Here is a 56,825-nt window from a genome sequence, read left to right on the forward strand (position 1 = left end):
GACGAGGAACTTCAAGGTCTCGGTGGTTTCGACCATCATCGCCGTGGTCAGCCAGGCGTCCTCGCACCACGCGCCGGTGGGTGTGAGCACCCCTTCGAAGCCGTTGGTCTCGGCCGCGGCGCCGATCTGGTTCAGGTAGCGCAGGGTGGCGGGGCGGTCGCCGGACATGAAGCTGCCGTGCCCGCCCGCGATCAAACCGCGCGAGTCACCGTAGGTGGGCAGGAACCAGTGGAACGACAGGGTCATGTGGGGCAGCTCTTCCTCGGTCTGCGGACAGGTCGTCCTTGATCCTCGACGCCTGTTTCCGCCGTGTCACGGGTCTGAACCAGCGTGGTTTTATCGTCGCGAGGGTCAGCCGACCGGCATCGGAAGTGGTCGCGGCGCCGCGTCGAGGGCGGGGAATCTGCGCCGCAGTTTGGCCAGGCAGCGCAGGATCTCGTACAGCTCACCGCGCAGGTGCGCGGATTCGGCGGCCGGTTCGCTCGCGCCATGGGGTTGGTCGGTCGCCAATGCGCTCAGGAGTACGGGTATCTCGTCGGCGCGCGCCACGAGTAGGTCGAAGAACACTCTGGCCTGTGCGGTGTCGGCGTGCGTGTTCATCGGGCGCGCACTTCCCAGCGTGGTGCGGTGAGTACGCTGCGTGCGCGTCGTTCCACCAGGATCGGGACGAAGTCGCGGACCGAGGCGTTCGCGAAGTCCGCGTGGCTGCGCTGGACTGCCGCGGCTACCGTCGCGGCGGGTAGCTCCGGGTGGCGTCTGGTCAACCGGTCGGTGATGTTTCTGATCTGAACTTTCTCTTTTTCGCCCATGATCGATCCTCGCGCTGTCGCTCTGCCAAGGTGGTGCCGGTGATTCCGGACTGGTTGGTGAAATCCGCTGTCGCACGGCACTTCCGGGCCGGTACCGCGTGACAGCGGCGTGCCGGGGTCGACGATGCGCCGTCGAAACCCAGGTGCTCGTCCCGTCGAATACCGGGCTGAGCGTCACATTGAATAACGTACCGCTATATAGCGGCATGCTCAATGGTGGCTGAGTCACATTCCTTAAGCGGTCTTCAGCGAGAGCGGCACGAGTCGCGTTGTGCGCCAGCCGAAGGCGCCGACATTACGACCGCAGGGCCGTGGCCAAAGCCTCGGTCAGCCGTGGCGCGCGCGGATCCAGTTGGCCCTCGACGATGCGGTTGGTGACATAGGCGAAGGCGATGCCGCTGTCCGGATCGGCGAACGCCAGCGAGCCGCCGCGACCGGGGTGTCCGAACGCCGTATCACCGAGGAGCGTCAGCCCCTCGGTGGGCAGCATGTAACCGGTCGCGAAACGGGTCGGCAGCATAATCACCTGGTCGATGCCAGCGACCTGCTCGCGGCTTGCCGCCGTGACCGTCGGCGCCGTGAGCAGGCGTTTGCCATCGACATCGCCGACGAGCGCGGCATAGAGGCGAGCGAGTCCCCGCGCCGTGCCGATCCCGTTGCTCGCGGGGATCTCCTCGGCCTGTACCTCGGCGGAGTTGAAGTCGATATCGATCGGGTCGGTGATCTCGAAAGCTCTGTTGGACAATGATTCCGGGTCGCGCTGCGCGGCGAGTACCGGGCGCATGAGCTCGGGCACCTGGTCGTCGGGGATCGCGGAGAGGTCCGGCCTCGGCGGGTATTGCATGGCGCTCACGCGGGCACGCTCGTTCGGCGGTAGGCCGATGAAGAAGTCGATATCGAACGGCCCCGCGATCTCCTCGGCCAAGAACTGTCCCGGTGTGCGGCCGGTGACGCGTCGAATCACCTCGCCGACCAGCCATCCGTAGGTGCGCCCGTGATAGCCGTGTGCGGTGCCGGGTGTCCAGTTCGGTCGCTGCGCGGCGAGTGCGTCCACCATCGGCGTCCACGCCAGCGCGTCGGCCAGGGGGACCCGGGTGTCGAGTGCGGCCAGGCCCGCCTGGTGCGTGAGCAACCAGCGCACCGGAATGTCGCCTTTGCCGTGCGCGGCGAACTCCGGCCAGTACTGCGCGACCGGTGCGTCGAGATCGAGCTCACCCCGTTGCACAAGCAGGTGCGCGATCGTCGCGACGACGCCTTTGGTGGCGGAATACACCAATTGCAGTGTGTCGCGCTCCCACGGGCGCCCGGTGGCGGGGTCGGCGACACCACCCCACAGATCTACGACCGGATGCCCGTCGCGATATACGCACACCGCCGCACCGGTATCGCCGTGATCAGCGAAATTCTCCGCGAAAGCGCGACGAACCGATTCGTATCCCCGCTCGACGCGGCCACCGATCTCCATAACCTTCAGTGCTACACGAAAGCTCGGGTCGTCGCCGCGCCGATGTCCCCGCGCGGGCGGGCGAGAACGCGGTCGTGTTGTGATGGTGCGCAGGTGATGCGGGGAAGGTGATCGCCGGTGGCCCATTGCGATAATCGGAGGTTGATGTGACGCGGGAACTCGCCGATCTGCCCTATGCGCGACATCTCGTGCCCCTGGCGCAGGAGTTGGCACCCGAAGGTGACTACGACTGCGTGCACATCGACGGCGACACAGATTTCGACGATGTCCACCTGCCGCACGCCCGCTTCACCGAGTCCGCGTTCACCGGGCTGGTGGTGAACGGCGGCAGCATGCGCCACACTCGGTTCGTCGACGTGTGGCAGCGCGGTGTCCGCTGGATCGGCACCGAATTGGCCGATACATCGTGGCAGGACACCGAGGCTGTCGACGGCGCCATGTCCGGGGTGGATCTGGGTGGAGCGACCCTGCGCAGGGTGCGATTCGTCGGCTGCAAATTCGATTCGGTGAACTTCAGGAGCGCACGGCTGCGCGAGGTCACCTTCACCGAATGTGTCTTGCGCGATTGCGATTTCGGTGGTGCCCGCGTGCACCGGACGAGCTTTCCGCAGTCGGAGGTCGGTGGGATGAGCCTGCACGGTGCGGAACTGAACAACGTGGACTTCCGCGGCGCGGCGCGCCTGGATATCGCCGAGGGGATCGAGGCGATGCGGGGCGCGATCGTCAGCCCTATGCAATTGATGGAACTGGCGCCCGCGCTCGCGCTGGCCACCGGAATCATCGTGCGGGACTGATCGCTTCGAAAGTACGCGAATCGCCGTGCGGACGGTGTTTCGGCGTTTCGCCCCATTCCTCGAGCCCGATTGATAAGTTGCGCCAACCGAGTTGTACTTCGCTTCATCGAGGACGCGAGAGATGTCCGACGGGGAATTCCGCCGCAGCACCACCAGTGGGCACACCGTGGCCCCAAACCCGGAACACGGTGCCCGACAACGTGTGTGCGCGCAGCAGGAGCCACACCTGTCGTTGCTGGGGGTCTGGGGGCTTGCGGTTGTCAGCAGCCGGACCGTGCGCGAGATCGTCGAAGTGGTGGTGCGCTACCTCGAATCGGTGGTGCCGGACGGTCGGTTCAGCTTCGAGGAAGGCGCTCGCGAAGCGCGGCTTCGCTGTTCGGTGCCGGAGACCGACGACGAGTACGTGCGGGTTGAACGCATACTGGCCGGCGTGCAGCGGATCGCCCGCGAGGCGTTCGGCGTAGAGGTGCCGGTGGTGCGGGTGGTCTTCCGTCACCACGCGTTGCGCGAGCCGGGCTGGTATCGCGAGACCTTCGGTGCGCAGCCGACTTTCGGTGCCGAGGAGAATCTGGTCGGCTACGAGACCACCGCATTGGACATGGCGCTGCCGCACACCAGTGAGCGCGCGCGGTCGACGTGCGAGAAGCAGTGCCGAGACATGCTGGCCCAACGCAGGGTTCGCGGCGGTATCGCGGGATCGGTGCGCGACCTCATCGTGCGCGACCCCGGCCGGTTGCCCGATCAGGTGACCGTCGCCGCGGGTCTGTTCGTCAGTCCACGCACCTTGTCGCGCTGGCTCAATCAAGAAGGCACCTCCTATCGGGCGCTGCTCGACGAGGTCAGGCAGGTGATGTCGGAAGAGCTGCTCACCCATACCGGCATGACGACCGAGCAGGTCGCGGCCCGGCTGGGATACGCCGAGGCGGCCTCGTTCATTCGCGCGTTCCGACGGTGGAAGGGGTGCCCGCCACAGGAATTCCGCGCTCGCGTGCTGGCGGGGCGGGCCAGGGTGGCGGCACCGGCGGTATAAGCGAGCGCCGGTGCGGGGAATGCGCTCGGGCACGCTGATTTCCGTCAGGTGCGCGATCGCTGGGTAAACGTCAGCGGCCTCCCGTACTATCGCCGTGGGAGACACCGCCGGGGAGTTGAAGGAGGACGGTGTGGGAGCTCGCGTCGCCAGCGCGGCACAGTGGTTGCGCCGTTTCATCGCGACCACTCCTGGGATGATTTCCCTGATCGCGTTGGGTCTAGTTGTGGTGTGCCTCGCTGGCGCGCTGACCACCCAGCAGCAAATGAGCAGCAAGATAGAGCGCGCCGACACCGCGCTCACCGACACCGAGCCGCTGGCCTTCGCCGCGCAGCGCCTGTATGTGGCGCTGTCGGTGGCGGACGCGACCGCGGCGACAGCGTTTCTCTCGGGTGGCATCGAGGCGCCCGAGGTGCGCGCGCAATACCAACAGTCCCTCGCGGACGCGGCGGCCGCGTTGTCGGACACCACGATCGGCGCCTCCGACGCGTTGACCAGGCATAGCGTCGCCAGGATCGCCGCGGACCTGCCCGCATACACCGGGCTGGTCGAGGCCGCGCGGGCGAATAATCGGCAGGGCTTCCCGGTCGGCTCGTCCTATCTGCGTGAGGCTTCGGATCTGATGCGGAATTCGTTGCTGCCCACCGCTGAAGGCCTCACCTCCAGTCGGTTCGCGGCCGTGCGTGCCGATGAGCACACCATCGGCACGCCGCCGTGGTCGAGCGTGCTTGTGCTGCTGCTGGTACTGCTCGGCTGCGCCGCGGCGTCGGTGCTGCTGTTGCGTCAGACCAACCGTCGGTTGAACGTGGGTGTCGCCGCCGCGGCGACATTCGCCGCCCTGGCGCTGGTGTGGGCGGTGGCCGCGACGGCGATCGCGTCGACGCGGGTCGATACCGGCGCCGCCGGTGCGAGCAGTCGGTTCGAAACCCTGGCGAAGGCGCGGATCTCGGCGCAGCAGGCGCGGGCCGACGAGACATTGCAACTGGTCACCCGAGGCGATGTCGAGGAGGGAGAGCAGCTGTTCACCCAGCACGAAGCCCAGCTGCGCGCGCAGATCGACGCGGCGCTACCCGCTGGCTCGGACGCGGGTGCGCAGCTGGGCGAGTGGGGCAAAGGGCATGTCGTGCAGGTGGAGGCCTACCGCTCCGCGGATTACCCCGCCGCGGTGAAACAGGCGATCGGAAACACTCCGGAATCGTCGGCCACCCGGTTCGCGCTGCTGGACCGATCGTTGAACGACAGCCTCGCCGACGCGCGCAACGAGCTCCGCGACGGCCTCGACTCCGCCCGCACCACACTGACATTCAGCCCGTCGGCGACGCTGGTGTTACTCGTGCTCGGCGCGGCGGCCGCGGCGACGGGTCTGTGGCCACGGCTGAAGGAGTTCCTGTGATCGGCTCACGCGTCACGACGCTGGCCGCCTCCTTGTGCGCGCTCGGCGTGCTTGTCGCCGGATGTGGTTCCGGCGCACCGGCACCGGAGCCGAGCTCGCTCGCCGCGGTGAATCCGCGACCGGAGGGCGCCGCGGATCTGGCTCCGGTCCCGAACATCGCGCCGGATGCCGACTGCGACGACGAGGCGACCCTGCGACCGTTGGCGATGCCGCCGCCGGGCGCGATGGCGCCAGGGACGCCCATGGCGCGGATCGTCGACCAGGGCAGGCTGCGCGTCGGCGTCGACCAGAACACCTACCTGTTCGGGTTCCGCGACCCGACCACCGGCCGGCTCGAGGGCTTCGACATCGACCTGGCCAGGGAAATAGCGCGGGCGATATTCGGTGACCCCGGCAAGGTCGAACTCGTCTCGGTCACCGCGGCCGAACGCGTGCGGGCACTGGCGACCGACAAGGTCGATCTGGTGGTGCGTACCTTCTCGGCGACCTGCGAGCGTCGTCGGCAGGTCGACTTCTCGACGGTGTACTACCGCTCGGGGCAAAGCATCCTGGCCCCGAAGGACTCCGGTATCACCGGCGCGGCGCAGCTGGCGGGCAAGCGGGTGTGTGTCGCCAACGGCACCACCGCGGCGGGGCCGGTCTTCGCCGCGGTCGAGCGTCCGACGGTCCTCGGAGTGACCAACTGGACCGACTGTCTTGTCGCATTGCAACAGAACCACGTCGACGCGATCAGCGGCGACGACCCGATCCTGTTCGGCCTCGCCCAGCAGGACCGCAACCTGCGGATCGTCGGCGAGTCCATCGGCACCGACGCCTACGCGGTCGGGATACGTAAAGGCGAGGACGAATTGGTGCGGTTCGTCAACGGCGTCTTGGAGCGGATTCGCGACGACGGGACGTGGCAACGCCTCTACAACGCGCGCCTGAGCGCACTCGGGCCGTCGGCCGGGTTGCCGCCGCCACGGTATGTGGGATGAGCGTCGTCATGACCGAACCGCTCACCGTCGGCCAGATCGACAACGAATTGGCCGAGCGCGCACGAGAACTCGATCTCATCACGAGCACGATGCTGGAACTGGACAAGCACCAGGGGCTCGTACTGATCCGGCGTTATCCGCCGTCGGGACAGACCGAGGCGCGGTGGTTGTCGGTGCGGGACGCGCTTGCCGTGATGTGGGAGGACCTCGGTCGCCTGCGCACCATCCTGGAGTCGGCGAATACGCTGCGCGGCAGGCGGTCTCGCGTCGACGATGACGATCGCGCCGAGCTCACCCGCCTCCTGCGTGGCCGTCCCCTCGAGGCTGCGCGTACCGCGATTCCGTTGGCCGAGCGATCGTTGGCCGGTCCGAGCGAATTGGTGTCGTTCGTCGGGCTCGCGGATCTCGTGGCGCGCATGAACGCCAGCTTCCCCTTCGTCGCGGAGTTCCTCGACGCGGTGGACGCGGTGAACTCGCGGGTGCTGGCCGGATCGGCGCCGTTGCAGCACGAATTGGACGCGATCGGCGCCCGAGTGCTCAGCACGGAATCCGACGGTGCCGGGCTGCGGGCGATCGCGGAAGGAATTGCCGAGTTGCTGCGTCGCTCGGCCACCGACCCGCTGGCGTTGAGCGTCGGGGAGATCGATCGGACGCTGGCCGATCTCGGCGCGGCGCTGCGGCGTGAATCGGCCGCGCTCGCCGAACTCACCGCACTGGCGGCGGATCGCGCCGGAGCCATCGACCGGTTGCGCGCTCGGCTCGACACGCTGCGTACGGCGGTCGAACGAGCCGAAACGGCGAGAACGCACGCCGAAAACAGCATTCGCACCGGACCGTTGCCGACCAGGCCCGACCCGCGCACCGCACTGGCGGCCCGGTTGGCGGCACTGGCGGCTACGCCGGGTGCGCTTGTGGCCGTGCGCGAGTTGGCCTCGGACATCGACGCCGCGATCCAGGCCGCCGAGGACGACCACGAATTGGCCAGGGGGCTGCTGGATCGGCGCGCGGAATTGCGTGGGCGCCTCGGGGCCTATCAGGCGAAGGCCGCGCGGCTGGGTGTCAGCGCGGACGATTCGGTACGTGCCGCGAATGAAGCCGCGCTGCAGGTGCTTTCGCACCGACCATGCGACTTGGTCGCGGCGACGCGGGTGGTCGCGCAGTATCAGCGGCTGATCGCGGACATCTCGGGGAGGCGACGGTGACCTGCAGCGAGCCGGACTGTTCCGGGACGATCCGAGACGGTTACTGCGATGTTTGCGGCACCGCGCCGGCGGAGGCGTTGACCATCTCCGACACCGCACCGAGGGCGCGGAAATCCTCGGCTGCGCACTGCGGCGAAACAGGCTGTGCCGGAACCATTGTCGACGGTTACTGCGACGCCTGCGGGATCGCACCGCCGAGCGTGGAGGTGGCGAGCGTCGAGGTGGTGACGAGCGCCGCCGCGGCGAGCAGTGCGCGCACCGTCAGCGACCGGTCCGTGCGCACGGGACGATCGGCGTCGACGAGATCCAGCCGTCGAGGACGGCTCGGCGCGGGCATGGTCGAGGTGCCGAGGGTCGCGCGCATCAATCCCCGCCGCGCGGTGCTCGCCGACCCGCAGGTCGCCGAACGCCACCGCGTGTGCGGAAAGTGCGAGAAGCCGGTCGGCAGGGGGCGCGACGGCAAACCGGGCAGGACCGAGGGTTTCTGCGCCAACTGCGGCACCCGGTTCTCCTTCACCCCGAAGTTGGCCGCCGGCGATCTGGTCGGCGGTCAATACCGGGTGGAAGGCTGCCTGGCGCATGGTGGGCTCGGCTGGATCTACCTGGCGACCGACCGCAATGTGAGCGATCGATGGGTGGTGCTCAAGGGCCTGCTCAATTCCGGTGATGCCGACGCGATGGTGTCGGCGGTCGCCGAGCGGCGTTTCCTCGCCGAGGTCGAGCACCCCAGCATCGTGAAGATCCACAATTTCGTGGAGCACACCGGCGCCGACGGCGTGCCGGTCGGCTACATCGTGATGGAGTACGTCGGCGGCACCTCGCTCAAGCAGATCCTGCGTACCCATCGCGAGACCGGCGCGATCGTTCTACCCCCCGCGCGCGCCATCGCCTACGTGCTCGAGATGCTGCCCGCACTGGGTTACCTGCATTCGCTCGGTCTCGCCTACTGCGATTTCAAGCCGGACAACGTGATGCAAACCGATGAGCAACTCAAGCTCATCGACCTGGGTGCCGTGATCGCCATGGACGATCGGGACAGTCCGATCTACGGCACGATCGGTTATCAGGCGCCCGAGATCGCCAAGACCGGGCCCACGGTCGCCACCGATATCTACACCGTCGGGCGAACGTTGGCGGTGTTGCTGATCGACCTGCCGCAGCAGGGCGGCCATTTCGGCGCGCTGCCGAGCGCGCGGACCGAACCGTTGTTCGCGCAATACGATTCGTTGCACCGGCTGCTGTTGCGCGCCACGGCCGGGGACCCCGGAGCCCGCTTCTCCTCGATGGAGGAGCTGGCCGACCAGCTCACCGGCGTGCTGCGTGAGGTGCTGAGCACCGATGACGCGGTGCCCCGTCCTGGCATGTCGAGCTACTTCGGTCCGCCGCGCGGCGTGTTCGGTGTCGACAGTCCGGTTCGTGGGCTGGATATCGTCGCGGCGCTTCCTGTTCCCCTGGTGGACCCCGGCGACAGCGCCGCCCCGCTGTTGGCCGCCGTGGTGGGTGGCAGCGTCGAGGAACTGGAGCGCGCGTTGGCGGCGGGGATGCGGTCGGTGGCCACCGCCGACGGCGAATCCGTCGAGGTGGCGCTGCGGTTGATCCGCGCCGCGCTCGAGCACGACGATGTCGGTGAGGCGCGCCGTCGGCTCACCGACTTCGCGGCAGTCTATCCCGAAGAGTGGCGACTAGCCTGGTACCGCGGTCAAGCGGCCCTGCTTGCCGGTGAACCCGATTCGGCCGCAACAGAATTCGATGCCGTGTATGCCGCCCTGCCTGGCGAGGCCGCACCGAAGCTCGCGCTGGCCGCCGCGCGCGAACTCTCGTCGGCGCAGGCGGATCAGCCGTCGGTGTCGGCGGCGCGACACTACGACACGGTGTGGCGCACCGACCGGTCCTATCTCGCCGCCGCGTTCGGATCCGCACGGATCCTCAGACAGGCGGGCGACCGCACGCGCGCGGTGCGGGTGCTCGATCAGGTCGATCCCGACTCGGCGCGCCACATCGATGCCGCCAGCACGGCCGTCGAGGTCATGCTCGACGGCCGCGCACCCGGCGAGTTGAGCGAGTCGATCCTGCGCGACGCGGGCGACCGAGTGCGCCGCCTGACCCTGGTCACCAAGGGCAGGGCCGCGCAGGCTCGGCTGCGGGTGCTGACGGCCGCGTTGGCCTGGCTGCGCGCGGGAAACGCGCCCGCGCAGCGGGATTCGCTGCTCGGTGAGCATTTCGACGAGGACGGCGTGCGGGCAGGGCTTGAACACTCCTACCGCGACCTGGCCAGGGAGACCGACGATACGTGGGAGCGGTTCGACCTGGTCCGGCAGGCAAATATGGTTCGACCGAGGACCACCCTATGAGCGAAGGAACCGAAGGCATGACCGCAGACGCCGCGGATATCACCACCCCGAACCTCGTCGTCGCGTTCCGGTGCCCCGGCTGCGCCGCCGACGCGCGACCGGGTGACCGGTTCTGTGAAGCGTGCGGACGCGAATTGGGTGGCCGCAGTGTGGCATTGCCGCCCGCGAACACCGTCGCGGACGCCGCGCCGTCCGCGTGTGCGGGATGCGGTGGGGTGCGCTACGACGCGGACAGGTACTGCCTCGACTGCGGACAGCTGCGCGGTGTTCCCGACCGATTCGACGCCGATCTCGGTGCCGTCGCCGTCGTCACCGACCGGGGGATCTCACACGCGCACAACGAGGATTCCGTCGCCGCCGCGGTGATCGACGGCATGACGCCGCATCTGCCGCTGGCGGTGCTGGTGACCGTCTGCGACGGTGTCTCGACCTCGGAAGATCCACAAGCGGCCTCCGGTGCGGGAACACGTGTCGGGCTGGCGGCGGCCAGGGACGCCCTCGCGCGCTCCTTACCTCCGCAGCAGGTGGCGATGGCGGGCCTCGCGGCAGCGGCGCAGGCTGTGCGCGACATCGGCGGCACGCACGGTCACGCGCCCTCGTGCACGTTCGTCTCGGCGTTCGTGGAGCCCGGCCCCGAGTCGACCAGGATCACCGTGGCGAATGTCGGTGACAGCAGGGCGTATTGGCTGCGCGCCCCGGTGCGGCCGGACACCGACTGGGCGCGCAATCCACCCTCGCAGCGACTGACCTCCGACGACTCGTGGGCGCAGGCGCTGGTCGACGCGGGCGCGATGGACGAGCAGGCGGCGATGCGCGACCCGAAGGCGCACACCCTACTGCGGTGGCTCGGCGCCGACAGCCCCGAGGTGCCGTGGTCGGACACCTGCGTGCGGACCGTGGAAGTGACCGGTCCCGGCGCGCTGCTGCTGTGCAGTGACGGCCTGTGGAATTACCTACCCGATTCCGACGGCCTCGCCGAGGTGGCGCTGGGGTCGCCACCGTCTTCGGCCGCGCGCGAGCTGGTGGAATTCGCGCTGCGCTGCGGCGGAAACGACAACATCACGGTGGCGCTCGTTCCCATCCCGTGGTCGCCGCAGCCAGGAGTGTCATGATGAGTAGCTCAGCAGCCGAAGGTATTTCGGTCACCATCGACCAGAACGAGTTTCTCTCCGACGGTGCGGACACCGTCGACGCGATCGTCACCGTGCAGACCGACAACGACCTGATGGTCGCGGCCCCTGCACAAGAGCGACTCGAGATTCTCATCATCGATTGCTCGGGTTCGATGAAGTCGAAGAACAAGTTCGCTGGCGCATTGCGGGCGACGACGGCCGCGATCGACGCGATGCCGGAGGGGACGCGATTCGCCATCGTCGAAGGCACGGCGATGGCGCGACTGGTATTCCCGACCGATGTTCCCTCGCTGCCCGCGAACGCGGATTCGCGGGCCGCCGCCCGTCGTGCGGTGGACCGGCTGCGCGCCAACGGCGGTACGTCGATGGGTAGCTGGCTCGGGCAGGCGCGGCAGCTGGCGCAGAAGCATCCCGGCGCGATGGCGCACGCGATTCTGCTCACCGACGGCAAGAACGAGCACGAGCACGCGGATGCGCTCGGCGAGGAGATCGAGAAATCCGAGGGTGTGTTCACCTGTGACTGCCGTGGTGTCGGAACCGATTGGCGGGTAGACGAATTGCGCAGGATCGCGACGGCGCTGCACGGCACCGTCGACATCGTCGCCGACCCCGCGGAACTGGCCGCCGACTTCACGGCCCTGTTGCACGCATCCATGGCCAGGTCGATTCCGGAACTGACGCTGCGGGTGTGGACACCGGTCGGCGCGACGGTGCGCTTCGTCAAGCAGGTGGCGCCCGCCATCGAGGACCTCACCGCGCGCAGGGTGGAGTCCAGTGCGCAGGTGGGGGATTACCCGTTGGGGGCGTGGGGTGTCGAGGATCGCGACTACCACGTCGAGGTGCGCGTGGAACCCGCGGCGGCGGGTCGGGAGAAGCTCGCGGCGCGCGTCAGCGTGCTCGCGGGAGATCAGGTTCTCGGCCAGGGGCTGGTGAAGGCGGTGTGGACCACCGACACGGAGCTTTCGACCCGAATCAGCAGGCGGGTGGCGCATTACACGGGGCAAGCCGAGCTGGCGGAGGTGGTGCAGGAGGGGTTGGCCGCCCGTAAGAGCGGCGATATCGAGACCGCGACGGCGAAATTGCGCCGCGCCGTGCAGTTGGCCGCCGAATCCGGTAACGACGGCACGGCCAAGCTGCTGCGCGGTGTGGTCGAGGTGGACGAACAGCACGGCACGGTTCGTCTGCGTTCCGGTGTCGCGGCGGCCGACGAGATGGCATTGGACGCGCGGTCGACGAAGACGGCCAGGGTGCGCCAGGAGGATTGATGGTCAGCTGTCCCGACGGACACTCGTCGCTCGCCGCCGATTACTGCGACGTGTGTGGTGCGCCGATCGGTGCCGTAGATCCGGTGGCGGCTGCGGAGGCTTCCGGGCCGACGCCGAAGTGCGTTTACTGCGGTGCCGAGCGCAGCGGCCGGTTCTGTGAAGCGTGCGGCCATGATTCGGCGCTTCCGGCACCGATCGAGACCGCCGGGACGGGGGATGGCGAGGTGTTGCCGGTAGAGGTGGTGGGGCCGGTGGCTCCGGTTTCCGCGCTGTCGCGCTCGGCGGCGGGCGGGCCCGATTCGGGTTCCGGTCTCGACACGACGAGTGCGGCGGCGTCCAGGATGGCGGGCACCGGCGATAGTTCGCGGCCTGCGCCGATACCGAATTCGGCGACGGCCGAAGCGGCCGAGACGGCCGCTGGCACGAACAGCGCTCGGGTAGCCGAAGATCCGCCGGTTCCGGGCGAGGCGGCCGCGGTGGCGTCCGGGAAGGACGCGGCTGTTGGCCCGGTCTCGGTGACCTCCGGTGCCGCACAGCGTGCGGAAACTTCGAGTGCGGCCGCAGGCTCGAAGGAGTCGGTGCGCGGGGAAGTGTTGGGCCGCAACAGTGTCGGCGCCGATCTCGGCGACGCCGAAGCGTCGGGACCGCACGGGTCCGCCACGGCGGCAGCGGAAGTGGGCCCGGTGTGGGTCGTGACGATCACCGCCGACCGCGCATTCTTCGATCGAGTCCGTGCGCGCAAAGGCCCGGACGCCGACCGTGTCGAGTTTCCCGCCTTCTATCCACACCGTCGCATCGTCCTGCGTGCGGGGGCGTCCTTGATCGGGAAACGCAGTGTCTCCCAGGGCATCACGCCGGAGATCGATCTCGGACTGGCCCCCGCCGATATCGGTGTTTCCCGCACACACGCGACGCTGCGCGCGACCGAGGAAGGGCTCAGCATCACCGACCTCGGGTCCACCAATGGCACCAGCCTCAACGAGGGTGACGACTTGCTACCGGCGGCGGTGCCGTTCGCCTTGCACAGCGGCGACCGGATCCACCTCGGCGGCTGGACCACTCTGCACATCACCGCTGAGCCCGGCTGAGTTCCTCCGGCCTTAGTAGCGCGGGTGGCCACGTATGGTGCGGTGTCGGGTGCGCTGAGTTCATGGCAGCGAGCCCGGCGCGGAGCGTGGGCCGCACCGATGCCACCTTCGGTCGGTGTCCGCGTTCGGGTGAACTGAGTTGTGGCACCGCGGTATTCCCGTGGGGATGTCATCGACCGCTTGCCCGGTCCGGTCGGCAACACCCCGAAAGTGATGGCTACGCCGTACCTGGTCAGCGGGCTAACGTTCTCGTCGGGGGCGAGATCCGAGAGAAGGAATTCCATGCGTAGAACCCTGGTTGCGGGAGCGGTCGCGGCCGCACTGTTGGCGCCGATCCAGCTGGCATCGGCCGGTGCGTCCGGTGCAGCGACGAATACCGCCGTGGCGTCGACGGGGTCGGCGCAGATCCCGCCCTCCTGCGTCGGGAAGGTCGATCCGATCCAGTTCTTCATCCAGTCACTGTTCGGCACCCAGCCGAGGTATTGCCTCTGAGTAGTTGATCCTGATCGAAAGGTTCTGTGGTGCGGGCGGTTTCGATCGAGTTCCGCCCACGGGAATGGAACTGACACCATTTGTCAGCAATGGCTGACGATGGTCGAGAACAGTGGCGCCTCGCCCTCGAGCAAGGCGCCACTGCCGTGTCCGGACAAGAGAACGTCGCAGGCCGCGACTGGCCGCCGATACCGTCACCGGTTCTCGGTGTCCCCACCGCATTCGCCAGGCGCCGCCAGTCCCCGAATCGACTGTGCGAAGGTCGGCGAGGCACGCGCACTCCCCGTGTCCGGGGAGATCGGGGGGCGGCCGAATTCGAAGAGCGCAAGGATGCCGTGTCTCGGTCGTCACACGCGATACGCGACCGAGACCCAGTCCATAGACAACAGTGTTCGTAGATGGCGTATGGTCGCACTATGACCAAGTTGGGTGGCAAGAATTGCCTGATCACCGGCGCGGCAAGCGGGCTGGGGCGCAGCACCGCGTTCGCCGTCGCCGACAAGGGCGGCGCCCTGATCTTGACCGACATCGCGGAAGCGGGATTGCGCGAAACCGAGGCCGCGGTCCGCGCGCGGGGTGCGAAGGTGATCCTCGCGGCCGTCGCCGACGTCAGCGACCACGACCAGGTGGTAGCGCTGGCTCGTCGCGTGCACGAGAAGATCGCCAGCGTAGACGTGGTCATGAACGTCGCGGGCATCTCCACGTGGGGCACCGTCGACCGGCTCTCGCACGAACAGTGGCGGCGCACGATCGACATCGACCTGATGGGGCCGATCCACGTGATCGAGGAGTTCGTGCCGCCGATGATCGCTCAGGGGCGCGGCGGGCACCTGGTGAACGTCTCCTCGGCGGCGGGGTTGTTCGGCCTGCCGTGGCACGCGGCCTACAGCGCGAGCAAATTCGGATTACGGGGCGTGTCGGAGGTCTTGCGATTCGACCTGCGCCGCCACGGCATCGGCGTGAGTTTGGTGTGTCCGGGCGCGATGGCGACGCCGCTGGTCGCCACCGTGGATATCGCCGGCGTCGACCGCGACAATCCGCAGGTGCGCCGGGCTGTTTCGGTATTCGAACGCCGTGCCGTCACCCCCGAGCAGGCCGCGCGCTCGATCGTGCGCGGGGTCGAGCGCGATCGGTACATGGTCTACACCTCCTCGGATATCCGAATCGGATATTGGGTGCAGCGATACTTCCCTCCGGCATACAATCTCGCGATGCGAGGGATGAACTGGGCGGCGAATCGATACCTGGATCAGCAGGTTCCGACAGCCGCGCACTGAATCCGAGAGGACCACCCATGGCCGAGTCGGCCAGCACCGCGGTGCCCATCGCGCATGACCACCACTTCGATATCGGTCCGGTGCGGTACCCGAAGTTGTTCGGCGCGAACACTGTTCCCGTTCCGATGTCGGACGGCGCCACCTTGGCCGCGGACATCGTGCGTCCCGGTGACGCGGCGGGGCCCACCGACGAACCGCTGCCGGCGATCGTCAACTTCACCGCCTACAACATGATGTTCAACCGGCGCGGCATGCGGCACAACGACGCCCTGCGCAAGCTCGCGAGCCGAGTGCGCCCCTCCGATCGCCGGCACATGACCGCACGCGACGTGCTCGCCGCCCCGGCGGGTGGATTGTTGGAGCCATTCGCGATCAATCGGACCGCGGTGCGGCGCGGGTATGTCGGGCTGATGGTCGACGTGCGCGGCACGGGCAGCTCGACCGGTTCCTGGGACTTCTTCTCCCCGCGCGAGCAACAGGATTACGGGGAAACGCTCGCCTGGGTGCGCGAACAACCCTGGTGCAACGGCGATATCGCGGTCACCGGTGTCTCCTACGGCGCGATCGCCGCGATGATCGCCGCGGGGCACCGGCCCGACGGCTTGCGCGCGGTGTTCGCGATCGAAGCGGGCGAGGATCCGATGCGCGAACTCGGCCTCACCGGCGGTGTGCCGACGCCGATGATGCTGCTGTGGCTGCTCAGCGTCAATGTGAACAAGTGGTTCCCGGCCCTGCCAGGGGTGCTGCGTTCGGGTACCGGAGCACGCCTGCTGCGCGACCGCATCGCCGACCCGCTGAGCTGGGTCGGCCGGGCACTCACGATCGGACTCGGCCACGAACATCCCGACTCGTACCTGAACGAGATGTGGGCGAGCAAGGTGGCTCGGCTGGCGGATATCACCGCACCGACCTGGATCCACGGTGGGTGGCACGACGTGTACAACCGCTCGAACTTTCGGATGTTCGACCGAATCCCGTTGTCCGACGGGGCAAAGCAGGTAGTTGTCGACGACGGCTATCACCTCACCGCGGGCGCCGGCTTCGGCACACCGGGAAACCCCCAGGCGATCGACGAGTTGCAGACCGCCTGGTTCGACCGCTGGGTCAAGGGCATCGACAACGGCATCGACGGCTACGGGCCGATCACCGTGCGCCGCCAGGGCGACGGAAAATGGTTACAGCACAGCAGTTTTCCCGACCCGAACGCGTCGGTGCGGCGCTTCTACCTCGATCCGACCGCAAGCGGCACCGCGGCACACGCCGGTGGCGACGCGAGCCTGGTGCTCGAGCCCACCGGCGCCGAAGCCGAGCTCCGTCTACCGCGCACCGGGATTCGACCGGCTTCGAACAACACCGGCGTGATCACGATGGGTGCCGGTGTGCTGCTCGGCCCCAGTTTCGGCAGCGACGATCGCAGGGCCGAGGCGGGTGCGCTCACCTTCACCAGCGCGCCGTTCACCGAGGACACCACCCTTTCAGGCGCGATGAATCTGCACCTACTCGCCGAATCCGAGGGCACCGACGCCTTCTGGTCGGTCACCGTCTGCGTGGTGGAACCCGACGGCGCGTCGGTGCCGATCACCCGAGGCGCGCTACTGTCGAGCATGCGCGCGATCGACGAACAAGCCAGCGAGTACGCCGACGGCGAATTGGTCTTCGCGATGCACACGCTCACCGCCGACTCGGCGGTGGCGGTGGTGCCGGGGGAGCGGTTCGACATCGATATCGAGATCAACCCGACCGAAGCACTGCTGCGCGCGGGCGACCGGCTCCGAGTCGCGGTGAGCCGCAGCAGCTTTCCGCGTCACTTCCTCTCGCCGAGCAGAAAGCGTTCGATCCGAGGACAGACCATCGTGCTCGACAAGAACGCACCGAGCTACCTGTCGCTGCGAATGGGGCAATGACGAAGGCGCCGATCTACCTGATCACCGGGATACAGGCAGCCGGAAAGTCGACCGTTGCCGAGGCATTGGCGCGCCGACTGCCGCGGTCGACGCATGTGCGCGGCGACACCATGCGTCGGTTCGTCGTGAACGGTCGCGCCGAGATGTCCGCGCAACCTTCGGACGCCGCGCTGGAGCAGCTGCTCTTGCGCTATCGCGCCGCGGCCGCGGTCGCCGACGCCTACGCCGAAGCGGGCTTCACGACAATCCTGCAAGACGTGGTGCTCGGTGAGTTTCTCGCCGTGCTCACGGAGCTGATCGTCGCGCGGCCGCTGTACGTCGTGGTGCTCGCGCCGCGTCAGGAGGTGGTCGCGGCGCGGGAGCATGGTCGCGAGAAGGTCGCCTACGGCGAGTTCACCGTCGCGGACCTCGACACGGTGTTGTGGGAGACCACCCCGAGGATCGGGCACTGGCTCGATACCTCGGATCTCACCGTCGAGCAGACGGTCGAGGCGATCCTCGCCTTGCCGCCAACCGAGAGCTAGCGGATCGAGCCCAGCCGGTACCGACATCACGTGACGTTCCACGCGCGCGGCATCGTGTCCCATCGCAGAGCCGAAAGTCGCTACAGTACAACGAGGTTCGGTGCTACTGATGTATCGCTGTCGTAACACTGTGGAGGACAACATTATTCATGTAGCTTTCGCTCGGTAGATCTTCGGAATCGATCATCCCGCCCGTTCCGGCGTTGGCGTTCACACGCTTGCCTCGCTGCCGCCCGCCCACCTCGCACGTCGGCCGCCCCCAGGGCGCCTTGGCCCGCTCATCTCGGTTGACCTGCGAAAACCTATGTCGAAAATCGTCCGGCCGTGCCACACTGAAGAAGGTTGAGGCTGGAGCCAACCACCCCGGTTCCAACGCACGGACGCACGATTTCCACATATGCGGTGCCGGTCGGCGAACGTAACGCCGATACCGAAGCGGTGCGCTCTACCGGCACTGTCGCCGAGGACCGGAAATCCCCAACACGGGAGGTTCTGTGATGTCTGCCATGTCTGTCCTACCGGTCACCGCCGACGGCGTACTCGCCACCGGGGCCGAACCCGGCTTCGCTCGCGAGAGCCGAACGTGGTCCCAGCGCGTCGATCGGCGCGAGGAGTTCCTGGTAGTCCGCGTCGAGGGTGAACTCGACGCCGCCGCCTTCGGTGAATTCTTCAGCGCGGTCGAACGCGCACTGTCCTCGGCTTGCCGCGCCGTCGTGATCGACTTGCGCGCCGCGGGCTTTCTCAGCATCCGCGCCGCGGCGTGGCTGGGTGGCCTGCGGGAGCGGGTCAGCGTCGGCGGACCCGACGTTCGGCTGGTCTCGGGTCGACCCGCCGTCGAACGCGCACTCGAACTCACCGGGGTGCGTCAGCTCTTCCGGCATTACCCGTCGATGAGTGCCGCTCTGGTCGGATGAGACCACAGTGAGCGAGGCCACGCTGTCGGCGTGGCCTCGGCGCACGCACGGCACCCTGCTGTCGACGCGTGGACGAACCCACCCCGGAACCGTCAGGAACGACCACCACGGCTCCGGGGTTTCGCACGGATCGGCAGCATTCGAGACGGTACCCTGACGGCTTTCCGGCGTCGGCGGCGAGAACAAGGTGGTGATGGCATGGGGGAGTGGGCTTCGCAATCCTCTACCGAGACAACGACGATAGGCGTGCGAGTGCCTGCCCAATTGGAGCAGCTGACCATGCTGCGCGCACTCGCCGAAACCGTCGCGCTGATCGCGGACTTCGCGCTGGACGAGGTGACCGATATCCGGCTGGCCTTGGACGAGGTGGCGACCGCTCTCATTCTGGACGCGGTGCCGAGTTCCGAACTGGACTGCCAGTTCACCTACGACACCGACCGCATGTTCGTGCACGTCGCCTCGGTGGCGGGCACCCAATCCGCGGTGGGCCAGGTGGGCTTCGGCTGGCACATCGTGCGCACGCTGACCGAATCGATCACCGCCACGCAGGACCCCTACGACGCGATGGCCGACGGATATCCGACCGTCGTCGACTTCAGTTGGGTTCGGGGTGACGCGGATGGCGGGTGAGGGCCGCTCGCGCGGCGGCGACAGCTACGACAACATCGAGCCGCTGTTCGAGAAGATCGCTCCGCTGGAGCACGGCGACCCACGTCGGGAGACCCTGCGTGCGGAGCTGATCGCTCGCTGTTTGCCCTTGGCCGAGCACATAGCGCGCAAGTTCTCCGGACGCGGCGAGAACTTCGACGATCTGCTCCAGGTCGCGCGACTGGGGCTGGTGCAAGCCGTCGACCGGTTCGATGTGACCAGAGGGCCGTCGTTCCTGTCCTTCGCCGTCCCGACCATCATGGGCGAGGTGCGTCGTCACTTCCGCGACAACACCTGGGCGGTGCGGGTGCCGCGACGGGTCAAGGAGATCCAGCTGAGTATCGGCGCCACCGTCGAGGACCTATCCCAGCGCCTGGACCGGATGCCGAAGGCGCGCGAGATCGCCGCGGAACTCGACATCGACCTCGTCGAGGTGACCCAGGCGCTGATCGCGGGCAATGCCTACCAGTCCACCTCCATCGACGCGGTCGCGGGCGAGGACTCCGACAACACCTCGCTTCCGCTCTCGGAAAGCCTCGGCGCCGAGGAGTCCTCCTATCACCTGGTGGAGGATTATCTCGCGATCCGTCCGCTGATCGAGGAGCTACCCGACCGGGAACGGGAAGTCTTGATCATGCGCTTCTTCGAATCACTGACTCAGACACAGATCGCCGAACGGCTCGGCGTTTCCCAGATGCACGTGTCACGAATCTTGTCCCGGACCCTGCATTCACTCCGTGTGCAGGCGTTGCGCGACTGAGCGCCGGTTCGCGGGACCGTCCCCGATGCACTGCCGCAGGTCAACCGGGCGGTGCCGGAATTCGGGTGGTCAGTTTGCGCGTCTTTCGGCTGGGGTACGTGGAGTTCAAGCCGGACATATGCTGCCTATGGCTCGAGGAGCTCGTCATGAAAGATGTGCGACCAGTAGGCACCCGGATTCCGCGGTTCGGACCGGGTGAACCCAGGGTGCCGACGCACGCCGAGGGAATTTCGGCCACCACAAGTCACGACGTCATCCGACAGTGGGCGCAGAAGCGCGGCGCCGCCCCGGCGACCATGCCGGGCAGCGAATACAACGGACGACTGGAGATGCTGCGTTTCGATTTTCCCGGCTACGGCGGCGCGGGCTTGCGCCGCGTGGGCTGGGACGAGTGGTTTGCCACCTTCGACGCGCATCAGCTGCGGTTTCTCTACCAAGAGGACCGTGCCGACGGCAGGCCGAGCAACTTCAACCGATTGGAGCCCGTGCGCATGGAGCAGGACTGAGCGCACCACAGCGTGGTCGCCGTCACGCGCGGGTGGTCGACGGCGGCTATGAGCGTGAACTCCGTCACGCGCGCGTCGTCTCCGGAGGGCGCGGTCTCGGCGTCTGATTCGTGGGTGATCGCGCTCGGTCGACCGCCGGATCGCACGCTGTCGGCCGCACCGCGCTCGGTCGTCGAAGCACCTCTCCAACAGCCGGTTCGATGCGGTCGCCGCGCCGCTTCCGCACCCGGCGAGCAACCGTTTCGCAAGCGGAAGGCGCGCGGCGTCGTGGCGCATCGAAGTCGGGTCGAGACCGTCGGTCGGTCGGCCCGGCGACTTAGCCATGAGCGCGTCCGGCGTTTACCGTACGGGTATACGGGTACCCACCTAAGCGGCTGGTTGCTCGTCAACAGCGGAACATCGCGTCCGGGTTCGAGCGTTCGTAGTATCGGAGCGTTTCGAAAGTTCGGAGGTGATTGCCCGCGTCGTGGAGTTTCCGCGTATCTGTAAGGGATGAGGTCTTGAGCGCGAACCTGATGATCGTGGAAGACGACGACCGTGTCCGTGGCGCGCTGCGCCTGGCCATGGAGGACGAGGGCTACGACGTCGCCGAAGCCCAGGAGGCCGAGGACGCGCTCACCCACCTGCGCAGCAACGGCGTACCCGATGTGATGATTGTCGACCTCATGCTCGGCGGCATGGATGGCTTCGACTGCATCCGGGAAATCCGCCGCGAGCACGATGTGCCGATCATTGTGGTCAGTGCCCGTGACGATACTCATGACGTGGTCGCCGCGCTAGAGGCTGGCGCGGACGATTTCGTGACGAAGCCGTTCGAGATCAAGGAGATCACCGCCAGGATGCGCGCCGTGCGCAGAAGGGCACGGCTGTCGACCGAGCGGGAAGAACCGCAGGAGGTGGTACTGGAAGCCGACGAGCAGGCCCCACTGGTGCTCGCGCAGGAAGGCGGGGTCGTCCGCCGTGGAGAGGAGGAGATCCGGCTGACACTGACCGAATTCCGCCTGCTGTGCGAACTCGCCGAGACTCCAGGACGGGTATTGAGCCGTTCGGTGCTGCTCGAGCGGGTGTGGGACCGAGGCTTCTTCGGGGACGAACGCATCGTCGATGTCCATATGCGCAGGCTGCGCACCAAGATCGAACGCGATCCGTCGGATCCGCGCGTCGTCGTGACGGTGCGCGGGCTCGGCTACCGACTCGATGTGCAGCGCTGAGCGGTCGATAGATCCGCAACGGTGGAGCCTGCGCGGCCGAGTGTCGGCGGCTTTCGCCGCGATCAGCGCGCTCATGTCGGTGGTGCTGGTCATCTCGGTGTTCACCATCAGTCGCAGCTACCTGGAGGCACAGCGTTCGCATGCGGGCAGTGCGCCCAGCGGAGATCTGAACGCCGATCTGACCCTGTTGCGCAATGTGCTGATCTGTTGCGCGGTGGTGGTCACGGTGATCGGCGCGGTGATCGGCTGGTGGGCCAGCAGGCGAGTGCTCACGCCGTTGCACCAGGTCGCGGGCACCGCGGCGCGGATTGCCTCCGGTGAACTGGACTTGCGACTGTCGGCGACCAAGGACTTGGATCTCGCGATCACGGTCGAGTCGTTCAATACAATGGTCGATTCGTTGCAACGGCGCATCGAACGCGAGCATCGATTGTTCGGCGACGTGAGCCATGAGTTGCGCACGCCGCTGACCACGCTGACCGCCAGCGTCGAGGTGCTCAACCGGCACCGCGACGACCTACCCGAGCGGTCGCGCAGGGCGGTGGCCCTGGTCAGCGACGAGGTGGACCACCTGCGCTTGTTGCTCGACGACCTGCTCGCACTGGCCCGAGTGGAGGCGGGCATGCACCACGGCGACGCCGAACCGCTGTCGGTGCGCGACCTACTGACCCACACCATGGCTGATCGGAGGCAGCCGCCGGAACTGCTGAGCGTGCCGCGCGATGTACTCGTGCGCGGCCGGAAATTGGAGTTGGAGCGTGCCGTGGCGAACTTGTTGCAGAACGCGGACCGGTACGGCGGCGGTGTCGTCGCGGTGACCGCGGAACTCGTCGGTGACGAAGTGTCGATCACCGTCGACGACGCGGGGCCTGGCGTGCCGGAGGCCGACCGTGCGCGCATCTTCGAGCGCTTCGCGACAGCACGCACCGGACGACGTTCGGTCACCGGGACGGGCTTGGGCCTTGCTCTGGTGGCCGAGACCGTGGCCACGCATCGTGGCCGAGTCGAATGTACGCAGCGCCCAGGAGGTGGCGCACGATTCACCATCTGTTTGCCGAGACTGGATGCCACACAGTCGTAACACAACCGTAAAGAAGTCGACCGGGCTACCTCAAAGTGGCTTCGTAAGCCTGGATAAGTACTACAGACCCGACCAGGGAGTTGTATGTCATCGCCAATCACGTCCCCTGCGGAGTTCGAAAGAACCCGCGTCGAGAACGCCGCTGCGGCGCTGAGTCGGACCGATACCGACGGTTCGACCGAGAACGGTCCTGAGACGGTCCTGCGCACGCCACGCATCAGCGACGGCGCGCACCTGTGGCGCATCGCGAAGGACTCGGCCGTACTCGACGTCAACCCGAGCTACGCCTACCTGTTGTGGTGTCGGGACTTCGCCAACACCTCCGTCGTCGCCGAAGTCGACGGCGAGGTCGTGGGATACGTCATCGGATTCGTCCGGCCGCAGGCGCCGGACACCGTATTCGTCTGGCAGGTGGCGGTCGACAGTGCGCAGCGCGGCAAGGGCACCGGCGCCCAGCTGCTGCATACGCTGCTCAACAGCGTTGCCGCCCAAGGGGTCTCGGTACTGGAGACAACTATTTCACCGGACAACGCCGGATCGATCGCGTTGTTCACCGCGGTGGCACGGAGCCGAGGGGCCCGGATCACCAAGAGTGCCTTGTTCGATGCGGGCGTCTTTCCCGACAGCCACGAATCCGAGGACCTCTACCGAATCACACCGACCGACAGCACCACCGAGGAGAACCGATGATCACACCGGAACCCACCATTTTCGAAAGTCTCGAGTCGGAAGTTCGCGGTTACTGCCGCTCATGGCCCGCCCTCTTCGCGACCGCGAAGGGCAGCTGGCTGCACGACGAGGACGGCAAGGACTACCTCGACTTCTTCGCGGGCGCGGGCGCCCTCAACTACGGCCACAACAACGATGTGCTGAAGAAGCCGCTGCTCGAGTACATCGCGAACGACGGCGTCACGCACGGCCTCGACATGTCGACCCCGGCCAAGCGTGAGCTGCTGGAAACCCTGCGCGACACGGTGTTCAAGCCGCGCGGACTCGACTACAAGGTGCAGTTCCCCGGCCCGACGGGCGCCAACGCCGTCGAGGCCGCGCTCAAGCTGGCCCGTAAGGTCACCGGCCGCGAGACGATCGTCAGCTTCACCAACGCCTTCCACGGCATGACGCTCGGCGCACTGTCGGTGACGGGTAACTCGATGAAGCGCGCTGGTGCGGGTGTCCCGCTGGTGCACGCCGCGCACATGCCCTACGACGGGTACTTCGACGGCACCACGACCGACTTCCAGTGGATGGAGAAGGTTCTCGACGACACCTCGTCGGGCTTCGACCGCCCCGCCGCGGTGATCGTGGAGACGGTGCAGGGCGAGGGTGGCGTCAATGTCGCGCGGGTGGAATGGCTGCGCCAGCTCGCCGAGGTGTGCAAGGCGCGCGAGATCCTGCTGATCGTCGACGACGTGCAGATGGGCTGCGGCCGTACCGGCCCGTTCTTCTCCTTCGAGATCGCCGACATCAAGCCCGACATCGTGACGCTGTCGAAGTCGATCAGCGGCTACGGCATGCCAATGGCGCTGGTGCTGCTCAAGCCGGAGCTCGATGTGTGGTCGCCCGGCGAGCACAACGGCACCTTCCGCGGCAACAACCCCGCGTTCATCACCGCGACCGCCGCGTTGCGCCACTACTGGTCCGACGACGAGCTGCAGAAGTCGACGTTGATCAAGGGGCAGAAGATCGAGCGGGCGCTGTCCGAGGTCGCGGGCCACTTCACTGGCGTTTCCGTGCGCGGGCGTGGTCTGGTGCAGGGCATCGCGTTCGACGACCCCTCGCAGGCGAGCAAGGTGTGCCAGGCGGCCTTCGAACACCGGATGTTGCTGGAAACCTCCGGCTCGACCGATGAGGTCGTAAAGTTGTTGCCGCCGTTGACCATTACCGAGCAGGAACTGGACCAGGGCCTGCACATCCTCACCAACGCCGTGGACTCGGTCTGCGGCGGGATCGGAGTTGTCGCATGATCGTTCGTACCACCGATGAGATCACCGGTACCAGTCGCGATGTCGGTGCGGAGGATTGGCGCAGCAAGCGCATCATCCTCGGCGGCGACGGTGTCGGATTCTCGTTCCACGAGACCACGATTCAGCCGGGAACGAGTCACACCTTCCACTATCAGAACCATGTGGAAGCCGTGTGGTTGGTCGAGGGTGAGGGTACGCTTACTGATCTGGACAACGACGTCACCTACGAGCTGGGTCCCGGCTCGATGTACCTGCTCAACGGGCACGAGCGCCACCGGGTGGATACCCGCACCAAGATGCGGATGTTGTGCGTATTCAACCCCCCGGTGACCGGGCAGGAGGTCCACGACGAAAACGGCGTCTACCCGTTGGTCGCCTCCCCGAACGGGGGATAGTAAGGAGAGTAATGGTTTGGCAGCACACTGACACTCTTCCCGCACGCGGTCAGACCGACCGCTATCCGACTCGCCTAGACCGGCCCGCACCGCATGTGGATCGCGCTGATCCCACGGCGTGGGGGCAGATTCGAAGCAAGGAGTTGTCGACCTTCGAGGCCGACGGGTTCTCCGTCCTCGATGGGCTGCTCAGACCCGATGAGGTCTCTGAGTTCAGCGGTGAAATCGACCGTCTCGCAGGCGATTCCGCGTTGCGTGCGGACGATCGATTCATCGTCGAGAAGGCGTCCAACCGGGTGCGCTCGATCTTCGAGGTGCACAAGATCAGCCCGATGATCGCCGAACTCGTTCGCGAGGAACGCATCGTCGGGCTGGCACGGGAGGTGCTCGGCTCCGAGGTATACATCCACCAGAGCCGGGTGAACTACATGCCCGGTTTCCGGGGTGCCGGTTTCTATTGGCACTCGGATTTCGAGACCTGGCATGCCGAGGACGGCATGCCGGCGCCGAGAGCGGTGAGTTTGTCGATCGCGCTGACCGATAATTTCGCCGTCAATGGCAGCCTGATGGTGATGCCGGGATCGCAGCGCACCTTTGTGCCGTGTCTCGGCAGCACGCCTGCCGACCATTATCGAGAGTCGTTGCAGGAGCAGGAAATCGGTGTGCCGTCCAACGGGGATATCACGACCTTGGCGCATAGGTACGGGATCACCCAGTTCACCGGCGAGGCCGGTGCGGCGCTGTTGTTCGACTCGAATGTGATGCACGCTTCGGCGAACAACATCACGCCGTTCGCGAGGTCGAACATCTTCCTGGTGTTCAACAGCGTGGAGAACACCTTGGTCGAGCCGTACGCGGCACCGGCACGGAGGCCGGAATACGTCGCGAGTAGGGATTTCACTCCCCTTCGCGGATAACAACAGACGCGGTTGTCAACCGCGAGTGGTGGGGCCGCCCAGCGTATCGCTGGGCGGCCCCACGGCATGTCTGGCTTCTTCTTCGGTGCTCGGCGGTGGGTTGTCACGTTGACCAGCAGAAATTTCGACAGAACTTTTTGGGCGGCGCTATCGCCTGGCGAACGACAGGTAACGGCAAGGTAACGTCGGGTTGGCCGAGTGGGCGACTTCAGCTAATACTCGGCTACGCTTCGGGCTCTTGACCTACTTGTTACTGGCGGGTACAAATACATTCACGATGCCGACCAAAGCCCGATCGGTCGGCCCTTGAAGAAGTTGTACGCGTTGGTTACGGACGTCATCAATGTCGATGCGGAGTTCGCGGTCGCACGACAGACCATGTGGGATTTCCTGCTGGATCCACAGACCTATCCGCGGATGTTCCATGGCATCGGGGACTGCGCACTCGCCGAGACATCCGACACGCAACCGGTCCTGCTGATCCGTGCGGTGCACGCGGGAATCGAACTGGCCGTGCCTGCTCTCCGGCTCCAAGTCGGAAGGGACACAGAGACATTCGAGCTCCAGTGTCCTGGACTCGGTAGCTTCGTCGCTTTCCGGTTGCGTGGCGACGAGCAGCACACGCGGGTGGGTATCACCCTGTTCGGCGCGGGCAGGATTCATCCGTGGATCGCCGAGCAGGACAACGAATCCGTGATCGCCTGGGTGCGTGCCGGATTGACACTGATCGCCGAGGCCGTCCTCGGCGCGCAGACTTCGGTGCTGAGCAACGGCGAGGAATCGGGCTCCAAACTCCAGGTCGCCACCATGAAACAAATGGTCAGCACCGGTGTCGTGCGCACATACCGGCCCGACCGGATCGCCAAACAACTCGGCGGACTGGCCAAATGGGGCTTCAACCTCGCCGGTGGTTACGCGGCCGCGGCCGGGCACTCCCCACGCCGACCAGCGCTGATCGACTCCTGGGGCACGCTCACCTTCGGCGAGACACACAGCCGCACCCACAGGCTGGCCTCCGCGCTCGGCTTCCTCGGAATCGGGGCGCGCGACAAGGTGGGGCTGCTGTCGCGGAACCACATCACCATGGTCGAGACCATGGTTGCCACTGGGAAACTGGGCGTGGACACCGTTCTGCTCAATACCGGCCTCTCGCCGGGACAGATCGAAGAGGTCGCGAATCGGCACGGGTTGTCGGCCGTCTTCGTCGACGACGAGTTCGACGCGCAGGTCACCTACATTCCCGCCGAGGTACCGCGTTTCGCCACCACTCCCGACACCGTCTTCGAGCGCTACACCGTCGAGGACCTGATCTGTCTGGACGCACCGACCTTCGCGCGTCCGGCACAACCCGGCGGACTGATCGTGCTCACCTCGGGCACCAGCGGCATGCCCAAGAGCGCGCAACGCCCGCAGCCCAAGGGCTTCGGCACCGTCGCCGCGCTGTTGTCCCGGATCCCGCTGCGGATGGACGAGACCATGCTCATCCCCGCACCGTTGTTCCATACCTGGGGACTGGCCGCCTTGCAGATCAGCACCCCGATCCGCGCCACCGTCGTGCTGCCGGAACGGTTCGACGCCGAGGACTGCCTTCGCCTGATCGAGCAACACCGGATCACCGCCCTGATCGTGGTTCCGGTCATGATCAATCGCATCCTCGATCTGCCACCCCGGATTCGCGACCGCTACGACACCTCGAGCCTGCGCGTGGTCGCCAGCTGTGGTGCGCCGCTCAGTGGGCAGGCGGTGCTGCGATTCATGGACCTTTTCGGCGACGTGCTCTACAACGTCTACGGTTCCACGGAAGTCTCCTGGGCCACTATCGCCGACCCCGCCGACCTGCGCGCGGCGCCGACGACGGCGGGCAGGCCCCCGCACGGCACGAAACTCGCTGTGCTCGACCAGAATCTACGACCCGTGCCGATCGGGGTCACCGGCAGGATATTCGTGCTGAACCACATGCTGTTCGACGGCTACACCGACGCCAAGCCGCCCACCGAATGGGATGGGCTGCTCGACACCGGCGACCTCGGCTACGTCGACGCCGACGGGCTGCTGTTCGTGGCGGGGCGCGACGACGAGATGATCATCTCGGGAGGCGAGAACGTCTTCCCGCGTCCGGTGGAGGAGGCGCTGTCGCATCTGCCACAGGTGAGCGAGGTGGCGGTGGTGGGCGTGCCCGACCCCGACTACGGTCAGCGGCTAGCCGCCTTCGTCGTGACCAGGGAAGGTTTCGGGCTCGACCGTGACATGGTCTGCAACTACATCCGCCACCGGCTCAGCCGCTTCTCGGTACCGCGCGACGTGACCTTCCTCGAAGCACTGCCACGCAACGCGACCGGAAAGATCCTCAAGCGCATGCTGATTCAGCCGAGCTGAGCCCCGCGACCCACCACGGCCTCCGGCGTCAGGTCCGCGATCGTGGGATAGCCGTTCACCGCCATCAGCAGATCCGCCTCGGCCAGCAACGCGCGCAGCACGTGCACGATGCCATCGACCCCGCCGAGCGCGAGACCGTACGGGTAGGGGCGGCCGATACCCACCGCCGTGGCGCCCAGCGCGAGCGCCTTCACGATGTCGGCGCCGGTACGGACTCCGGAATCGAAGAGCACCGGCAGCTCGTCGGCCGCCGCGACCACACCCGGCAGATGATCGATCGCGGGGATTCCGCCGTTGGCTTGTCGGCCACCATGATTCGAGCAGTAGATGCCGTCGACCCCGGCGTCCTTCGCGCGGCGCACGTCGTCGGGGTGGCACATGCCTTTGAGAATCAGCGGCAACTTCGTGAGCGACCTAAGCCACGGCAGATCGTCCCACGTCAGCGGGTTCCCGAACTGGGAAATCCAGGTCAGTACCGCGGTCTTCGGGTCCTGCTCCGGTGGGGTGGCCAGCAGACCACGAAACACCGGATCGCTGAAGTAGTTGGCCAGGCAGTGCCCGCGCAACTGCGGAAAGTTCGACAGTGCCAGATCGCGCGGGCGCCAACCCGGAACCCAGGTGTCGAGCGTGACGACGATGGCACGGTAGCCCGCGGTCTCGGCGCGTGTCACGAGACTCTGGGCGAGATCGCGGTCGGTGGGCGTGTAGAGCTGGAACATGCCGGGGGTCTCCCCGAAATGGGTGGCGACCTCCTCCAGTGGATCGACGGTGAGGGTGGAGGCCACCATCGGCACTCCCGTGCGTGCGGCGGCCCGCGCGGTCGCGATGTCGCCGTGTCCGTCCTGTGCGCACAGGCCGAGCACGCCGACGGGCGCGAGGAACACGGGAGAGGGCAGTCGCATGCCGAACAACTCGATGGACAGATCCCGAGTGGCCGACGCACGCAACATACGTGGAACCACCCCGAGTCGCTCGAAGGCACTGACGTTGACCCGCTGGGTGTGCTCGTCGCCGGCGCCGCCCGCGACATATGACCAAATCCCCGGCGCCATAGCCGCTTTCGCCTTGGTCTCGAGTTCGGAGTAGGTCATCGGCAGGTCGGGCAGCACGCCGCCGAGGCCCTGGAAATAGATCTCGTTCTGGTAGTCGCCGTAATTGCTCACGTTGCTCCTGTCCTCGGCCTCGACGCCTGAATCTAGCCCACGGCATCGGCGGTGTGGTGGTGTCGTGCTGCTCACCGACGAAGCTCCCGGTAGAGGGTGAGCCACTGCTCCGGCCTGACGAACCCGACCGGGAGGTCCCCGGCGACATGGGCGATCAGGCATGCTCGCGCGACCCGGCGGGTCGGGAGTTCACGTCGCAGTGACGCCGCCAACGAACCACCGACACCGGAGTAGCCGAGCTCTACCAACGCTCGGTAGTCGGCGAGGGCCGAGGCGGGCAGAAGCGGGCGGTCGCGGCGGCGTAGGTGCAAGAGTGCCGCATCGACCTTCGGGACCGGGTGAAAGTGCTCTCTGCCGATACGAACACCCAAACCTATGGCGACCGTTGGCCAGTGGGTGACGGCGAGCTTGCTCCACCTGCCGTAGGCGCCGGAGTGCTTGCAAGCGAACTCACGTTGGGTGAGCAGGGTCGCCGAGGTGAGCTTCCGTGCCGACAGGCACCAACGCACGATGTCGGTGGTGACCGCGAAGGGCACATTGGCGACCACCGCGAACGGCTCGTCGGGGGCGGGCAGCGTGCGGAAGTCGCGGTGAAACAACCGGATTCGGTGATCGTCGGCATACCGCGCACGGAGACGTTCGGCGTAGCCACGGTCCTTCTCGTAGGCTCGGACGCGGTCGACGACCTCGAGTAGGTGTCTGGTGAGCATCCCGTCGCCGGGGCCGACCTCCAGGACGAGATCGTCGGGCCCGACACCGGAGGAGCGGACGATCCGCCGGGCGATGTCGGAATTGGTGAGGAAGTTCTGCGACAGCAGCATTCTGGGGCGGATTGTGCGGGGGTGTGCGCCGTGGGCGCGCGAAGGGGAACGGTCGCGAGACATGGGTGTGCTCCGCAGGGAGTGAGTCGATTCAAGGGCGAGTCGAATCGCCCGGACCCATGCCGGTGCGCGAAATTCCCACCGCGTCAGCGGCCGCGCGCGGGACCGATGACGATCCCGTGCGACGGCACGGCTTCGAGTGGAGAAAGGGGCGGCGCCGACCGCCGGTTCAGCGGAACTCAGCGGTGAACAGCGACGCGCTCAGTGGGGAGCGCGGACGCCGCGCTGCGCGGGCAGAGCCCGGGCGCACGCGCGCAGCCGAATGTAATATGCGCCGATCGCGCATCCTCCGTTGACGGCTTGGCTACCCATGCCGCGAACCTACGCGGCTGGCACACTTCGTCGCCACTGATTTTATCGCGGGTGTACGCGGACCTTGTTCGCCCATACCCGTTTCGTCCCACACCGCGCCGTTGAGCGACCCCAATTGCCAGAACGCGCGCTCGCGACTGTCCGCTGCGTGCTCGCCAGAGTGAGTACGACGGTGGCCATACCGCCTCGGCTGGCCCGAGGTTACCCCCGCCGTGTGCCATCGCCTGCACCTACGGGTCGCGTGCGCAGCCCTCACGAAGCGGCTGTGTCGAAGTCCTGCTGCTCGTCGGCGCGCACACGCCAGAAGTTCGCCTCGTCCCCGTTGCCCAGGTGGTCGAGCAAATCGGCGAGAATGAGCATCGCTCGGGTGTCGCGGCGGTCGGACGCTAGGCGTAGCCAGTCTTGCGCGCCGGCGATGTCACCGCGCTCGAGGCTGACCACGCCCAGATCGTGCGCCGCCCCCGCGTGCCCCCGGTCGGCGGCCTGTGTCCACAACCCGAGCGCCTCGTCGCCCTCACCACGCGCGTACATGGCGACGCCGAGGTCGTAGAGCGCGCTGCGATAGCCGCGATCCTCCGGCGGTCGGGAGTGCAGCGGCGTCGGCGGTTTCGGTGGCGGCGCGGGCGGCGGTAACGGAGCGGGGGTCGGCAGGTATTCGGCCGTCGGCGCGTGCGTATCGGTCGGCGTGGCGGGGCCGGGCGGCTGCGAACCGACCGCGGCGACCGGATGGGTCGGTGGCGCGGCGGGGCCACCGTACTGCGGCGCCGGAAAGTGCTGTGGCGCCACGGGTTGCGGGGGTGGGGTGAATTCCGGCGGCGCGGGGTACGGCGGCTGCGGCGCGTATTCGACCATCCCGAACGGCGCCTGCGCGTACGCGCCCTGCGGTCCCGACTGCGGTGGCTGCTGGTGCTGGCTCGCGGGACCGAATTGCCCGGAGTGGTTCGGCGGGGCGAACTGCGGGCCCGGCCCGAACTGGGTCTGCGGCCCGCCCTCGTAGGGGTACTGCACGGGTGGCGACTGCGGCTGGTGCGGTGCCGACGATACCGGTGGCGGTGTGGAAGGCGGCGGCGCACTTTCGGGCAGCGCGAACGGTCGGTCGGGTGCCGCAGGGTCGGCGGAAGTGCGCGAAACCGGCGGCGCGGTGTGTGGCCCGGTTGTTTCGCGACGATCCCAAGGGGCGGTCGGCGGGTCCGCAGGGCGCTCGGTACGCGGAACGGGCTTTGTCGGCGCGGTCGGCGGACCCGATTCTCGCGCACGCGCAGGGGGCGGCGTATTCGGAATCAGTTGCGTCACCGGATCCCGCAGGGGAACAACTGGATTCGGTGCGGAAGCGGGAGTGGGATCCCAGTCGTCCTCGACCTGCGCTGGTGAATGCACCGGCGCGGGAGCCGAAGGGATCACAGGAGTGGACGAGACAACCGGTGTGGCAGGCGAATTCGGGGCGGACTCGACCGGGACCGGCGCTGGGACATGCTGCGGCAGCGACGACTCCGGGGCGACTCCGTGCGGTCTCGGCGGTGCTTCCGGCGCGGGGGACGGGACGCGAACCAGATCCTCGACCGCCGGAAACTCCCCGGACACGGGAAGCGACGACACCACGTTCGGTGCGCGCACCGCGGGAGTGGTATGCACCTCGGCGACCAGGTTCGCGAAATTGGCGGGGCCCTCACCGATGCTGCACCACAGGACGATTCGACCGTCCTGCGTGTTCTCGATCACCATGCCGTAATTGCCGACCCAGGACTTGTGCACGCCGAAGCCGTCCACCCACACCGGGGTGAGGGTGACCAGGGTGCCGGGACCGGTGGGCGTCACCTCGATGCCGGCGCCGCCGCCGACCAAGGCGTCACTCCACGCGTCGACACCGGGTAGTCGGCGTCCATTGAGATCGACGTAGCCCTCGACGACCGACAGCCCGATCCCGACGCTGCGCAATCCCGGTGGGGGAGCAGCGGACACGAGCTTCACGGTGACCACCGTCGGCACCGGTCCGATCCGGGTGGTGTACATCGGATAGACCAAGGTGCCGTGCCAGGTGATCGGGTCCGCGCTGCGATAGCGCTCGGCCAGTGACTGGTCCTGCGTCGAATTTCCCGCACCCCACGACGAATACGGCTGGTTCATCTCATGCTCTGCCTTTCGCCGTCGCGCTCGCCGTTCAACAGTGCGAGGCCGGACCCAACCGTACCCGCCGGTCGCAAATCCTGGCGTTGTGATCTTTCGCCACCGTGAACCCTCACAGAAAAGCCCCAGCAAGCACGCTGTTCCACCACGACAACGACGGTTTCGATCAGGATGGCGCGGACGGTGATCGACCGCATCCGTCGTAGGTTGGGGCAATGACTGAGCGACTGGTGGTGATCGGCGCCGACGCGACGGGCATGTCCGCGGCCTCACAAGCCCGCAGACTGCGCGGCGTGGACGAGCTCGAGATCGTCGTGTTCGAGCGCGGCGGGTTCACGTCCTTCTCCGCCTGCGGGATCCCGTACTGGGTTGGCGGTGCCGTCACCGCACGCGACGAGCTGATCGCCAGGACGCCGAGTGAGCATCGCGAGCGCGGCATCGATCTGCGGATGCGGGTCGAGGTCGTCGAGATCGACGTCGCGGGTCGCCGCGTTCGCGCCCGCGACTTGGCGTCCGGGCAGGAGTCGTGGACCGCCTACGACAAACTCGTCATCGCCACCGGTGCCACCCCGATCCGGCCCGACCTGCCCGGTATCGACGCGCCCGGCGTGCACGGCGTGCAAACTCTCGACGACGGCCAAGCCCTGATCGAGACGCTGGAACAGACCGCAGGCACCCGCGCCGTGGTGGTCGGCGCGGGCTATATCGGCGTCGAGATGGCGGAAGCGCTGATCAATCGCGGGTACTCGGTCACGATGGTCAATCGCGGGTCGGAACCGATGTCCACGCTGGATCCGGACATGGGTGCTTCGGTGCGCGCGGCGATGGCGGGGATGGGCATCGAGGTGATCGGGGACGCGGAGGTGACCGAACTGCGCACCGGCGCGGATGGTCGGGTATCGGCGGTGGTCACCGCGGCCGCCGAATATCCGGCCGATGTCGTTGTCCTCGGTATCGGGGTGCGGCCGCAGACGGACTTGGCGCGGGCCGCTGGCCTACCGCTCGGTACCCAGGGTGGGCTGCGCACCGATATGGCGATGCGCGTGTGCGGTTACGACAACATCTGGGCGGGCGGCGACTGCGTCGAGGTGCTGGACCTGGTGTCGGGCACGCAACGGCATATCGCCCTCGGCACGCACGCCAACAAGCATGGTCAGATCATCGGCTCGGTCGTCGGCGGCGGATACGCGACATTCCCCGGTGTCGTCGGGACCGCGGTGAGCAAGGTGTGTGAGCTGGAAGTAGCGCGTACGGGCTTGCGGGAGCGCGACGCGCGGGAGGCGGGCTTGCAGTACGTCGCGGTGACCATCGAATCCACCGCGCGCGCCGGCTACTATCCCGACGCCGGCGCGATGACGGTGAAAATGCTGGCCGAACGGCTGACCGGCCGATTACTCGGCGTCCAGATCATCGGTGGCGAGGGCGCGGCCAAACGGGTCGACGTGGCCGCGGTGGCGTTGACCGCGCGCATGACGGTTGAACAGATGATCACCCTCGACCTCGGGTACGCGCCCCCGTTCTCGCCGGTGTGGGATCCCGTACTCGTCGCGGCGCGCAAGGCGGCCAAGGCGGTACGCGAACGCGATTGAGTCGCTCAGGCGTTCTCTCGATACACCGTCACGACCGGGATTTCGCGCTCGGTTTCCTCCTGATACCTCGCGAAGTCCGGCCGCGCGACGGCCATGGCGCCGTAGAGGCGATCACGTTCGGCGCCGGTGGCGATACTTGCCACGGCGGGGAACTTCTCGATGCCGAGCTCCACGGTGAGGTGCGGGTCCGCACGCAGGTTGTGGTACCAGCCGGGATTGTGGTCGGAGCCGTGGTTCGACGCGATGAGTACGACGCGTTCGCCGTCGCGCAGGTACACCAGCGGGATTGTGATCTGGTTTCCCGTCTTCGCACCGGTCGTCGTGATCAGCACCATGGGTGCGCCGGCGAAGACGCCGCCGACCTTGCCCGCGTTGGCGCGGAACTCGTCGATGATTTGGCTGTCGAAGGTCTGTGTACTGATTCTGCTGCTCATGACCATCCCCTTCGATTCGGATCGTTGCCCCCACAGTGACCAACGGTCACCGCGGGGCCGAAATTCCAGGAGCGGTCACGGCGCCGGGAACAAGCCGAGGAGATCCTCGCGCTCGAACATGATCGCGGCGGTGCGCGCGGAGGGCTGGCCGAGGTCGGGATCGGCTTTCGCCGCGACGAGCTGTTTCACGATCTCGGTGTTGCCTTTGAAGACCACACCCGCCAGCGGCGTCTGCCCCTTGTCGTTGGCGCGGTTGGCGTCGGCGCCACGACCGAGCAGGGCGGCGACGGCCGCGCGATGACCGTGGTAGGCCGCGAGCATCAGCAGTGTGTCGCCGGCGTCGTTGGTGAGGTCGACCGGAACACCGGCGTCCACGTAGGCGGCGAGTCGATCGGCGTCGCCTTCGCGCGCGAGGTCGAACACCTTGGTGGCCAACTCGATGACTTCGGGATCAATGTCTTCAGCACCCATACGCCCCTGCTTATCACGTGCGGGGAGTCCGGGTGCGGCCTCACGGTTTTCGAATTCCGCGCGCGTCGCGGGCGATCGGCTGCCGACGCGTGAGCCCGGTCATGCGGTCGGTATAGTTTTCGCGGATGAGCAGTCTGACCACCACCGCGGATGCCCCGGAGTCCTCGTCGCGCCGACTGAGGCCTGCGGTGTGGTCGGTACCCGCGATATTGACGGCGATCGTCGCGGTGTGGATTCTGCTGCCGCTGTGGCCCATGGAATCGATGGGCGTTTTCATCGACCTCCAGGTCTATCGCCTGGGCGTCGACGCGCTGCGGCACGGCGCCGACATGTACGGGCAATTGCCCAAGACGACGATCGGCGCGGGGCTGCCGTTCATCTACCCACCGTTCGCCGCGTTGGCGTTGGGGCCGTTCGCGCTGCTGCCGTTCGCGGTGGCGGCGCCCGCGTTCTTTGTCTGCTCCGTCGTCGCTCTCGGGATCACGCTGTACCTGGTCGCGCGGCGGATCTGGCCCGGCGAGCAGCAGCGCAAGCTGGCGTTGCTGGCGACCCTGTGCGCGACGCCGCTCGGCCTGATGCTGGAGCCGGTGCACGCCACGCTCGGTTTCGGGCAGGTCAATCTCCTGCTGATGATGTTGGTCGCGGCGGACTGTCTCACCGAGAAGCCACGGTGGCGGCGCGGCGTGCTGATCGGTATCGCGGCGGCGATCAAGCTCACCCCCGCGGCGTTCGTGCTGTATTTCCTGGTGCGCAAGGACTACCGCTCCGCGATCACCGCGGCGATCACCGGTGCCATCGCGACCGGTCTCAGTTTCGCGATCCTGCCGAAGGAGTCGGTGAAGTACTGGTTCGGCGGGCTCGGCAATGTGTCGGGGCTGAGCGGATCGGCGTTCTACACCAATCAATCCATTCAGGGCGTGCTGTCGCGGCTGCGGGTGCCCGAACCGGTGTTCACCGGGCTGTGGTTGTTGCTCGGTGCGTTGGTGCTAGCGCTGGTGGTCACCGCGATGCGGCAGGTGGCCGCGTTCCCTGCGCTGGCATTGTCGATCAACGCGGTATTCACGTTGTTGCTGTCGCCGATCTCGTGGTCGCACCATTGGGTGTGGATCGCGCCGGGTCTCTTCGCGCTGGTGGGGCTGGTCCTGCGACTGCCGCGCCGCGGCATCGGCTGGTACCTGACGATCGCCGTGGTGGCGGCGGTCTTCGTGACCGGCCCGCACAATTGGTTGCCACACGGTGACGACCTCGAAGCCCGGTGGGCGCCTTGGGAACACGTTGTCGGCGACACCTACGTCTGGTTCAGTGTGCTGCTCGTCGCCGGGTTGGTGTACTACTACCGTCGTCGTGCGAACGCCGACGCGAGGGCGTGCCGCGAGTCGGTCGAGGCGACCGATCCGACCGTGCCGAATGCGCAAACACCCACGGGGACTCCGGTTCCCGGCTCCTGATCGTGCACCCGCGACGCCAGCTCGACCCGGCGATCTTCGCGCGCGAGGACGGCACCACCGATCGTCGGTCACTTCGCCGGGATCATGCTCGATGCGCAGGTCGTCGACTTCGACAGCTCGGCGCTCGCCGATCTCGGTCCGATGGGAATGTTCGCGATGGCACCGCAGCAGGTCATCGAGGAGATTCTGGGTCAGCGCGCCGCAGAGTCGGGGGTGTTGGTGTGCAGGGCGGCTGCGCGGTCGGGTAACCGCCGCGCCAGTCCGGGGACTCGCTCGATCATCGAGATGGTGAAGTCGGCGAGGAGGGCGATGAGTCCGTCGCGATCCACCTCCAGTCCGCCGTCGAGCCAGACGAGGACGAGTTCGGCGGCGCCGCCGGTGATGAGGCGCGAGGTGGCCGACAGTGCGGTGTCGCTGTCGGCGGGTAGTTCGTCCGACAGCACCAGGTGGGTCTGTTCGATGATGGTTTCGGAGATGCGCCGCATGCCTTCGAAGCGGCTGCGCATGAGCGTCTCGCTGCCGTGCGCCTGCGCGAAGATCAGCTGGGCGCGGCGGGGGTCGTCGGTGAGGTCGGTGACCAGTGCGGTCACGCCGGCCCTGAGCCGGTCGCCGGGTTCGCCTTCGGTGTTCGCGATCGCCTTGCGCGCGGAATCCAGTGCGGCCTCTTGGATTTCGCGCAGGAGCTCGACGGCGAGCGTGTCGAGGTCGGGGAAGGCCTCGTAGAAGAAGCGGGGGCCGACCCTGCCCTGTTCACAGACCCCACGCACGGTGAGTGCGGACAGCCCCTGGGTGCCGATGATGTCGAGCGCGGCGTCGAGGAGTCGGCGGCGGCGTTCGGCGCGGCGCTGGGCGCTCGAGGTGCCGCGATAGGTGCCGCTGGAGGCTCGGGTCACCCGTGCAGCTTTGCACAGTTGCCATTGGGAAACAATCGTTTACGGAAACATTCGTTTCCGATATGGTACGAAGTGTTCGCAGCGTCGCGAAAGGGATGGTCGTCATGCGTCTTCTTGTGCCCCAACTGGTCTCCGGACCGTCCGAGCGGGCTCGGCATCAGCGCGCTCAACTCGCCCGTCGGGTGCAACTCGCCGTGGCGGGGGTGGCGCGACGGTACCCGTCCAAGGCCGCGGCGCTGGCCGAACCGCCACCGGGTAGTGGTCTCGCGCCGTTGCCCGGCGATCCGGGCGCACCCGGCGTCGGCTACCTGTTCGACGCCCTCACCAGGCCGATCGAACTCGCACGCGAACGATACGAGCGCTACGGGCCGGTGAGCTGGATGGGTTCACTCGGTCGTCGCATGGTGACGGTCGGCAGTCCGGAGGCCGTCGAGGTCGTCCTGATGGACCGCGACAAGGTCTTCTCGGCGCAACAGGGCTGGGAGTATCTGATCGGCCCGTTCTTCCACGGCGGCCTGCTGCTTCGTGACTTCGACGAGCACCTGTTCCACCGGCGGATCATGCAGCAGGCGTTCACCCGTCCCCGGCTGGTCGGCTACCTCGAGCTGACCACACCGAGAATCACCCGCGCCGTCGCGAGTTGGCGTGCGGCGCCGGACTTCCCGCTGTTCGACTCGATCAAGCAGATCCTGCTCGCACAAGCTACCGAGGTTTTCGCCGGTGACGAGCTCGGCCGCGAAAGCGCCACGTTGGAAAGGGCTTTCGAAGCCGCGGTGCACGGTGCGACCGCGTTGGTGCGCACGAACGTGCCCGGCGGTGTATGGGCGAAGGGGATTCGCGGACGCAAGGTGCTCATCGACTACTTCCGTCGCGAACTGCCCGGCAAACGCGCGGGCGAGGGTACCGACCTGTTCAGCGTGCTGTGCCACGCGCGCACCGAGGACGGGGAGGTGTTCTCGGACGAGGAGATCATCGAGCACATGATCTTCGTGATGATGGCCGCGCACGACACGAGCACCATCGCTGCCTCGATGCTGGCCTATGAGCTTGCTCGCCACCAAGATTGGCAAGATCGCCTGCGCGCGGAATCGCAGGCGCTCGGCAAAGCGACGCTGGAGTACGGCGATCTCGAGCACTTGCCGAGCCTCGACTTGGCCTTCAAGGAATCGATGCGAATGTACGCGCCGGTGGCACAGCAGATGCGCGAAACCATCGCCGACACCGACATTCTCGGCCATTACGTCCCCAAGGGCACGCTCGTCATGATGAGCCCCTACTCGCTGATGCGCACCGAAAGTTACTGGCACGACGCCGATGCGTGGGACCCGGAACGTTTCGCACCCGACCGCCGCGAAGACAAGTCGCACCGGATGGCATGGGCGCCGTTCGGCGGCGGGGCGCACAAGTGCATCGGCCTGTATTTCGGCGGTATGACGGTGAAGGCGGTGCTGCATCAGATGCTGTTGCGGTACCGCTGGTCGCTCGCGCCGGGCTACGAGGTGCCGTTGGTGGCGGGAACCGGGCCCATGCCCGCCGACGGGCTGCCGTTGCGACTGGAGCGGCTGTCGTCATGAGGATCGAGGCCGATCGCGCGCGGTGCGAGGGGCACGGGATGTGTGAAGCCTTGGCGCCGGGGTGGTTTCAGCTCGACGACGCCGGCATCGTGCAGGCGCCGAGCGATCCGGTGGATTCCGATGCCGAGTTGGCCGCGCTGATCATCGACAGCTGTCCGGTGCAGGCACTGCGGTTGGGCTGATCGAAAGCTGGAGCGGTGAAAACCGCTGTCGCACCGCGTGATCGATCACGTGGTGCCGGGTGCGGCCGGAGCGACGAAGACGTAACTCTTTTCCTCGAGGCGCGTCTTGATCCGCCACGTCCCGTCGAGTCTGACGAAGGTGTCGAGGTACCAGAGGCCACACAGCATGAGGCTCGGCGGCCCTTCGCCGCCCGAGACGACCATGGGGTTGTGGCACATGGTTCGTGCCGTCGCGGTGTCGCCGTCGAGGGCGATCGCCGAATTACCGATCATGTGCTGGAAGGCGGGGAAGTTCGGCAGCATGGCCGCGAGAAACCGCTTGGTTTCGGTGAGGCCACCGGCAGCGCCGCCCATGGCCGAGTAGTCGATGTGCGCGTCGGGGGTGAAGATCTCGTCGAGCAGTTCCCATTGCGCGGTGTCCACCGCGTGCGCGTAGCGGACCATCAGGTCCTGGATCTCCATGCGGTCGGAGATCTCCTGCAGTGACAGCATCGTCACCTCCGGATCGATATCGGTAGGTGTGTGATGCTGCCACGAAATGTTCGGTCGCGAAGTATCTTGTCAGGCCTTGTGCGGCAGGATTATCAGAGCGAGCGCTAGTCCAGCCATGATGGCCACCCCGGAGACCAGTGCGGTCACCGTCGATTGGGTCAAGGCGGCGATGCCGAGCGAGAAGGCAACGCATGTGGACAATGCCAGCGCCGCGGTTCCCGCGTCCACACCGGCGATCCGGGTTGGTCGGTGATCCGTCACTGTCATAACGATCGGTTACCCGAGCGTGACGTTATAAAACCGTGACTGAGGTTTGTTTTCGACGAATTCAGCGGCAGGCGGTCGGATTCGAGCCGTACCCCCGCGCCCAGGACGGTGCCGTGTGGGCTGCGCGTCGGGAGTCTAACCATGGCGGCGTGGTCGGTGCCGGGAGGCGCGCCGAGACGGCCCGCGCGCCCTTCCGGTCGTCGCCGAAGTGTGTTCCGCGATTTCGATAATGGTTCGCCGGTCGGCTGTGGCACCGAACCCGCAACACACCGCGACGCGATCGGCGGCCCGCGAAAGCCGCGCGAGCCGGACAGGCGCGCCGAGGGGTCGAGCACGATAGGCAGGGAATCGCGGGGTGGGGCATGTCAGACTTGCGGCGTGAGTGAGGCAATCGATCGGCCCGACGATCAGAAGCGCGACCGTGCGACGAGTTCGGTCATCCCCGACCGCGGGGACGTGATCGGCGCGGGGGTCCTGTGGCTGGCGAAGTGGGCACTGTGTGTCGTCGCGATCGCCGCCGGTGTATGGGTACTCGGCTATGTCGTCGCCAAGCTTTGGGTGGTGGTCCTGCCCGTACTCCTGGCGATCGTGGTGGCGACGGTGCTGTGGCCGCCGACGCGGTGGTTGACCAAGCACCACTTCCGGCCCGCCGCGGCGGCAGCGGTCACGGTACTCGGGTTCCTGGTGGTGCTGTCCGGCGTGATCGCGTTGATCGTGCCGTCGGTGGTGGATCAAGTACCCGACCTCGCCGACAAGTCGACCGCGGGCGTCAATCAGGTACGCGACTGGTTGCAGGGGCCGCCGTTGCGCATCGGCGACGAGCAACTCAACTCCGGCGTCGACGCGATCGTCTCGCGCTTGCAGTCCAGCGCCGAGCAGATCGCGACCGGCGTCTTCAGCGGCGTGAGCGCGGCGACCTCGGCTCTGGTCACGCTGTTCCTGGTGCTGGTGCTGAGCTTCTTCTTCATCAAGGACGGCCCGCGCTTCCTGCCCTGGACCAAAAGTGTGCTCGGCCACGGGACCGGCCGACACGTCGAGGAGGTGTTCGGCCGCATCTGGGCCACGCTGGGCGGCTTCATCCGTACGCAGGCGCTGGTGAGTTTGATCGACGCCATCTTCATCGGCGCGGGTCTGGTCATCCTCGGTGTCCCGCTGGCGTTGGTGCTCGCGGTGATCACCTTCCTCGGCGGGTTCGTTCCGATGGTCGGCGCGTTCGTCGCCGGCGCGCTCGCGGTGCTTGTCGCCCTGGTGGGCAACGGTTTCACCACGGCGCTGATCGTGCTCGGCATCATCATCGCGGTACAGCAGATCGAGGGCAATGTGCTGCAACCGGTGCTGCAGAGTAGGAGCATGAAACTGCACGCGGTGATCGTGCTGCTCGCGGTGACCGGCGGTGGGTCGCTCTACGGCATCGTCGGCGCGTTCCTCGCGGTACCGGTCGCCGCCGTGGTGGCCGTGATCGTCCGGTATCTCGGCGAGCAGATCGACGACGCGACCGCCATGCCGGAAATTCAGGACGATCTCGACCCGACGCGGGAGCAGCAGAAGTCGTAGCCCATTCCAGGAGTCTGATTCCGGTGCGCCCCAGCAGATCACGAATCCGACGACAAGGGAGTTGCCGTGCGATGTGTGGTGTTCGGTGCGACCGGTTACCTCGGCGGACGGTTGGTCCCGGAACTGTTGCGCGCGGGTCACACCGTGCGGGTGATGGCGCGCTCGCCCGGCAAGCTCGACGACGCTGCGTGGCGTGATCAGGTCGAGGTGGTGGCCGGTGACGTCACCGCCGCCGAGCAGGTTCGAGCCGCGTTGGCCGGGCAGGAGGTGCTCTACTACCTGGTGCATTCGCTGACCAGGGCCGACTTCGAGGAGGTCGATCGGACGGCGGCGACCTCGGTGGCGCGCGAAGCGGCGAGGGCCGAGTTGACGCGGGTGGTGTACCTCGGGGGCATCACGCCGAGTGGGCAGCGCCTGTCGCGCCACCTCGCCTCACGGGCGGAGGTTGGCAGGATCCTCGCCGAAGGTGGTGCGGAGCAGTCGCTGCCTCCGGTCCCTGTGCTCGTGCTGCGCGCGGCGGTGATCATCGGGTCGGGTTCGGCCAGCTTCGAGATGTTGCGCTATCTGACCGAGCGTTTGCCCGCGATGGTGACACCACGGTGGGTACACAACAAGATTCAACCGATCGCCGTTCGTGACGTCGTGTATTACCTTGTCGCCGCGGCGAATCCGGAGCTCGAGCTGGAAGGCACCTTCGATATCGGTGGCCCCGACGTGTTGAGCTATCTGGAGATGATGCGCGGCTACGCACGCGTGGCCGAGCTGCCTCGGCGGGTCATTGTTCCGGTTCCGGTACTCACGCCGTGGCTTTCGGCACAGTGGGTGAATCTGGTGACGCCGGTGCCGAAGTCGATCGCGGTGCCGTTGATGGAGTCTCTGGTCAACGATGTGGTGTGCCGAGACCGTCGCATCGCCGATCACATTCCCGACCCTGACGCCGGTTTGGCCGGTTACGAGCACGCGGTGGCGTTGGCGCTGGCCAAGACGCGGGATCTGGATGTTCCCACCCGGTGGTCGGACGCCGATACGTTCGGCGCGCCGTCGGACCCCTTGCCCTCGGACCCGGTGTGGTCGGGTGGGTCGCTGTATCGCGATCTGCGCGAACGGCACACCGGGGCCGACCCGGCGACATTGTGGGCGGTGGTGGAGGCCATCGGCGGGGAAAACGGTTGGTACTCCTTCCCTTTGGCGTGGTCGGTGCGTGGGTGGATCGATCGGGCCTGGGGCGGTGTCGGCCTGCGGCGTGGACGCCGCGACCCGCATCGGTTGCATGAGGGGGAGGCGTTGGACTGGTGGCGGGTCGAGTCGATCGACCGTCCGCGCACCCTGCGGCTGCGTGCGGAAATGCGGGTGCCGGGCCGGGCATGGTTGCAACTGTCGGTGCACGAGGCCGCAGGCTCAGGAGCGAGGTATCGCCAACTCGCGCTGTTCGAGCCGCACGGCTTGGCTGGGCACCTGTATTGGAAGGCGATCGCCCCATTTCACTCGGTGATCTTCGGCGGCATGGCACGCAATATCACCGGCGCCGCGCAGGCGCGGACGAACCCGCCCGCTTGACAGTGGTGGGGAGACAGGGCGAGTAGGCGCCGCGCATCACGCTGGTGTGGTCGAGCGTGACCGGCCTCGTCGACCACGACACCAGCATCCGGCACGTGGTGGCGCCCTACGACTGGGATGTGCTCGTGCGGTTCACCGCGGCCACCGTGGTCAGTGGTCTGGCCGCGACACTCGTGGCGACGCCGGGACACGACGACGAATGAGAACACCCGACGCGATCGGCGCGTTCACCACCGCAGTGCTGGACCAACTGCTCAATCCGGCAGGCTCCGGGACCCGAAGGCGTTGCGGCGCAGTGTCTCCGGCAAAACAGTACTGGTCACCGGCGCGTCGTTCGACCTCGGTGCGGCGACCGCGCGCACTCGTCGGCGGCGTCGGACGCCGAGCGGCACAACGGTCTGGTTACACACGCTCGGCTCCGTGTTCGCGCACCTGCGCGTGGAGCGAAGGTGGCTTGCGGCGTCGATTGCTTTGGCGGCCAGTCTGTTTCGCTCTCTCCTGCGACTCGGCGGTAGCCGGATGCGGCTGACCTGCGGACGCCGGGAGGTATGTCGAATCGTGATTATCGGTGCGTAGGGTTCAGCTACCCCACGGTCGGGTACAACATGACCGATTCATTTCGAGCACAACGTAACGAACCTTGCATTGTGCGCGAACATAGTTTGAGCTTTCCCAGGAGGATGTGCACCATGGCCAACGTCGATGCCGTGAGACTGTCGAGCAATCTGGGCATCGACCTGGCGCACGCGATGTTGCGCCTGCGCCGCGAGGGGCATCCCGGCGAATCGCCGAAGGAGACCTGTCTACGGATCATCGCCGCCGAGGTGCCCGAACGCAGGGGAGTGGACGGGGTCGTTCGCTGACCGAGCGGGCTGCGTCGCGGATTCAGCCCGCGCTTCCCGTGGCAGGAAACGGGAACGCCGGTCGGGGAGCGGCGGGGGTCGAGCGCTCGGACTCCACGGGAGTCGACTCGGGTTGCTGCGGCATCGTGAACAGGCCCGTCCCGTAGGGATCGATGATCGACCCGCTGTTTCCCCAGCCGCCCGAGTAGTCGGTGTAGCTGGAGTTGTCGGTGTAATTCGAGTAGTCGGAGTAATTGGAATAGCTGGAGTAGTCCGAGCCACTTCCCAGGTCCGAGGTCTGCTGGAAATCAGTGCGCGTCTGTTGTGCCGAAGCCGGTGCAGCGAACGCGGTCGCAACGACCGCGGGGGTCAGCGCGATCGCGGAAGCGACGGCGATGCGGGCGACCGTACGCCGTGCCGGACGATCGGTGGGGGTGTTTTGGGCATGCATCGGGAACGTCCTCACGTGGAATGGGGCGCGGCCGAGAATCGACCGCGCACGGGTGATCGTCAATTGGGTTGGTGCACTGCTGATTTGAATCTCAACGATCTAGCCATGACTGATCGTACCGCTGAATAGCGGCACAATCAATGGGTGCCATCACCCATTGGTGTATGGGTGGCATCCCTGAGTGCGGCGCACCTGCGAGAGTGAGCGCGGATAGCTCCGGAGTACCGCCGGAGTGAGCGGGGTAGCTCCGGAGTGTGGGCTCTGTCGCTCCTACACGAAGAAGGTCTCGGTGGCCCCGGAGAATCGGTCGAGTTCGTGTGGCGGCTGTGCGGGTCGATCCGACATGGGGCAGGTCTGGCTGCGAAAGTGGCCGAGTGCCTTACGTTTCGCCGCTATCGCGGTCGGCGACAGGGTGACGGTGCGCGCGCGACTGGTACGCAACACCGGGTGATCCGGTGTGGCCCAGTGCCACATCCAGACCGGGAACTCCAGCAGTCGGGTGGCGGTGGCCGCGCAGGCGGCAGCCGTTGCCCTGCCGACGGCCTCGTGATCGGGGTGTCCGTCGCGGCGCCAGTTCGTCGCGCACCACGCGCCGGACTTGGCGCGGTCGGCGAGGATATCGACCAGCGCTTCGGTGGTCGCCGTCTCGGTCGCGGCCACCTTCCCATCGCGCATCCGCAGGCGTACCGGCGGCGCGACATCCAATTCCGAGGCGGCACGGCATGACTCGTCGGCGCGCAGCTCGGCGAGTTCGGCGGGCGTGCAGGAATGACCGTGGTCGGCGGCCTCGCCGTCGGTCACCGCGACCACGGTGACCGGGAGCCCGCGGGCGCGGGCGAGCGCGATGAGCCCCCCTGCGCCGAGAATCTCGTCGTCAGGATGTGCGGCGACGACGACCAGGTGCCGCCAGCCGCAGAGGGAGAGTTCGGGTCGACGTTGTCGCCATGGCGACCAAACCTGTTCGGGCGTACCTCGGGTAGCTAGCTCGATCATCGATTCGGCAACCATGAGCACCTCTTCTCCGCGTGATCGCGGCCGACAAGACCAGGCTCCACGCCACCACCGCGGAGCTCGACGGCGTGATCGGCGACGTGATCCCATCCCTCGGAGGGGTGGGCGCTCCGCTCGGCGCTGCGGGCCGACTGCGGCGGCTACGCTGGTGAGGGAACGGGTCGCGACCTGCCGAACCGTTGTACATGGTGTCCGGCTACCCGGCGGTGCGGCGAGCAAACTGTCAGCGTTCGAATTGATACCGCGTGTCGCCTCGGCGATTCACGATTCCGCGACCTCACTGTGGTAAAGGGTCATTCATCTGCGGTTTTCGTGCGTCTCCTGGTCCTCGATCGCGTGTCGGAACCGTGACGTGTATTCGGCGGCGGGTCACTGTTCCGTGACTCGTGGGCGCGGTCGAGTCGTGATCGGCAAACACCTTCGACGGCGTTCGCCGTGCCGCACCGTGAATCATGTGAAATCGAGTAGAGCTATCCGAAGCGTGCATATTGCGAGAGTTCGACACAATTCGTGTCATTCGGTGCAATTTCGAGCGAAGGGCGCGTGGGGAAATCGACGCACGCGGAGCGCGGGTAATCGCCGGACCATATACCGCACAATGGTCGCACTATGTATTTCTACCGAATGTGCAACGTCGACGTGTCCGCGAAATGAACTGTGGCTTGCGGTTTCTCGGCCGAATGTCGACATCGACGGCCCAGCCGGGGTGTGAGACCGATTGCGGCGCACTCGCTCTGGAGGCGTTCGGCTTTCGTTCCTGGAAACCCCGGGTTATGCTCGGCGGCGAATTGTGGCACTGCCTGGCGACCGGCGAATCACGACCGTCGTCCGCGCCGGAGGGGGTCAGGGGAACAACGTCGTCCCCCATGTCGCGAACGTGAGTGCGAAAGTACAGAATTTGTCGGAGTTTTCGGGGTCATCGGGGTTGTCAGTGTCATCAGTCGCATCGGAACCGCCCACCCCGCCGACCGAAGCGGACGACGAAGCATCCGAAGCGGACATCAAGGTTCGGCGCGCCCCCTACGCGATACTGATGAGCTTCATCGTCATCACCGCCGCCGTCTTGGCCCTCGCCGTGCTCAGCGCACCGGAAGATTTTCGGGTGCGCCTGGCCACCGGATCGATCATCGCCGCGGTGATGCTCTGCATCGTGGCCACGCTTGCCGTGCACTACCGGGAAGAAACCCAGCGCTATCGCGACGAAGCGCACCGATTACGCGAGGTGACCCACCGGGCGAAAGTCGACGCGGCTGCCGCGCTCGAACAAGCCGATGGCCACGAGCGAGAATCGCGCACCAGTGAGAACCGCAGGGCCGCCGCGATGGCCGCCTTCGCCGGAGCGGCCGGTCGAATGCAGGCCATGACGACGAGCATGCTCGCGGAACTCCGCGACATGGAACACCGCCACGCCGATCCCAGCGTGCTCGCCGACCTGCTGCACCTGGACCACCGCAGCGCGCAGGCTGGCCGCCTCGCCGACAGCATCGCCGTGCTGAGCGGCGCGCGCTCGGGACGGCGATGGGCCAAGCCGATCGGCATGGAGTCCATCCTGCGCGGCGCCATGGGGCGAGTCTCCGGATATCAGCGGGTTCGGCTGCGCGCCGTCGCTGACATCGCCATCGCGGGGCACGCCGCCGAAGGAGTGATGCACACGCTGGCCGAACTGCTCGACAACGCGTGCAACTTCTCGCCGCCCACCACCGAAGTACACGTCTACGCCACCGAGGCGCCCGCGGGCGTGGTGCTCACGATCGAGGACAGCGGCCTCGTGATGAGCGAATCCGCGCTGCGCCGCGCCGAACAGACTGTCTCGGGTGCGGCGACGAACACACGCGCCGACCTGTCCTCGCTCACCGGCACTCGCCTCGGCCTCGCCGTGGTCGGACACCTCGCGCGCAAACACGGACTCACCGTGAACTACCGGCCTTCGGCCATCGGCGGCACCGCCGTGGTCGTCGTGGTGCCGCGCGACCTCACCGTGCGCACCGATCCGACGCCGATGCCCGCGCTCACCGCACCACCCGCGAGTGGCGAACGGGCACCGACACCCCCGGCTGTCGAGGACGTCGCACCACGCCGTGGGCTACCCAAGCGGCGCCGAGGCAGCACGCTGGCCGCTGTTCACCCGGAAGGGTTGTTCGGTCCGAAAATCCAATCCGAACCCCCCGCCGTTCGACCGACCTCGCCGTCGTCGCTGGGGGCGTTCCAACGCGCGGTATCGGCGCAACGCGAAGACTCGACCCACCCCACCGACGGTTCCGCCGACGCGGCACCCGCACCTTCCGACGTCGAGGAGAACGACCGATGACAACATCCGCGGCCTCGCAACTGAGCTGGCTGCTCGAGCAGTTGCTCGCCCGTACCCCGCAGTCGAGGCATGCGCTGCTGCTGTCCGGTGACGGGCTGAAGATCTGCCACACACCGGAACTCGGTGTCGACAGCGCCGATCAATTGGCCGCGATCGCGGCGGGGATCCAGAGCCTCTCGCACGGCGCCTCGGTCGAGTTCGGTGACGGCCGTGGCGGAGTACGACAGTCGATGACGGAGTTCTACGGCGGCATTCTGTTCGTCGTCGAGGCGGGGATGGCCGCGCACATCGCGGTCGTCGCCACCGAAGCCGCCGACGCGGGCCTGGTCGGGCACAACATGCGCGAACTCGTCGAGCAACTCGGTCACCATTTGGCGGCGGAGCCGAGAGTAGGGGGAGGGGATGTGCCATGGAGCGAACCAACGAACTAGGCACGCGGGCACCGCGTTCGGGTAGGGAATCGACGCGAAGAACGTGGCACGGCGGCGGGCCGAGAACATGAGCAGACCGGGGCGAGACGACAACCCGGACCGCCTATACACCTTGACGGGAGGACGGGCGAGACCGGACTCGGAGAACTTCGACCTGGTCACCCTCGTGGTGAGCGAAAGCGCGCCGACTGCGAGCATGCAGTCCGAGCACGTACGCATCCTGCGCATGTGTCAGGCCCCGACCGCCGTCGTCGAGATCGCCGCGGAGTTGCGCGTTCCCGTCGGCATCGCCACCATTCTGCTCTCGGACCTGTTGCACGCGGGCAAGATCACGGTGCGCCATCCCTGCGGCGATTCCGTCGACCCGTCGACCCCCGAAGCGTCGAGGAATTCCGTTCTCGACGCCGACACCCTGGAGAAGGTGCTCGTTGGACTCCGCAAACTCTGAACCGGTCGCACCCGGCGGTGTCGAAGCACCCGACGCCGGGCCGATGGTGGTGACCTCCGCGTCGTCCCCCGGTCGGCACTCGAGCGAGAACCGTTCCTCGGCAATGCCAGCACCCAGGCCGGAACGTGCCGACGCGCCGCTGGGCGACACCGCGTGCCGTGGATTGAAGATCGTGATCGTCGGTGGTTTCGGAGTCGGCAAAACCACGATGGTGCGTTCGGTGAGCGAGATTCGACCGCTCGACACCGAGGCGACCATGACGCATGAGAGTCTCGGGGTCGACGACGCGAGCGACGTGCCGGGCAAGTCGACCACGACGGTCGCCTTCGATTTCGGCCGCATCACCATCGACACCGAGAACGTGCTCTATCTCTTCGGCGCGCCCGGCCAGCAACGGTTCTGGTTCCTCTGGGATCGACTGTTCACCGGCGCGCTCGGCGCGATCGTGCTCGTCGACCAGCGCCGGATCGAGGATTCCTGGTACGCGATCGACCGGTTGGAGCATCAGCGCACTCCGTTCATCGTGGCGTGCAACAACTTCGGTGCCGGTTACCGGCCCGAGGAAATCCGGGACGCGCTCGACCTCGATCCGCACGTTCCGCTGCTCGACTGCGACGCGCGCGAACGCGAATCCAGCAAGCAGGTGTTGATCGCCCTCATCGAGCATCTCAGCGAAACCACATCACGGCCGCCACTGCTCGTCCCGGAGACTGCGTCGTGAGCGCGCCCGACACCACACCGAATCGGGCCCTCGGCTGCCCGGTAGGCCGCGAGAGCGGCCCGGTCCCGTTGAGTGGTGCGCGCTTTCACACCGAACCCGAGCAGTTGTATCGGGAGATGCGTCAGGAACACGGACCGGTGCTCGCCGTGGAACTCGCCGGGGGCGTTCCCGCCTGGCTGGTGATCGGGTACAACGAATTGCACCAGGTCACCAGCGATCCCGAGCTGTTTCCCCGTGATGTCGCCCGGTGGAATCAGTGGCCGAACATTCCCGAGGACTGGCCGCTGCTGCCGATGGTGGGACGGCCGATGCCCTCGATCTACTTCACCGCGGGTGCCGAGCACCGCAGACATTTGCGCATGGTGGAACCGGCGCTGGAGGCGGTCGATCCCTTCGGATTACGCCGCGTCTGTGAGGAATTGGCCGACCGACTTATCGACGCGTTCTGTGGCAGGGGCGAAGCCGAACTGGTCGCGGAATTCGCCGAGCCACTGCCGGTGCTCGCGCTCGGCTCGGTGCTCGGCGTCGCCGAGCGGGACGGCCCAGAATTCGCGTGGACCATGAAGACGCTGTGCGACGGCGGCCCCGACGCGCAACAAGCCTACGAGCGGTTCGCCGAACAGATGCGAAACCTGGTGGCGGAGAAGAAGGCCCACCGCGGCGACGACCTGGTGTCGCGGATGATGGCCGACCCCGCGTCGTTCACCGATCAGGAATACGCGCTGGACCTGATGGCGATCATGGCGGCCGGTTATTTGCCGACCGCGGACTGGTTGGGCAACTCGGTGCGGTTGATGCTGACCGATGACCGGTTCGCCTCGGCGCTGGGCGGTGGCCGCCACAGCATCGGCCAGGCGATGAACGAGGTGCTCTGGGAGGACACGCCGACGCAGATCCTCGCGGGTCGCTGGGCCGCGCGCGATACCCGCCTGGGCAGCAAGGTGATTCGAGCGGGTGACATGGTGTTGCTCGGGCTGGCCGCGGCCAACGCCGACCCCCATGTGCGCCAGCACCTCGGCGAAGGCGTCGACCCCGCGCACAGCGGCAACAGCGCGCATTTCGCGTTCAGCTACGGCGAATACCGCTGTCCCTTCCCCGCGCAGCAGATCGCGGAGATCATCGCACGCACCGGTATCGAGGTGCTGCTGGATCGACTGCCCGATCTGGACCTCGCGCTCCCGCCGCGCAACCTCTCGCGTCGACCGTCGTCGTTTCTGCGTGGCATGACGTCTCTGCCGATTACTTTCACACCAGTGCGCGCCGTCGGAGGTTAGCTATGACTCGAGAATGCCCACATGCCGAGGTCCTGACCATCGACCCGATGGTCGGCGACCTCGCGGGGGAGACCGCCACCCTCGCTGACGGCGAGACCTTGACGAGGATCGATCTGCTTGGTGCGCGGGCGTGGACGGTGACCAAGCATTCGGTGGCGCGACAACTGCTCACCGACGCACGGCTGGTGAAGGACATCGGCAAGTGGTCGTTGTGGCAATCCGGCGCCGTGACCAGGCAGTGGCCGCTGATCGGCATGATCGACGCCGGGCGTTCGATGTTCACCGTCGACGGTGCCGAACACCGGCGGCTGCGCATCAAGACCACCCAGGCGTTGACCCCGCGACGACTCGACGAGCTGCGTCCCAGGCTGGCGCAGATGGTCGCCGAACTGCTCGACGACCTCGCCGAGGCCGGACGCGACGGCGCCGTAGTCGATCTCAAGCAGGTGTTCGCCTACCCACTGCCGATGCGGGTGGTGAGTGAATTGATGGGCGTCGACCGCGCCGACCATCCGATGCTGCTCGACGCGTACAAGGCGTTCTTCTCCTTGCTTACGCCGCAGGACGAGCGATTGCGGGTGATCGACGAGTTGGACGTGTACTTCACCGCGCTGGTACGCGAGAAGACCGCCAACCCGACCGACGACCTCACCAGCGCGCTGATTCTCGCCGATCAGGACGACGAGGAGCCGCTCACCGAGGAAGAGGTGGTCGGCAATCTGAAGGCACTCATCGCCGCCGGTCACGAGACGACGATCGGACTGATCCTCAACACCGTGCGCGCATTGCTCACGCGCCCCGCGCAATTGGCGATGATCCGATCCGGCGAATTCGAGTGGAAGACCGCGATCGAGGAAACGTTGCGCTGGGACAGCCCGCTGTCGCACCTGCTGATGCGCTTCGCCACCGAGGACATCACCGTCGGTGACACCGTGATCGAGCAGGGAGAAGGTGTGGTGATCTCCTACCGGGCGATCGGACGCGACACCGCCGTGCACGGCGCCGACGCCGACGCCTACGACATGACCCGCTCGACCGCCAACCGGCACATGTCCTTCGGGCACGGCCCGCACATCTGCCCCGGCGCCGCACTGGCCAGATTGGAGGCGGGCGTCGGACTACCCGCGCTGTTCGAACGGTTCCCCGACCTGAGGTTGGCGGTGCCGGTCGAGGAGATTCGCAACCTGCCCGTCCTCACGCAGAACGATCTGGCGAACTTTCCGGTGGTCCTCGGCTGAACTATTCGGTCGGTGGCTCGACGGGAAGCCCCGCCGCGCGCCACGCCTGGAATCCGCCGTCGAGGTCGGTGGCATTGCGTAAACCGATGTCCTGCAACGACTGTGCGGCCAAGCTCGAGGCATAGCCTTCGTTGCAGAACACGACGATCCTGCGGTCGAAATCGGTCGCGCCGATCTCGGGACTCCGGAATTCGCACTGCGGATCCATCCGCCATTCGAGTTCGTTGCGTTCGACCACCACGGCGCCGGGAATGGTGCCGTCACGATCACGCAGTGCCGCATAACGGATGTCGACCAGCAACGCGCCCTTGTCGGCGGCGCTGCTGGCCTCGTGCGGATCCAGTCGGTGTAGCCGCATACGGACGGCCTCGAGCACGTCGTCGATTCCGCGCGGTCGCGCCACTGCCTTGCCCGTCTTCTCCACCACAACCCTTTCACCCGCATCCACGGCGATGAGATCCCGCCGGAGGCGACTGTAGTGGTGAAATGGCGCGTTGCGCTGGCTGGACCCGGTGTGGCGTGCGGGAATTCGGCGCTGCGGGGTCAGTAGCCCTTCGGCGACCGCATCGGGTCGGCCTGCTGCACCTTGGCTTGGAGGTCGTGCCCGTCGGCCGAGACGTCGTATCGCCGCATCACGTACTGCATGCTCGCCGCGACATTGGCCACCGGGTCCTTCGGGTTGTCGGAGGTTCCTGCTACGTGGTTGGCGGCGAACGTCGTCGGAATGACCTGGGCGAGTCCGACGCTGGAGTTGCCAGCGGCGGCATTGCTGTCCCAATTGTTGGTCGAGTTGGGGTCGCCGCCGGACTCACGCTCGATGAGCACGCGATACCCGAGTTTCCAGTAATTTCGGGCCACCGGGTCGGTGATGCCGAGGGCGTCCAGTGCCTGATCGATGGCCTGGTCGACGGTGGTCGACCCGGTATACGGCGCGTAGGACTGCGTCGGGGCAGGTCCGAGGTACGGGGACGACAGGCTCGACTGCGCCTGTGCCAAGGGTGCGGGCATGGCGCCATTGCCCTGATACTGGTTTTGGGTGGCAGCCGAGATTTTCCGCGCTTCTTCTCGAATGTCCTCCGACGCCTTGTCCATCAGGCGGTGCACCTTGTCGGCGGTGTCGAGCGAGGCCTTGATCAACGGTGCTTCCGCTGCCGGGGTGAGGTATTTCTTGTCCGGCGCAGGGGCTGGCGCGGAGAGGATGGGTTGGAGGTCGGTCTTCGCCTGCTTCAGCTCGCCGTAGGTCGTGCTGGAGGTGCCGTAGGTGCCGGAAGAATACGTATCGACGTCACTGTCACTGCTGTGCATGGACTTTTTGATGTCATCGATCTCGCCGGTGCGCTTCGTGTAGTTTTTCGCCATCCGAGATTTGTCGGAGTTGTCGAGCAGCTTGTGCTCGCGTAACTCGGCCAGCATGTCGGGTGCGCTTGCCGGGTCTCCCGAGGCGACCTGTCGCGCCGAGGCGCGCAGCGTCTCGCTGGTCAGACCGATCACCGCGACCAGCCCTTCGGTCGCCCCGTCGGGTGGTATGAGTTCCCAGTCATCGTCGGCCGTTTCGCTCATCGACGTGACCTATCGGTGGCCAGCAGCCGTAGTCCGCGCGGGCGCGGACACCTGCACCGCGACATCGTTACCCTCACCCGCCCGATCTCCACCGAATTGGTCGGCGTGGATTGCCATTTCGAGACGAGTATTGTCCATTGCTTCCCGCGAGATTCCCCACCATTGAGAATGGGGTGTCGCGGCGGTGCGTGGTGCTCCGCTGTCGCCGCGACACCCTGTCCGGCCTAGGGGGTGGAGGCAGGTGTGCGATTGGGCGGCCGACGATAGGGCCGCAGCCTTCGATCGATGGTGGCGCGTGGCCGGGGGGTGTTGACGCTTTCGAACAGCGCGTCGTCGAATGTCAGCTCCTCCCACAATAATTCGCCCTGCTCCTGGGCGAGGGCAGGCGTTGCGGGCTGCGGCGGCGCGACGGGCATCGCAGCGGGAACGACCACGCGCGGCGGCTCCGAGGGGCTCTGCGCCTGCTGTGGCTCTGCGGCAGTGGCCTTTTCGACAACGATCTCCCGCACGTACTCTTCGCGCGGAGTCAGCCACTGCGCCGCCGCGATGATGGCGGCACCGCTGGCGGTGATGCCACCGAGAACGGCGAACCGGCTCAACCCGGCGGAGGCGATGTTGCGTCCCGGGGTGCCGCCGGTTTGGGCGTCGCCGGTGAACCCGTCGACCAGCGAGCCGAGCTTCGTGCTGAAATTATTGCCGTGCGCGAGTACATGGCGTAATTCGGGGACCTTGCTGTTGAAGTAGAGCATCGCGATCAGGACGCAGACCGCGGCCGCGACGTAGGCGAAGGCCACCACCGTGGCCAACGTCGCGTTGCGGGCGCGCAGGCCGACGATGGTCGCGAACAGCGCCGTGATGATCGCCGCCGAGGCCAGTACCGCCCACACGCCGCTGAGGTACAGGTCGCCGAATCCGTCGGCGCCCCATCCGTCGACGCCGTTGGTCACCCCGCCCATCGTGGCGAAGGCGTCGGTGGTGATCGTGCCGTTGCGCCCGGACGCGGTGAGCCACGGCTGAAAGAACAGCGCGAAGGTGACCACACCCAGCACCGCGGAACACAGATATCCCCGATTCGATCGAAAATCTAGGCCACGGCGTCGGCCGCGCGCTGGGACTTCGACCATTTCGGCCGGCCCGTTGGTGGATTCGATCAATTGCCAGGGGGTTGGTTGAACCATTGCTCCAGTTTCGACGGTGTCGCGCTTTTCGTTTCCCCGCTTTTCACGATCGGGAATAATTTCCGACCGTCGCCCCCGCGGGGGAAATGCGACCTCGGTGTGAGGCGGTTTTTCCTCGGTGGACAGCTTCGGTCACCGATGCGAAAAACGGTATGGTTCGCCGTCGGACGCATCAAGCGCCCATGTCTTCCCAGTGCTGGCTGATGTGCAGGTAGGCGCAGTGACCTGCCTCTCAGTGCTGGGGTGCGCACCGATTCGTGCAGGTATTTCGTGAGCGCCTGTCGCTTCGACGGCGAAATTCAAGATCAACTATTTGTGCGGTGTCCAGTGACGGGCTTAACACGGTTGTTGGGACGGCGGTCACACCGAGCCGTGAATCGAACTGTCGGAGTTTCCGTTTCTCGGAAAGATCATGAAGATCGAAGCGTCGGCGGCCATTCGAACCACCGGGGGCGACGTGGACGGCTCCGGCGAAGCTGGCCGCGCCGACCGGACAACACCGGCGATCGCACCGTGGAGGGGTGGCGGTGGTGAACAAGGCAACCGGTTCCGGCCGTATCCGGGTGCCGTGCACCGCTTTTCCCGGCCGAGATCGCCGGATCCGACAATCAATTCGCAAGGCCCTGAACTGGGCATTCGACCAGGCGCGTGCCGCGGTGAACCGGTGGCCCGGCTGCGTCACATCCTTCGACGTTGTACGGTTGCCCAACTGTGTGGTTGGTACTCCGGCCGCACATGTCGATCTGAAAGGACTCGTGTCTGATGTCGATAGACACTGACCGAATCAAGGAACCTGATGGGGACGCCGAGGGTGTCGCCGGTGCGCCGCCGACGAAACTCGGCCTGGACAAGCTGGTATTCGGTGTTACCGCGGTCGCCGCACTCGCCTTCGTCGCGTGGGGCCTGATCAACCAGACGAGCCTGGCCTCCGCCTCGTCGGACGCGCAGTCGTGGGTGATCACGAACACCGGGTGGTTGTTCGTGCTGATCGCAACCTTCTTCGTCGTATACGTCATCTGGCTCGCGGCCAGCAGATACGGCAAGATCCCCCTCGGCGCTGACGATGAGAAGCCGGAATTCAGCACCACCTCGTGGATCGCGATGATGTTCAGCGCGGGCATGGGCATCGGTCTGATGTTCTGGGGTGTCGCCGAACCGCTGTCGCACTTCATGAGCCCGCCGCCGGGTACCGACGAAGCGGGCAGCACCGAAGCCGCGGAAACCGCCATGGCGACGACGCTGTTCCACTGGACGTTGCACCCCTGGGCGATCTACGCGGTCGTCGGGCTCGCCATCGCCTACGGCACCTTCCGTAAAGGCCGCTCGCAGCTCATCTCGTCGATGTTCCGGCCGATCCTCGGTCGCCACGCCGACGGCTTCGGTGGCCAGGCGATCAACATGATGGCGATCTTCGCGACGCTGTTCGGTTCCGCCGCCTCGCTCGGCCTCGGCGCGCTGCAGATCGCGGCGGGACTCGAGTTCAACGGCTGGATCGACGCCATCGGTAAAACCGGTCTCGTCGTGATCATCACGGCCCTGACGATCGCGTTCATCCTGTCCGCTGTCTCAGGTATCGACAAGGGCATTCAGTGGCTGTCGAACATCAACATGGTGTTGGCTCTGGTCATCGCCCTGTTCGTGTTCGTCGCGGGGCCGACGCTGTTCATGCTGAACTTCCTGCCGACCTCGCTGGGTGACTACATCGGCAAGCTGCCTGGCATGGCCTCGCGGACGAATGTCAGCGGCGGCGACGATATGAAGACGTGGCTGTCGCAGTGGACGATCTTCTACTGGGCGTGGTGGATCTCCTGGACCCCCTTCGTCGGCATGTTCATCGCCAGGATCAGCCGTGGACGCACCATCCGCCAGTTCGTCACCGGCGTGCTGCTGGTCCCGAGCGTGGTGAGCCTGGTGTGGTTCGTGATCTTCGGTGGGGCGGCGATCTCCCA

Annotated in this window: 57 protein-coding genes (2 of these 57 only partly in view); 39 read left to right on the plus strand and 18 right to left on the minus strand. The window is 66.8% G+C overall.

What is annotated here, in order from left to right; genetic code table 11:
* The 4 genes from ABEA50_RS10110 to ABEA50_RS10125 all read right to left on the minus strand — a co-directional run.
* A protein-coding gene (locus tag ABEA50_RS10110; protein ID WP_345494992.1) for an LLM class flavin-dependent oxidoreductase crosses the window boundary here: on the minus strand, positions 1-246 show its 5' portion. The gene continues 900 nt to the left of window position 1, outside the view; only the first 246 of its 1,146 coding nucleotides appear in the window; its start codon is at positions 244-246; its stop codon lies off the left edge, out of view.
* Positions 247-351: 105 nt separating this feature from the next.
* Positions 352-600, minus strand: a complete 249-nt coding sequence (locus tag ABEA50_RS10115; RefSeq protein ID WP_345494993.1) for a hypothetical protein — start codon at positions 598-600, stop codon at positions 352-354.
* The gene (locus ABEA50_RS10120; RefSeq protein WP_345494994.1) at positions 597-809 is read right to left on the minus strand and encodes a three-helix bundle dimerization domain-containing protein; all 213 of its coding nucleotides are present in this window, start codon (positions 807-809) and stop codon (positions 597-599) included. Before ABEA50_RS10120 ends, ABEA50_RS10115 begins: the two co-directional genes overlap by 4 nt.
* A 295-nt stretch (positions 810-1,104) precedes the next feature.
* Positions 1,105-2,274 (minus strand): serine hydrolase domain-containing protein, encoded by a 1,170-nt coding sequence (locus ABEA50_RS10125; protein WP_345494995.1) that lies wholly within the window; start codon positions 2,272-2,274, stop codon positions 1,105-1,107.
* Between the two features lie 146 nt (positions 2,275-2,420).
* Between ABEA50_RS10125 and ABEA50_RS10130 the strand changes: the two genes are divergently transcribed.
* The 5 genes from ABEA50_RS10130 (at position 2,421) to ABEA50_RS10150 (ending at position 7,667) form a co-directional block, all read left to right on the plus strand.
* The gene (locus ABEA50_RS10130; protein WP_345494996.1) at positions 2,421-3,068 is read left to right on the plus strand and encodes a pentapeptide repeat-containing protein; all 648 of its coding nucleotides are present in this window, start codon (positions 2,421-2,423) and stop codon (positions 3,066-3,068) included.
* A 121-nt stretch (positions 3,069-3,189) separates the two neighbouring features.
* Positions 3,190-4,098 (plus strand): helix-turn-helix domain-containing protein, encoded by a 909-nt coding sequence (locus ABEA50_RS10135; protein WP_345494997.1) that lies wholly within the window; start codon positions 3,190-3,192, stop codon positions 4,096-4,098.
* Positions 4,099-4,228: 130 nt separating this feature from the next.
* Entirely contained in the window at positions 4,229-5,488 is a 1,260-nt protein-coding gene (locus ABEA50_RS10140) for a hypothetical protein (RefSeq protein WP_345494998.1), read from the plus strand.
* On the plus strand, positions 5,485-6,465 hold the full coding sequence (locus ABEA50_RS10145) for a glutamate ABC transporter substrate-binding protein (protein WP_345494999.1): 981 nt from the start codon (positions 5,485-5,487) through the stop codon (positions 6,463-6,465). Before ABEA50_RS10140 ends, ABEA50_RS10145 begins: the two co-directional genes overlap by 4 nt.
* Positions 6,462-7,667, plus strand: a complete 1,206-nt coding sequence (locus tag ABEA50_RS10150) for a hypothetical protein (RefSeq protein WP_345495000.1) — start codon at positions 6,462-6,464, stop codon at positions 7,665-7,667. Before ABEA50_RS10145 ends, ABEA50_RS10150 begins: the two co-directional genes overlap by 4 nt.
* 166 nt (positions 7,668-7,833) lie before the next feature.
* Here ABEA50_RS10150 and ABEA50_RS10155 read toward each other — a convergent pair whose 3' ends face one another.
* The gene (locus ABEA50_RS10155) at positions 7,834-8,031 is read right to left on the minus strand and encodes a hypothetical protein (RefSeq protein ID WP_345496629.1); all 198 of its coding nucleotides are present in this window, start codon (positions 8,029-8,031) and stop codon (positions 7,834-7,836) included.
* Here ABEA50_RS10155 and ABEA50_RS10160 point away from each other — a divergent pair.
* The 19 genes from ABEA50_RS10160 to ABEA50_RS10250 all read left to right on the plus strand — a co-directional run bounded on the left by ABEA50_RS10160 (position 8,003) and on the right by ABEA50_RS10250 (position 28,473).
* Positions 8,003-10,018: a serine/threonine-protein kinase gene (locus ABEA50_RS10160; RefSeq protein WP_425577584.1), complete on the plus strand. Its 2,016-nt coding sequence runs from the start codon at positions 8,003-8,005 to the stop codon at positions 10,016-10,018. The two genes, ABEA50_RS10155 and ABEA50_RS10160, sit on opposite strands and share 29 nt — an antisense overlap.
* Positions 10,015-11,130 (plus strand): PP2C family serine/threonine-protein phosphatase, encoded by a 1,116-nt coding sequence (locus tag ABEA50_RS10165; protein WP_345495001.1) that lies wholly within the window; start codon positions 10,015-10,017, stop codon positions 11,128-11,130. The genes ABEA50_RS10160 and ABEA50_RS10165 overlap by 4 nt, the downstream gene beginning before the upstream one ends.
* Positions 11,130-12,416: a vWA domain-containing protein gene (locus ABEA50_RS10170; RefSeq protein WP_345495002.1), complete on the plus strand. Its 1,287-nt coding sequence runs from the start codon at positions 11,130-11,132 to the stop codon at positions 12,414-12,416. Before ABEA50_RS10165 ends, ABEA50_RS10170 begins: the two co-directional genes overlap by 1 nt.
* Positions 12,416-13,504 carry an FHA domain-containing protein gene (locus tag ABEA50_RS10175; protein WP_345495003.1) on the plus strand — a complete coding sequence of 363 codons (1,089 nt, stop codon included), beginning with the start codon at positions 12,416-12,418 and terminating at the stop codon, positions 13,502-13,504. The genes ABEA50_RS10170 and ABEA50_RS10175 overlap by 1 nt, the downstream gene beginning before the upstream one ends.
* A 282-nt stretch (positions 13,505-13,786) precedes the next feature.
* The gene (locus ABEA50_RS10180; protein WP_345495004.1) at positions 13,787-13,996 is read left to right on the plus strand and encodes a hypothetical protein; all 210 of its coding nucleotides are present in this window, start codon (positions 13,787-13,789) and stop codon (positions 13,994-13,996) included.
* Between the two features lie 416 nt (positions 13,997-14,412).
* Positions 14,413-15,273 (plus strand): SDR family oxidoreductase, encoded by an 861-nt coding sequence (locus tag ABEA50_RS10185; protein WP_345495005.1) that lies wholly within the window; start codon positions 14,413-14,415, stop codon positions 15,271-15,273.
* A gap of 17 nt (positions 15,274-15,290) precedes the next feature.
* Positions 15,291-17,177 carry a CocE/NonD family hydrolase gene (locus ABEA50_RS10190; RefSeq protein WP_345495006.1) on the plus strand — a complete coding sequence of 629 codons (1,887 nt, stop codon included), beginning with the start codon at positions 15,291-15,293 and terminating at the stop codon, positions 17,175-17,177.
* Entirely contained in the window at positions 17,174-17,701 is a 528-nt protein-coding gene (locus ABEA50_RS10195; RefSeq protein WP_345495007.1) for an AAA family ATPase, read from the plus strand. The genes ABEA50_RS10190 and ABEA50_RS10195 overlap by 4 nt, the downstream gene beginning before the upstream one ends.
* Before the next feature lie 497 nt (positions 17,702-18,198).
* On the plus strand, positions 18,199-18,615 hold the full coding sequence (locus ABEA50_RS10200; RefSeq protein WP_345495008.1) for an STAS domain-containing protein: 417 nt from the start codon (positions 18,199-18,201) through the stop codon (positions 18,613-18,615).
* A 252-nt stretch (positions 18,616-18,867) separates the two neighbouring features.
* Positions 18,868-19,245, plus strand: coding sequence for an anti-sigma factor (locus tag ABEA50_RS10205; RefSeq protein WP_345495009.1), 378 nt, complete (start codon positions 18,868-18,870; stop codon positions 19,243-19,245).
* A complete protein-coding gene (locus ABEA50_RS10210) occupies positions 19,235-20,023 on the plus strand; it encodes a SigB/SigF/SigG family RNA polymerase sigma factor (protein ID WP_345495010.1) in 789 nt (262 codons plus the stop codon). The genes ABEA50_RS10205 and ABEA50_RS10210 overlap by 11 nt, the downstream gene beginning before the upstream one ends.
* A gap of 146 nt (positions 20,024-20,169) precedes the next feature.
* Positions 20,170-20,529, plus strand: coding sequence for a hypothetical protein (locus tag ABEA50_RS10215; protein WP_345495011.1), 360 nt, complete (start codon positions 20,170-20,172; stop codon positions 20,527-20,529).
* A 500-nt stretch (positions 20,530-21,029) separates the two neighbouring features.
* Positions 21,030-21,740 (plus strand): response regulator transcription factor, encoded by a 711-nt coding sequence (locus ABEA50_RS10220; RefSeq protein ID WP_345495012.1) that lies wholly within the window; start codon positions 21,030-21,032, stop codon positions 21,738-21,740.
* A gap of 40 nt (positions 21,741-21,780) precedes the next feature.
* Positions 21,781-22,821, plus strand: a complete 1,041-nt coding sequence (locus tag ABEA50_RS10225; RefSeq protein ID WP_345495013.1) for a sensor histidine kinase — start codon at positions 21,781-21,783, stop codon at positions 22,819-22,821.
* A gap of 84 nt (positions 22,822-22,905) precedes the next feature.
* Entirely contained in the window at positions 22,906-23,511 is a 606-nt protein-coding gene (gene ectA, locus ABEA50_RS10230; protein ID WP_345495014.1) for a diaminobutyrate acetyltransferase, read from the plus strand.
* Positions 23,508-24,785: a diaminobutyrate--2-oxoglutarate transaminase gene (ectB, locus tag ABEA50_RS10235; RefSeq protein ID WP_345495015.1), complete on the plus strand. Its 1,278-nt coding sequence runs from the start codon at positions 23,508-23,510 to the stop codon at positions 24,783-24,785. Before ectA ends, ectB begins: the two co-directional genes overlap by 4 nt.
* Positions 24,782-25,180 (plus strand): ectoine synthase, encoded by a 399-nt coding sequence (locus ABEA50_RS10240; protein WP_345495016.1) that lies wholly within the window; start codon positions 24,782-24,784, stop codon positions 25,178-25,180. The genes ectB and ABEA50_RS10240 overlap by 4 nt, the downstream gene beginning before the upstream one ends.
* Before the next feature lie 11 nt (positions 25,181-25,191).
* Positions 25,192-26,097 (plus strand): ectoine hydroxylase, encoded by a 906-nt coding sequence (gene thpD, locus ABEA50_RS10245; protein ID WP_345495017.1) that lies wholly within the window; start codon positions 25,192-25,194, stop codon positions 26,095-26,097.
* Positions 26,098-26,475: 378 nt separating this feature from the next.
* A complete protein-coding gene (locus tag ABEA50_RS10250) occupies positions 26,476-28,473 on the plus strand; it encodes an AMP-binding protein (RefSeq protein WP_345496510.1) in 1,998 nt (665 codons plus the stop codon).
* Here ABEA50_RS10250 and ABEA50_RS10255 read toward each other — a convergent pair.
* From ABEA50_RS10255 to ABEA50_RS10265, 3 genes are all read right to left on the minus strand, one after another.
* Complete coding sequence (locus tag ABEA50_RS10255; protein WP_345495018.1) at positions 28,461-29,636, minus strand: alpha-hydroxy-acid oxidizing protein; 1,176 nt, start codon at positions 29,634-29,636, stop codon at positions 28,461-28,463. The genes ABEA50_RS10250 and ABEA50_RS10255 overlap by 13 nt on opposite strands.
* A gap of 71 nt (positions 29,637-29,707) precedes the next feature.
* Positions 29,708-30,457: a 23S ribosomal RNA methyltransferase Erm gene (gene erm / locus ABEA50_RS10260; RefSeq protein WP_345495019.1), complete on the minus strand. Its 750-nt coding sequence runs from the start codon at positions 30,455-30,457 to the stop codon at positions 29,708-29,710.
* Between the two features lie 624 nt (positions 30,458-31,081).
* A complete protein-coding gene (locus ABEA50_RS10265; protein WP_345495020.1) occupies positions 31,082-32,953 on the minus strand; it encodes a tetratricopeptide repeat protein in 1,872 nt (623 codons plus the stop codon).
* 215 nt (positions 32,954-33,168) lie between these two features.
* On the opposite strand from ABEA50_RS10265, the gene ABEA50_RS10270 reads away from it, so the two are divergent.
* A complete protein-coding gene (locus ABEA50_RS10270; protein ID WP_345495021.1) occupies positions 33,169-34,542 on the plus strand; it encodes an FAD-dependent oxidoreductase in 1,374 nt (457 codons plus the stop codon).
* A 5-nt stretch (positions 34,543-34,547) separates the two neighbouring features.
* Here ABEA50_RS10270 and ABEA50_RS10275 read toward each other — a convergent pair whose 3' ends face one another.
* Both ABEA50_RS10275 and ABEA50_RS10280 read right to left on the minus strand, forming a co-directional pair.
* Positions 34,548-34,976, minus strand: coding sequence for a nitroreductase family deazaflavin-dependent oxidoreductase (locus ABEA50_RS10275; RefSeq protein WP_345495022.1), 429 nt, complete (start codon positions 34,974-34,976; stop codon positions 34,548-34,550).
* A 75-nt stretch (positions 34,977-35,051) separates the two neighbouring features.
* Positions 35,052-35,447 (minus strand): ankyrin repeat domain-containing protein, encoded by a 396-nt coding sequence (locus tag ABEA50_RS10280; protein WP_345495023.1) that lies wholly within the window; start codon positions 35,445-35,447, stop codon positions 35,052-35,054.
* 125 nt (positions 35,448-35,572) lie between these two features.
* Here ABEA50_RS10280 and ABEA50_RS10285 point away from each other — a divergent pair, with 125 nt between their 5' ends.
* Entirely contained in the window at positions 35,573-36,895 is a 1,323-nt protein-coding gene (locus ABEA50_RS10285; RefSeq protein ID WP_345495024.1) for a glycosyltransferase 87 family protein, read from the plus strand.
* A gap of 191 nt (positions 36,896-37,086) precedes the next feature.
* On the opposite strand, the gene ABEA50_RS10290 is transcribed toward ABEA50_RS10285, so the two are convergent.
* Complete coding sequence (locus ABEA50_RS10290) at positions 37,087-37,788, minus strand: TetR/AcrR family transcriptional regulator (RefSeq protein WP_345495025.1); 702 nt, start codon at positions 37,786-37,788, stop codon at positions 37,087-37,089.
* Between the two features lie 104 nt (positions 37,789-37,892).
* Here ABEA50_RS10290 and ABEA50_RS10295 point away from each other — a divergent pair, with 104 nt between their 5' ends.
* Together ABEA50_RS10295 and ABEA50_RS10300 are read left to right on the plus strand one after the other, a co-directional pair.
* On the plus strand, positions 37,893-39,362 hold the full coding sequence (locus ABEA50_RS10295; RefSeq protein ID WP_345495026.1) for a cytochrome P450: 1,470 nt from the start codon (positions 37,893-37,895) through the stop codon (positions 39,360-39,362).
* The gene (locus tag ABEA50_RS10300; RefSeq protein ID WP_345495027.1) at positions 39,359-39,544 is read left to right on the plus strand and encodes a ferredoxin; all 186 of its coding nucleotides are present in this window, start codon (positions 39,359-39,361) and stop codon (positions 39,542-39,544) included. Before ABEA50_RS10295 ends, ABEA50_RS10300 begins: the two co-directional genes overlap by 4 nt.
* A gap of 45 nt (positions 39,545-39,589) precedes the next feature.
* On the opposite strand, the gene ABEA50_RS10305 is transcribed toward ABEA50_RS10300, so the two are convergent.
* The gene (locus ABEA50_RS10305; protein WP_345495028.1) at positions 39,590-40,036 is read right to left on the minus strand and encodes a nuclear transport factor 2 family protein; all 447 of its coding nucleotides are present in this window, start codon (positions 40,034-40,036) and stop codon (positions 39,590-39,592) included.
* 69 nt (positions 40,037-40,105) lie between these two features.
* A complete protein-coding gene (locus ABEA50_RS10310; protein WP_345495029.1) occupies positions 40,106-40,303 on the minus strand; it encodes a hypothetical protein in 198 nt (65 codons plus the stop codon).
* A gap of 390 nt (positions 40,304-40,693) precedes the next feature.
* Between ABEA50_RS10310 and ABEA50_RS10315 the strand changes: the two genes are divergently transcribed.
* From ABEA50_RS10315 to ABEA50_RS10330, 4 genes are all read left to right on the plus strand, one after another.
* Positions 40,694-41,857, plus strand: a complete 1,164-nt coding sequence (locus tag ABEA50_RS10315) for an AI-2E family transporter (RefSeq protein WP_425577637.1) — start codon at positions 40,694-40,696, stop codon at positions 41,855-41,857.
* A gap of 66 nt (positions 41,858-41,923) precedes the next feature.
* A complete protein-coding gene (locus tag ABEA50_RS10320) occupies positions 41,924-43,414 on the plus strand; it encodes an SDR family oxidoreductase (protein WP_345495030.1) in 1,491 nt (496 codons plus the stop codon).
* A gap of 56 nt (positions 43,415-43,470) precedes the next feature.
* A complete protein-coding gene (locus ABEA50_RS10325; protein ID WP_345495031.1) occupies positions 43,471-43,617 on the plus strand; it encodes a hypothetical protein in 147 nt (48 codons plus the stop codon).
* Between the two features lie 486 nt (positions 43,618-44,103).
* Entirely contained in the window at positions 44,104-44,277 is a 174-nt protein-coding gene (locus ABEA50_RS10330) for a hypothetical protein (protein WP_345495032.1), read from the plus strand.
* Positions 44,278-44,299: 22 nt separating this feature from the next.
* Here ABEA50_RS10330 and ABEA50_RS10335 read toward each other — a convergent pair whose 3' ends face one another.
* Both ABEA50_RS10335 and ABEA50_RS10340 read right to left on the minus strand, forming a co-directional pair.
* Positions 44,300-44,707 carry a hypothetical protein gene (locus ABEA50_RS10335; RefSeq protein ID WP_345495033.1) on the minus strand — a complete coding sequence of 136 codons (408 nt, stop codon included), beginning with the start codon at positions 44,705-44,707 and terminating at the stop codon, positions 44,300-44,302.
* 270 nt (positions 44,708-44,977) lie between these two features.
* A complete protein-coding gene (locus ABEA50_RS10340) occupies positions 44,978-45,715 on the minus strand; it encodes a PIG-L deacetylase family protein (protein WP_345495034.1) in 738 nt (245 codons plus the stop codon).
* Between the two features lie 934 nt (positions 45,716-46,649).
* Here ABEA50_RS10340 and ABEA50_RS10345 point away from each other — a divergent pair.
* The 6 genes from ABEA50_RS10345 to ABEA50_RS10370 all read left to right on the plus strand — a co-directional run bounded on the left by ABEA50_RS10345 (position 46,650) and on the right by ABEA50_RS10370 (position 52,138).
* Positions 46,650-48,026: a sensor histidine kinase gene (locus ABEA50_RS10345; RefSeq protein WP_345495035.1), complete on the plus strand. Its 1,377-nt coding sequence runs from the start codon at positions 46,650-46,652 to the stop codon at positions 48,024-48,026.
* Positions 48,023-48,457 (plus strand): roadblock/LC7 domain-containing protein, encoded by a 435-nt coding sequence (locus ABEA50_RS10350; RefSeq protein ID WP_345495036.1) that lies wholly within the window; start codon positions 48,023-48,025, stop codon positions 48,455-48,457. The genes ABEA50_RS10345 and ABEA50_RS10350 overlap by 4 nt, the downstream gene beginning before the upstream one ends.
* Positions 48,458-48,524: 67 nt before the next feature.
* Entirely contained in the window at positions 48,525-48,905 is a 381-nt protein-coding gene (locus ABEA50_RS10355) for a DUF742 domain-containing protein (RefSeq protein WP_345495037.1), read from the plus strand.
* A 103-nt stretch (positions 48,906-49,008) separates the two neighbouring features.
* Positions 49,009-49,626, plus strand: a complete 618-nt coding sequence (locus ABEA50_RS10360) for a GTP-binding protein (protein ID WP_345495038.1) — start codon at positions 49,009-49,011, stop codon at positions 49,624-49,626.
* Complete coding sequence (locus tag ABEA50_RS10365; RefSeq protein WP_345495039.1) at positions 49,623-50,900, plus strand: cytochrome P450 family protein; 1,278 nt, start codon at positions 49,623-49,625, stop codon at positions 50,898-50,900. The genes ABEA50_RS10360 and ABEA50_RS10365 overlap by 4 nt, the downstream gene beginning before the upstream one ends.
* Positions 50,901-50,902: 2 nt before the next feature.
* The gene (locus tag ABEA50_RS10370; RefSeq protein WP_345495040.1) at positions 50,903-52,138 is read left to right on the plus strand and encodes a cytochrome P450 family protein; all 1,236 of its coding nucleotides are present in this window, start codon (positions 50,903-50,905) and stop codon (positions 52,136-52,138) included.
* Position 52,139: 1 nt separating this feature from the next.
* On the opposite strand, the gene ABEA50_RS10375 is transcribed toward ABEA50_RS10370, so the two are convergent.
* The 3 genes from ABEA50_RS10375 to ABEA50_RS10385 all read right to left on the minus strand — a co-directional run bounded on the left by ABEA50_RS10375 (position 52,140) and on the right by ABEA50_RS10385 (position 54,738).
* The gene (locus tag ABEA50_RS10375) at positions 52,140-52,565 is read right to left on the minus strand and encodes a rhodanese-like domain-containing protein (RefSeq protein WP_345495041.1); all 426 of its coding nucleotides are present in this window, start codon (positions 52,563-52,565) and stop codon (positions 52,140-52,142) included.
* A 116-nt stretch (positions 52,566-52,681) separates the two neighbouring features.
* The gene (locus ABEA50_RS10380; RefSeq protein WP_345495042.1) at positions 52,682-53,698 is read right to left on the minus strand and encodes a transglycosylase SLT domain-containing protein; all 1,017 of its coding nucleotides are present in this window, start codon (positions 53,696-53,698) and stop codon (positions 52,682-52,684) included.
* 224 nt (positions 53,699-53,922) lie between these two features.
* Positions 53,923-54,738: a hypothetical protein gene (locus ABEA50_RS10385; RefSeq protein ID WP_345495043.1), complete on the minus strand. Its 816-nt coding sequence runs from the start codon at positions 54,736-54,738 to the stop codon at positions 53,923-53,925.
* 900 nt (positions 54,739-55,638) lie between these two features.
* On the opposite strand from ABEA50_RS10385, the gene ABEA50_RS10390 reads away from it, so the two are divergent.
* Positions 55,639-56,825, plus strand: the 5' portion of a protein-coding gene (locus ABEA50_RS10390) for a BCCT family transporter (RefSeq protein WP_345495044.1). Its footprint extends 580 nt past the window's final position; 1,187 of the gene's 1,767 nt are visible here — the first part of the coding sequence; the start codon lies at positions 55,639-55,641; its stop codon lies off the right edge, out of view.

Source organism: Nocardia callitridis, assembly GCF_039543305.1.
Lineage (GTDB): Bacteria > Actinomycetota > Actinomycetes > Mycobacteriales > Mycobacteriaceae > Nocardia > Nocardia callitridis.

Coding starts and splice junctions, on each gene's coding strand:
- ABEA50_RS10360 (WP_345495038.1), top strand. CDS start 49,009: ATGCCAGCACCCAGGCCGGAACGTGCCGACGCGCCGCTGGGCGACACC.
- ABEA50_RS10160 (WP_425577584.1), top strand. CDS start 8,003: ATGGTCGAGGTGCCGAGGGTCGCGCGCATCAATCCCCGCCGCGCGGTG.
- ABEA50_RS10240 (WP_345495016.1), top strand. CDS start 24,782: ATGATCGTTCGTACCACCGATGAGATCACCGGTACCAGTCGCGATGTC.
- ABEA50_RS10355 (WP_345495037.1), top strand. CDS start 48,525: ATGAGCAGACCGGGGCGAGACGACAACCCGGACCGCCTATACACCTTG.
- ABEA50_RS10175 (WP_345495003.1), top strand. CDS start 12,416: ATGGTCAGCTGTCCCGACGGACACTCGTCGCTCGCCGCCGATTACTGC.
- ABEA50_RS10310 (WP_345495029.1), bottom strand. CDS start 40,303: ATGACAGTGACGGATCACCGACCAACCCGGATCGCCGGTGTGGACGCG.
- ABEA50_RS10165 (WP_345495001.1), top strand. CDS start 10,015: ATGAGCGAAGGAACCGAAGGCATGACCGCAGACGCCGCGGATATCACC.
- ABEA50_RS10200 (WP_345495008.1), top strand. CDS start 18,199: ATGTCTGCCATGTCTGTCCTACCGGTCACCGCCGACGGCGTACTCGCC.
- ABEA50_RS10335 (WP_345495033.1), bottom strand. CDS start 44,707: ATGCATGCCCAAAACACCCCCACCGATCGTCCGGCACGGCGTACGGTC.
- ABEA50_RS10285 (WP_345495024.1), top strand. CDS start 35,573: ATGAGCAGTCTGACCACCACCGCGGATGCCCCGGAGTCCTCGTCGCGC.
- ABEA50_RS10185 (WP_345495005.1), top strand. CDS start 14,413: ATGACCAAGTTGGGTGGCAAGAATTGCCTGATCACCGGCGCGGCAAGC.
- ABEA50_RS10190 (WP_345495006.1), top strand. CDS start 15,291: ATGGCCGAGTCGGCCAGCACCGCGGTGCCCATCGCGCATGACCACCAC.
- ABEA50_RS10270 (WP_345495021.1), top strand. CDS start 33,169: ATGACTGAGCGACTGGTGGTGATCGGCGCCGACGCGACGGGCATGTCC.
- ABEA50_RS10120 (WP_345494994.1), bottom strand. CDS start 809: ATGGGCGAAAAAGAGAAAGTTCAGATCAGAAACATCACCGACCGGTTG.
- ABEA50_RS10150 (WP_345495000.1), top strand. CDS start 6,462: ATGAGCGTCGTCATGACCGAACCGCTCACCGTCGGCCAGATCGACAAC.
- ABEA50_RS10330 (WP_345495032.1), top strand. CDS start 44,104: ATGGCCAACGTCGATGCCGTGAGACTGTCGAGCAATCTGGGCATCGAC.
- erm (WP_345495019.1), bottom strand. CDS start 30,457: ATGCTGCTGTCGCAGAACTTCCTCACCAATTCCGACATCGCCCGGCGG.
- ABEA50_RS10280 (WP_345495023.1), bottom strand. CDS start 35,447: ATGGGTGCTGAAGACATTGATCCCGAAGTCATCGAGTTGGCCACCAAG.
- ABEA50_RS10350 (WP_345495036.1), top strand. CDS start 48,023: ATGACAACATCCGCGGCCTCGCAACTGAGCTGGCTGCTCGAGCAGTTG.
- ABEA50_RS10210 (WP_345495010.1), top strand. CDS start 19,235: ATGGCGGGTGAGGGCCGCTCGCGCGGCGGCGACAGCTACGACAACATC.
- ABEA50_RS10215 (WP_345495011.1), top strand. CDS start 20,170: ATGAAAGATGTGCGACCAGTAGGCACCCGGATTCCGCGGTTCGGACCG.
- ABEA50_RS10115 (WP_345494993.1), bottom strand. CDS start 600: ATGAACACGCACGCCGACACCGCACAGGCCAGAGTGTTCTTCGACCTA.
- ABEA50_RS10180 (WP_345495004.1), top strand. CDS start 13,787: ATGCGTAGAACCCTGGTTGCGGGAGCGGTCGCGGCCGCACTGTTGGCG.
- ABEA50_RS10125 (WP_345494995.1), bottom strand. CDS start 2,274: ATGGAGATCGGTGGCCGCGTCGAGCGGGGATACGAATCGGTTCGTCGC.
- thpD (WP_345495017.1), top strand. CDS start 25,192: ATGGTTTGGCAGCACACTGACACTCTTCCCGCACGCGGTCAGACCGAC.
- ABEA50_RS10135 (WP_345494997.1), top strand. CDS start 3,190: ATGTCCGACGGGGAATTCCGCCGCAGCACCACCAGTGGGCACACCGTG.
- ABEA50_RS10250 (WP_345496510.1), top strand. CDS start 26,476: ATGTGGGATTTCCTGCTGGATCCACAGACCTATCCGCGGATGTTCCAT.
- ABEA50_RS10295 (WP_345495026.1), top strand. CDS start 37,893: ATGCGTCTTCTTGTGCCCCAACTGGTCTCCGGACCGTCCGAGCGGGCT.
- ABEA50_RS10300 (WP_345495027.1), top strand. CDS start 39,359: ATGAGGATCGAGGCCGATCGCGCGCGGTGCGAGGGGCACGGGATGTGT.
- ABEA50_RS10370 (WP_345495040.1), top strand. CDS start 50,903: ATGACTCGAGAATGCCCACATGCCGAGGTCCTGACCATCGACCCGATG.
- ABEA50_RS10275 (WP_345495022.1), bottom strand. CDS start 34,976: ATGAGCAGCAGAATCAGTACACAGACCTTCGACAGCCAAATCATCGAC.
- ectB (WP_345495015.1), top strand. CDS start 23,508: ATGATCACACCGGAACCCACCATTTTCGAAAGTCTCGAGTCGGAAGTT.
- ABEA50_RS10195 (WP_345495007.1), top strand. CDS start 17,174: ATGACGAAGGCGCCGATCTACCTGATCACCGGGATACAGGCAGCCGGA.
- ABEA50_RS10340 (WP_345495034.1), bottom strand. CDS start 45,715: ATGGTTGCCGAATCGATGATCGAGCTAGCTACCCGAGGTACGCCCGAA.
- ABEA50_RS10305 (WP_345495028.1), bottom strand. CDS start 40,036: ATGCTGTCACTGCAGGAGATCTCCGACCGCATGGAGATCCAGGACCTG.
- ectA (WP_345495014.1), top strand. CDS start 22,906: ATGTCATCGCCAATCACGTCCCCTGCGGAGTTCGAAAGAACCCGCGTC.
- ABEA50_RS10155 (WP_345496629.1), bottom strand. CDS start 8,031: ATGCGCGCGACCCTCGGCACCTCGACCATGCCCGCGCCGAGCCGTCCT.
- ABEA50_RS10170 (WP_345495002.1), top strand. CDS start 11,130: ATGAGTAGCTCAGCAGCCGAAGGTATTTCGGTCACCATCGACCAGAAC.
- ABEA50_RS10380 (WP_345495042.1), bottom strand. CDS start 53,698: ATGAGCGAAACGGCCGACGATGACTGGGAACTCATACCACCCGACGGG.
- ABEA50_RS10265 (WP_345495020.1), bottom strand. CDS start 32,953: ATGAACCAGCCGTATTCGTCGTGGGGTGCGGGAAATTCGACGCAGGAC.